The sequence below is a fragment of the Solirhodobacter olei genome, assembly GCF_004010155.1.
GTDB lineage: Bacteria > Pseudomonadota > Alphaproteobacteria > Rhodobacterales > Rhodobacteraceae > Solirhodobacter > Solirhodobacter olei.
The window spans coordinates 1-55,389 of the sequence record NZ_RRYH01000012.1 but is presented as its reverse complement, the minus strand read 5'-3'; the positions used below and the strand labels follow the sequence as shown (position 1 = coordinate 55,389).

Annotated in this window: 50 protein-coding genes, 1 tRNA gene and 1 riboswitch; of the genes, 29 read left to right on the top strand and 22 right to left on the bottom strand. The window is 69.3% G+C overall.

Annotation, left to right across the window (positions count from 1 at the left end; genetic code table 11):
* Positions 1-10 precede the first annotated feature (10 nt).
* From thrC to EIP85_RS09920, 3 genes are read left to right on the top strand one after another with little or no spacing between them, the layout of a single operon-like run.
* Positions 11-1,396 carry a threonine synthase gene (gene thrC, locus EIP85_RS09930; protein WP_127902034.1) on the top strand — a complete coding sequence of 462 codons (1,386 nt, stop codon included), beginning with the start codon at positions 11-13 and terminating at the stop codon, positions 1,394-1,396.
* Entirely contained in the window at positions 1,393-2,655 is a 1,263-nt protein-coding gene (locus EIP85_RS09925; protein WP_127902033.1) for a M16 family metallopeptidase, read from the top strand. The genes thrC and EIP85_RS09925 overlap by 4 nt, the downstream gene beginning before the upstream one ends.
* Positions 2,655-3,239 (top strand): GNAT family N-acetyltransferase, encoded by a 585-nt coding sequence (locus EIP85_RS09920; protein ID WP_127902032.1) that lies wholly within the window; start codon positions 2,655-2,657, stop codon positions 3,237-3,239. Before EIP85_RS09925 ends, EIP85_RS09920 begins: the two co-directional genes overlap by 1 nt.
* Before the next feature lie 66 nt (positions 3,240-3,305).
* On the opposite strand, the gene EIP85_RS09915 is transcribed toward EIP85_RS09920, so the two are convergent.
* The 3 genes from EIP85_RS09915 to EIP85_RS09905 form a co-directional block, all read right to left on the bottom strand.
* On the bottom strand, positions 3,306-4,205 hold the full coding sequence (locus EIP85_RS09915; protein ID WP_127902031.1) for a DMT family transporter: 900 nt from the start codon (positions 4,203-4,205) through the stop codon (positions 3,306-3,308).
* Positions 4,206-4,207: 2 nt separating this feature from the next.
* Complete coding sequence (locus EIP85_RS09910) at positions 4,208-5,626, bottom strand: FAD-binding oxidoreductase (protein WP_127902030.1); 1,419 nt, start codon at positions 5,624-5,626, stop codon at positions 4,208-4,210.
* Between the two features lie 61 nt (positions 5,627-5,687).
* Complete coding sequence (locus EIP85_RS09905) at positions 5,688-6,233, bottom strand: DUF1697 domain-containing protein (protein WP_164871690.1); 546 nt, start codon at positions 6,231-6,233, stop codon at positions 5,688-5,690.
* 151 nt (positions 6,234-6,384) lie between these two features.
* On the opposite strand from EIP85_RS09905, the gene EIP85_RS09900 reads away from it, so the two are divergent.
* Positions 6,385-6,990, top strand: coding sequence for an inner membrane-spanning protein YciB (locus tag EIP85_RS09900; protein WP_127902028.1), 606 nt, complete (start codon positions 6,385-6,387; stop codon positions 6,988-6,990).
* Positions 6,991-7,003: 13 nt separating this feature from the next.
* Here the strand turns inward: EIP85_RS09900 and EIP85_RS09895 are convergent, their stop codons facing one another.
* Complete coding sequence (locus EIP85_RS09895) at positions 7,004-7,771, bottom strand: methyltransferase family protein (protein WP_127902027.1); 768 nt, start codon at positions 7,769-7,771, stop codon at positions 7,004-7,006.
* Between the two features lie 157 nt (positions 7,772-7,928).
* A riboswitch (SAM riboswitch) is annotated at positions 7,929-8,007 on the top strand.
* Positions 8,008-8,061: 54 nt separating this feature from the next.
* Between EIP85_RS09895 and metZ the strand changes: the two genes are divergently transcribed.
* Entirely contained in the window at positions 8,062-9,243 is a 1,182-nt protein-coding gene (gene metZ / locus EIP85_RS09890) for an O-succinylhomoserine sulfhydrylase (protein WP_127902026.1), read from the top strand.
* A gap of 112 nt (positions 9,244-9,355) precedes the next feature.
* The gene (gene folE2, locus EIP85_RS09885; protein WP_127902025.1) at positions 9,356-10,453 is read left to right on the top strand and encodes a GTP cyclohydrolase FolE2; all 1,098 of its coding nucleotides are present in this window, start codon (positions 9,356-9,358) and stop codon (positions 10,451-10,453) included.
* A gap of 79 nt (positions 10,454-10,532) precedes the next feature.
* Here folE2 and EIP85_RS09880 read toward each other — a convergent pair whose 3' ends face one another.
* Complete coding sequence (locus tag EIP85_RS09880; RefSeq protein ID WP_127902024.1) at positions 10,533-12,404, bottom strand: serine protease; 1,872 nt, start codon at positions 12,402-12,404, stop codon at positions 10,533-10,535.
* Between the two features lie 173 nt (positions 12,405-12,577).
* On the opposite strand from EIP85_RS09880, the gene EIP85_RS09875 reads away from it, so the two are divergent.
* Positions 12,578-13,507, top strand: coding sequence for a glycine--tRNA ligase subunit alpha (locus tag EIP85_RS09875; RefSeq protein WP_127902023.1), 930 nt, complete (start codon positions 12,578-12,580; stop codon positions 13,505-13,507).
* A 17-nt stretch (positions 13,508-13,524) separates the two neighbouring features.
* Here the strand turns inward: EIP85_RS09875 and EIP85_RS09870 are convergent, their stop codons facing one another.
* Positions 13,525-14,157, bottom strand: coding sequence for a MarC family protein (locus EIP85_RS09870; RefSeq protein WP_127902022.1), 633 nt, complete (start codon positions 14,155-14,157; stop codon positions 13,525-13,527).
* 74 nt (positions 14,158-14,231) lie between these two features.
* On the opposite strand from EIP85_RS09870, the gene EIP85_RS09865 reads away from it, so the two are divergent.
* From EIP85_RS09865 to EIP85_RS09830, 8 genes are all read left to right on the top strand, one after another.
* The gene (locus EIP85_RS09865) at positions 14,232-14,723 is read left to right on the top strand and encodes a DUF6446 family protein (RefSeq protein ID WP_127902021.1); all 492 of its coding nucleotides are present in this window, start codon (positions 14,232-14,234) and stop codon (positions 14,721-14,723) included.
* 3 nt (positions 14,724-14,726) lie between these two features.
* The gene (gene glyS, locus EIP85_RS09860; RefSeq protein ID WP_127902020.1) at positions 14,727-16,913 is read left to right on the top strand and encodes a glycine--tRNA ligase subunit beta; all 2,187 of its coding nucleotides are present in this window, start codon (positions 14,727-14,729) and stop codon (positions 16,911-16,913) included.
* Positions 16,914-17,057: 144 nt separating this feature from the next.
* Positions 17,058-19,622 carry a pyruvate, phosphate dikinase gene (ppdK, locus tag EIP85_RS09855; protein WP_127902019.1) on the top strand — a complete coding sequence of 855 codons (2,565 nt, stop codon included), beginning with the start codon at positions 17,058-17,060 and terminating at the stop codon, positions 19,620-19,622.
* A 262-nt stretch (positions 19,623-19,884) separates the two neighbouring features.
* Positions 19,885-20,502, top strand: a complete 618-nt coding sequence (locus tag EIP85_RS09850; RefSeq protein WP_338325347.1) for a cell wall hydrolase — start codon at positions 19,885-19,887, stop codon at positions 20,500-20,502.
* Between the two features lie 144 nt (positions 20,503-20,646).
* Positions 20,647-21,564, top strand: a complete 918-nt coding sequence (locus tag EIP85_RS09845) for a dihydroneopterin aldolase (protein ID WP_127902017.1) — start codon at positions 20,647-20,649, stop codon at positions 21,562-21,564.
* 81 nt (positions 21,565-21,645) lie between these two features.
* On the top strand, positions 21,646-22,662 hold the full coding sequence (folP, locus tag EIP85_RS09840) for a dihydropteroate synthase (RefSeq protein WP_127902016.1): 1,017 nt from the start codon (positions 21,646-21,648) through the stop codon (positions 22,660-22,662).
* Positions 22,659-24,002, top strand: a complete 1,344-nt coding sequence (gene glmM / locus EIP85_RS09835; protein ID WP_127902015.1) for a phosphoglucosamine mutase — start codon at positions 22,659-22,661, stop codon at positions 24,000-24,002. Before folP ends, glmM begins: the two co-directional genes overlap by 4 nt.
* Positions 24,003-24,129: 127 nt before the next feature.
* A complete protein-coding gene (locus tag EIP85_RS09830; RefSeq protein ID WP_127902014.1) occupies positions 24,130-24,711 on the top strand; it encodes a hypothetical protein in 582 nt (193 codons plus the stop codon).
* Positions 24,712-24,840: 129 nt separating this feature from the next.
* Here the strand turns inward: EIP85_RS09830 and EIP85_RS09825 are convergent, their stop codons facing one another.
* Positions 24,841-26,139, bottom strand: coding sequence for a malonyl-CoA decarboxylase (locus EIP85_RS09825; protein ID WP_241559945.1), 1,299 nt, complete (start codon positions 26,137-26,139; stop codon positions 24,841-24,843).
* Positions 26,140-26,293: 154 nt separating this feature from the next.
* Positions 26,294-27,316, bottom strand: a complete 1,023-nt coding sequence (ilvC, locus tag EIP85_RS09820) for a ketol-acid reductoisomerase (protein ID WP_127902013.1) — start codon at positions 27,314-27,316, stop codon at positions 26,294-26,296.
* A gap of 132 nt (positions 27,317-27,448) precedes the next feature.
* On the opposite strand from ilvC, the gene EIP85_RS09815 reads away from it, so the two are divergent.
* From EIP85_RS09815 to EIP85_RS09805, 3 genes are all read left to right on the top strand, one after another.
* On the top strand, positions 27,449-27,907 hold the full coding sequence (locus EIP85_RS09815) for an Lrp/AsnC family transcriptional regulator (RefSeq protein WP_127902012.1): 459 nt from the start codon (positions 27,449-27,451) through the stop codon (positions 27,905-27,907).
* Positions 27,904-28,362: an Lrp/AsnC family transcriptional regulator gene (locus tag EIP85_RS09810; RefSeq protein WP_127902011.1), complete on the top strand. Its 459-nt coding sequence runs from the start codon at positions 27,904-27,906 to the stop codon at positions 28,360-28,362. Before EIP85_RS09815 ends, EIP85_RS09810 begins: the two co-directional genes overlap by 4 nt.
* Before the next feature lie 234 nt (positions 28,363-28,596).
* On the top strand, positions 28,597-29,724 hold the full coding sequence (locus EIP85_RS09805) for an aminotransferase class V-fold PLP-dependent enzyme (RefSeq protein WP_127902010.1): 1,128 nt from the start codon (positions 28,597-28,599) through the stop codon (positions 29,722-29,724).
* Between the two features lie 101 nt (positions 29,725-29,825).
* Here the strand turns inward: EIP85_RS09805 and EIP85_RS09800 are convergent, their stop codons facing one another.
* From EIP85_RS09800 to EIP85_RS09790, 3 genes are all read right to left on the bottom strand, one after another.
* Entirely contained in the window at positions 29,826-31,025 is a 1,200-nt protein-coding gene (locus EIP85_RS09800) for a UbiH/UbiF family hydroxylase (protein ID WP_127902009.1), read from the bottom strand.
* Between the two features lie 63 nt (positions 31,026-31,088).
* Positions 31,089-31,325: a hypothetical protein gene (locus EIP85_RS09795; RefSeq protein WP_127902008.1), complete on the bottom strand. Its 237-nt coding sequence runs from the start codon at positions 31,323-31,325 to the stop codon at positions 31,089-31,091.
* 124 nt (positions 31,326-31,449) lie between these two features.
* Complete coding sequence (locus EIP85_RS09790; protein WP_127902007.1) at positions 31,450-32,094, bottom strand: pyrimidine 5'-nucleotidase; 645 nt, start codon at positions 32,092-32,094, stop codon at positions 31,450-31,452.
* A gap of 96 nt (positions 32,095-32,190) precedes the next feature.
* Between EIP85_RS09790 and EIP85_RS09785 the strand changes: the two genes are divergently transcribed.
* Entirely contained in the window at positions 32,191-32,841 is a 651-nt protein-coding gene (locus tag EIP85_RS09785) for a GntR family transcriptional regulator (RefSeq protein ID WP_127902006.1), read from the top strand.
* Here the strand turns inward: EIP85_RS09785 and EIP85_RS09780 are convergent.
* Both EIP85_RS09780 and carA read right to left on the bottom strand, forming a co-directional pair.
* On the bottom strand, positions 32,828-34,795 hold the full coding sequence (locus EIP85_RS09780; RefSeq protein ID WP_127902005.1) for a glycosyltransferase: 1,968 nt from the start codon (positions 34,793-34,795) through the stop codon (positions 32,828-32,830). The genes EIP85_RS09785 and EIP85_RS09780 overlap by 14 nt on opposite strands.
* 272 nt (positions 34,796-35,067) lie before the next feature.
* A complete protein-coding gene (carA, locus tag EIP85_RS09775; RefSeq protein WP_127902004.1) occupies positions 35,068-36,222 on the bottom strand; it encodes a glutamine-hydrolyzing carbamoyl-phosphate synthase small subunit in 1,155 nt (384 codons plus the stop codon).
* Positions 36,223-36,408: 186 nt separating this feature from the next.
* Between carA and EIP85_RS09770 the strand changes: the two genes are divergently transcribed.
* The gene (locus EIP85_RS09770; protein ID WP_127902003.1) at positions 36,409-36,864 is read left to right on the top strand and encodes a GatB/YqeY domain-containing protein; all 456 of its coding nucleotides are present in this window, start codon (positions 36,409-36,411) and stop codon (positions 36,862-36,864) included.
* Between the two features lie 198 nt (positions 36,865-37,062).
* Here the strand turns inward: EIP85_RS09770 and EIP85_RS09765 are convergent, their stop codons facing one another.
* The 4 genes from EIP85_RS09765 to lipB form a co-directional block, all read right to left on the bottom strand.
* Positions 37,063-37,620: a DUF2244 domain-containing protein gene (locus tag EIP85_RS09765; RefSeq protein WP_127902002.1), complete on the bottom strand. Its 558-nt coding sequence runs from the start codon at positions 37,618-37,620 to the stop codon at positions 37,063-37,065.
* Positions 37,621-37,624: 4 nt separating this feature from the next.
* Complete coding sequence (locus EIP85_RS09760) at positions 37,625-39,310, bottom strand: cytochrome c oxidase subunit I (protein WP_127902001.1); 1,686 nt, start codon at positions 39,308-39,310, stop codon at positions 37,625-37,627.
* A gap of 157 nt (positions 39,311-39,467) precedes the next feature.
* The gene (locus EIP85_RS23395) at positions 39,468-39,932 is read right to left on the bottom strand and encodes a c-type cytochrome (RefSeq protein WP_127902000.1); all 465 of its coding nucleotides are present in this window, start codon (positions 39,930-39,932) and stop codon (positions 39,468-39,470) included.
* Positions 39,933-40,005: 73 nt separating this feature from the next.
* Positions 40,006-40,890 (bottom strand): lipoyl(octanoyl) transferase LipB, encoded by an 885-nt coding sequence (gene lipB, locus EIP85_RS09750; protein ID WP_277749293.1) that lies wholly within the window; start codon positions 40,888-40,890, stop codon positions 40,006-40,008.
* On the opposite strand from lipB, the gene EIP85_RS09745 reads away from it, so the two are divergent.
* From EIP85_RS09745 to EIP85_RS09735, 3 genes are all read left to right on the top strand, one after another.
* Positions 40,796-42,094 carry a peptidoglycan-binding domain-containing protein gene (locus tag EIP85_RS09745; protein WP_127901998.1) on the top strand — a complete coding sequence of 433 codons (1,299 nt, stop codon included), beginning with the start codon at positions 40,796-40,798 and terminating at the stop codon, positions 42,092-42,094. The two genes, lipB and EIP85_RS09745, sit on opposite strands and share 95 nt — an antisense overlap.
* Before the next feature lie 227 nt (positions 42,095-42,321).
* Positions 42,322-42,408 (top strand) — tRNA-Leu (locus EIP85_RS09740).
* Positions 42,409-42,504: 96 nt separating this feature from the next.
* The gene (locus EIP85_RS09735; protein WP_127901997.1) at positions 42,505-43,176 is read left to right on the top strand and encodes an SOS response-associated peptidase; all 672 of its coding nucleotides are present in this window, start codon (positions 42,505-42,507) and stop codon (positions 43,174-43,176) included.
* A 55-nt stretch (positions 43,177-43,231) separates the two neighbouring features.
* Here the strand turns inward: EIP85_RS09735 and glpK are convergent, their stop codons facing one another.
* Positions 43,232-44,722, bottom strand: a complete 1,491-nt coding sequence (gene glpK / locus EIP85_RS09730) for a glycerol kinase GlpK (protein WP_127901996.1) — start codon at positions 44,720-44,722, stop codon at positions 43,232-43,234.
* Positions 44,719-46,203 (bottom strand): glycerol-3-phosphate dehydrogenase, encoded by a 1,485-nt coding sequence (glpD, locus tag EIP85_RS09725; protein ID WP_127901995.1) that lies wholly within the window; start codon positions 46,201-46,203, stop codon positions 44,719-44,721. Before glpD ends, glpK begins: the two co-directional genes overlap by 4 nt.
* Positions 46,204-46,392: 189 nt before the next feature.
* Here glpD and EIP85_RS09720 point away from each other — a divergent pair, with 189 nt between their 5' ends.
* Positions 46,393-47,154, top strand: coding sequence for a DeoR/GlpR family DNA-binding transcription regulator (locus tag EIP85_RS09720; protein ID WP_127901994.1), 762 nt, complete (start codon positions 46,393-46,395; stop codon positions 47,152-47,154).
* An 83-nt stretch (positions 47,155-47,237) separates the two neighbouring features.
* Here EIP85_RS09720 and pyrF read toward each other — a convergent pair whose 3' ends face one another.
* Positions 47,238-47,993, bottom strand: coding sequence for an orotidine-5'-phosphate decarboxylase (gene pyrF, locus EIP85_RS09715; RefSeq protein ID WP_127901993.1), 756 nt, complete (start codon positions 47,991-47,993; stop codon positions 47,238-47,240).
* A 157-nt stretch (positions 47,994-48,150) separates the two neighbouring features.
* Here pyrF and EIP85_RS09710 point away from each other — a divergent pair, with 157 nt between their 5' ends.
* The 3 genes from EIP85_RS09710 to clpB all read left to right on the top strand — a co-directional run bounded on the left by EIP85_RS09710 (position 48,151) and on the right by clpB (position 52,652).
* On the top strand, positions 48,151-48,621 hold the full coding sequence (locus EIP85_RS09710; RefSeq protein WP_127901992.1) for a nucleoside deaminase: 471 nt from the start codon (positions 48,151-48,153) through the stop codon (positions 48,619-48,621).
* Between the two features lie 13 nt (positions 48,622-48,634).
* On the top strand, positions 48,635-49,540 hold the full coding sequence (locus tag EIP85_RS09705) for an aminoglycoside phosphotransferase family protein (RefSeq protein ID WP_127901991.1): 906 nt from the start codon (positions 48,635-48,637) through the stop codon (positions 49,538-49,540).
* A 496-nt stretch (positions 49,541-50,036) separates the two neighbouring features.
* Positions 50,037-52,652, top strand: coding sequence for an ATP-dependent chaperone ClpB (clpB, locus tag EIP85_RS09700; protein ID WP_127901990.1), 2,616 nt, complete (start codon positions 50,037-50,039; stop codon positions 52,650-52,652).
* A 70-nt stretch (positions 52,653-52,722) separates the two neighbouring features.
* Here the strand turns inward: clpB and EIP85_RS09695 are convergent, their stop codons facing one another.
* Both EIP85_RS09695 and EIP85_RS09690 read right to left on the bottom strand, forming a co-directional pair.
* The gene (locus EIP85_RS09695; protein WP_127901989.1) at positions 52,723-52,911 is read right to left on the bottom strand and encodes a hypothetical protein; all 189 of its coding nucleotides are present in this window, start codon (positions 52,909-52,911) and stop codon (positions 52,723-52,725) included.
* 71 nt (positions 52,912-52,982) lie between these two features.
* Positions 52,983-53,468 (bottom strand): fasciclin domain-containing protein, encoded by a 486-nt coding sequence (locus EIP85_RS09690; RefSeq protein ID WP_127901988.1) that lies wholly within the window; start codon positions 53,466-53,468, stop codon positions 52,983-52,985.
* Positions 53,469-53,642: 174 nt separating this feature from the next.
* Here EIP85_RS09690 and msrP point away from each other — a divergent pair, with 174 nt between their 5' ends.
* Both msrP and msrQ read left to right on the top strand, forming a co-directional pair.
* Positions 53,643-54,575: a protein-methionine-sulfoxide reductase catalytic subunit MsrP gene (msrP, locus tag EIP85_RS09685; protein ID WP_127901987.1), complete on the top strand. Its 933-nt coding sequence runs from the start codon at positions 53,643-53,645 to the stop codon at positions 54,573-54,575.
* Positions 54,575-55,210, top strand: a complete 636-nt coding sequence (gene msrQ / locus EIP85_RS09680) for a protein-methionine-sulfoxide reductase heme-binding subunit MsrQ (protein ID WP_127901986.1) — start codon at positions 54,575-54,577, stop codon at positions 55,208-55,210. Before msrP ends, msrQ begins: the two co-directional genes overlap by 1 nt.
* Positions 55,211-55,389: the final 179 nt, after the last annotated feature.

Sequence of the window (55,389 nt, the reverse complement as noted above, 5' to 3'; positions counted from 1 at the left end):
GTTCGGCGAAATGAATTACATCTCCACCCGTGGCACGGCCCCCGTTCTGAGTTTCGAAGAGGCGATGCTGGCCGGGCTCGCACGCGACGGCGGGCTTTACGTGCCCGAGGCGGTGCCGGTGCTGAGCCGGGGCGAGATCGCCGCGCTGGCGGGGCTGAGCTACGAGGACGCAGCCTTCAGGATCATGCGGCCCTTCATCGGCGCGACCTTCGGCGATGCCGAGTTCCGGGCGCTGATCGCCAAGGCCTATGCGGGCTTTGGCCATGCCGCCCGCGCGCCGCTGGTGCAGATCGCGCCCAACCATTTCCTGCTGGAGCTGTTCCACGGGCCGACGCTGGCCTTCAAGGACTTCGCCATGCAGCTGATCGGCCAGCTCTTCCAGGCCGCGCTTGGCCGCTCGGGGCGGCGGGTGACGATCGTGGGCGCGACCTCGGGCGACACCGGCTCGGCCGCGATCGAGGCGTTCCGGGGCCTCGACAACGTCGATGTCTTCATCCTTTTCCCCAAGGGCCGGGTGAGCGAGGTCCAGCGCCGGCAGATGACGACGCCGTCGGAGGCGAATGTCCATGCCATCGCGGTGGAGGGCGATTTCGACACCTGCCAGGCGCTGGTCAAGGACATGTTCAACGACTTCGCCTTCCGCGACGCGGTGGGGCTTGCCGGCGTGAACTCGATCAACTGGGCGCGGGTGCTGGCGCAGGTGGTCTATTACTTCACCGCCGCCGTCAGCCTCGGCGCGCCGGAGCGGAGGGTGAGCTTCACCGTGCCCACCGGCAATTTCGGCGACATCTTCGCGGGCTATATCGCGCGGACCATGGGCCTGCCGATCGACCGGCTGGTGGTGGCGACGAACCAGAACGACATCCTGCACCGCGCGCTGAGCCGGGGGGATTACACGCCCGACGGGGTGAAGCCCTCGATCAGCCCGTCGATGGATATCCAGGTCTCCTCCAACTTCGAACGCGCGCTGTTCGACGCCTATGGCCGCGACGGCGCCGCCGTGGCGCAGCTGATGGCGGAACTGAAGGCCGGCGGCTTCTCCATCAGCCAGGGCGCGCTGGAGAAGCTGCGCGAGACGTTCCTGTCGGGCCGCGCCTCTGAGGCCGAGACGGAGGCCACGATCCGCCGCCTGCACCAGACGACGGGCGAGGTGATCTGCCCGCACACGGCGGTGGGCGTGAAGGTGGCCGAGGGGCATCTGGGCGCGGTGCCGATGGTGACGCTTGCCACCGCGCACCCGGCCAAGTTCCCCGATGCGGTGGAGCGTGCGACCGGCCTGCGCCCGGGCCTGCCGGAGCGGATGGCCGATCTTTTCGAGCGCCCCGAACGGATGACGGAGGTAGCCAATGACCTCGGCGCCCTGGAGGCGCTGATCCGGGAAAGGACCGGCCGATGAGTGCGCGACTGACCACGCTGCCGAACGGGCTGCGCATCGTGACCGAGGCGATGCCCTCGCTGAAGTCTGCCTCGATCGGGGTCTGGGTGACGGCGGGCGGGCGGCATGAGCGCGTCGAGCAGAACGGGATCGCGCATTTCCTTGAACACATGGCGTTCAAGGGCACGAAGAGGCGCAGCGCGCTGCAGATCGCCGAGGCGATCGAGGATGTGGGCGGCTACATCAACGCCTATACCTCGCGCGAGATGACGGCCTATTACGCCCGGGTGCTGGCCGAGGACGTGCCGCTCGCGCTCGACGTGATCGGGGATATCGTGCTGAACCCGGTCTTCGATCCGCGCGAGATCGAGGTGGAGCGCCACGTGATCCTGCAGGAGATCGGGCAGGCGCTCGACACGCCCGACGACGTGATCTTCGACTGGCTGCAGGAAGCGGCCTATCCCGACCAGCCCTTCGGCCGCTCGATCCTCGGGCCCGCCGAGCGGGTTCGCGGCTTCCGGCGCGACGATCTTTCGTCCTTCGTGGGCGAGCATTACGGGCCGGACCAGATGATCCTGTCCGCCGCCGGCCTGATCGACCACGACGAGATCGTGAAGATGGCCGGGGATCTTTTCGGGGATCTGAAGCCGGTGGGTGAGGCCGCGCTGCATCCTGCGGCCTTCGCCGGCGGCGAGCGGCGCGAGCTGAAGGAGCTGGAGCAGGTGCATTTCGCGCTGGCCTTCGAGGCGCCGCGCTACCGCGACGAGGCGATGTACACCAACCAGGTCTTCTCCACCGCGCTTGGCGGGGGCATGTCCTCGCGCCTGTTCCAGCGGATCCGGGAGGAGCGCGGGCTCTGCTATTCGATCTTCTCGCAGTCGGGCGCCTATGAGGACACCGGCATGTTCACGATCTACGCCGGCACCTCCGCCGACGAGATCGCGGAGCTGGCAGGGCTGACGGTGGACGAGCTGAAGCGCGCGGCCGACGACATGTCGGAGGCCGAGGTGGCCCGTGCCCGGGCGCAGATGAAGGCCGGGATGCTGATGGGGCTGGAAAGCCCCTCGGCCCGGGCCGAGCGGATGGCGCGGGTGCTGGCGATCTGGGGCCGGGTGCCGGATGTCGAGGAAGCCGTCGCCCGCATCGACGCGGTGACGGTGGAACAGGTCCGGGCGCAGGCGGCGCAGATGACCCAGACCGACCGTGTGGCACTGGCGCTTTACGGGCCGGCGGGCGCGGCGCCCGGGCTTGACGGGCTGCTGCGGAGGCTGGCCGCCTGATGTGGCCTCAGGGCCGCAAGCTCAGGCTCGAGACGGAGCGGCTGACGCTGCGGCTGCCGCAGCATGCCGACTATCTGGCCTGGTCGGGGCTGCGCCGCGACTCCGAGGGGTTCCTGCAGCCCTGGGAGCCGACCTGGGCGGAGGACCACCTGTCGCGGCGGGCCTTCACCAACCGGGTCTACTGGGCCTCGCGCGCGCGGCGCAATGGCACGGCCCTGCCGGTGTTCCTGATCCGGCGGTCGGACCAGCAGCTTCTGGGCGCGATCACGCTGGACAACATCCGGCGGGGGCCGGCGCAGGCCGGTACGCTGGGCTACTGGATCGGCCAGCCCTTCGCGCGGCAGGGCTTCATGCGCGAGGCGCTGGAGGCGGTGGTGCATCACGCCTTCACCCGGCTCGACCTGTCCAGGCTGGAAGCGGCCTGCCTGCCGGAGAACGCCGCCTCGCGCGGGGTGCTGGAGAAATGCGGGTTCAAGTACGAGGGCGTGGCGCAGAGCTACCTGCAGATCAACGGCCGCTGGCGCAACCACGTGCTTTACGCCAACCTTCGCAATGACCGGCGGGGCCGCACCGGGATCGGCTGACGAGCAGGTGCCCCGGCCCGAGACAGCGGGCGTCAGCCCGCCGGGCGCTGGCCCTCTGCGCCGCGCTTACCCGGCGACCTCGACCAGCACCGCGCCGCCGGCGATCAGAGCCATCAGCAGAAGCCGCCGGGGCCCGACCTTCTCGCCCAGCAGGATCCATCCGATGACGGCGGCCCAGACCGTCGATGTCTCGCGCAGAACGGCGGCCTGGCCGACATTGTCGAGCCGCGTCGCCATCATGATCGAGCCGAAGCTGAACCAGGCCACCACCGCGCCGACCAGCCCGCGCCGGACCAGCGGCACGAATTCCGCCATCGGCAGCGCGCGCCAGCGGCGGTTGGTCAGCACCGGCATGAAGATCCCGTCGATGGTGAAGAACCAGGCGAGGAAGGTGAACGGGTCCGCCGCCGCGCGGATGCCGTAGGCGTCGTAGGTGGTGTAGAGCGCGACGAAGCCGCCGGTCATCACCGCCAGCGCCAGCGCGGGCACCAGCGTGTGCCGGTCGACCACGACATGGCGCAGGTTGTAGAGCGCGAGGCCGAGGATGCCGCAGACCAGCATTAGCACGCCGCCCCACTGGCCCGGTGTGAAGAGTTCCCCGAAAACGAAGCCGGAGGCGGCGACGGTGAAAAGCGGCCCGGTGCCGCGCACAACCGGGTAGACCACGGTATAGGCGCCGCGCGAATAGGCCATGGCCTGCAGCAGCTTGTAGCCAACATGGATGAAGAAGGCCCCCGCCAGCAGCAGCCACAGCCGGTGGCTGGGCCAGGGCACGACGAAGAGCGCCAGCGGCAGCGACATGATCCCGTAACAGCCGTCGATCGCGGCGCGGCTCAGCCAGGGGTCGTGGCGGCCCTTCTGCAGGGCGCCGAAGATGGCGTGCAGCACCGCCGCCAGCAGCGCGAGGCCGAGCGCGGTCAGATGGCCCGCATGGGTGCCCTGCAGGGACGCGAAGAAGGTGGCCAAGATCAGACCTCGCGCAGGACGGCGCCGGGATTGAGGATGCCCAGCGGATCGAAGGCCTCCTTGATCCGCCGCATCAGGGCCAGTTTCACCGGATCGCCGTAGCGCTCCAGGTCGTCGACCTTCAGCCGGCCGATGCCATGCTCGGCGCTGACCGAGCCGCCCATCTCCGCCACCATGTCGTGGATCAGGCGCGTGCCCTCGGCCCGGCGGTCGTCGTATTCCGCCCGGTCGCGGCCCTTCGCGGGAAACAGGTTGTAATGCAGGTTGCCGTCGCCGAGATGGCCGAAGCAGTTGATGCGCCAGTCATGCGCGGCGCGGAGCGCCTTGCCCGCGCGTTCGATGAAGGCCGGAAGCTCGCCCAGCGGCAGCGAGATGTCGTGCGAGGCGATGGCGCCGATCTTGCGGTTGGCGGTCGGGATCTCCTCCCGCACCGCCCAGAAGTCCTGCCTTTGCGCTTCCGACTGCGCGATCACCCCGTCGGAGACGAGGCCGGCCTCGGCCCCGGCGGCGAAGACACCCTCCAGCGCGGCCGCGACGTCCTGCCCGCGCGGCAGGCCGATGTCGATCAGCACGGTCCAGTCCGGGGGCGTGGCGAAGGGCTGGCGGACATCGGGCAGCACCTCGGTCAGGAAGTCGAAACCGGCGCGGCCGATCAGCTCGAAGGCGGTCACCCCCTCGCCCAGCCGGTCGCGGGCGAGCGCGAGAAGCTTCAGCGCCGCGGCGGGGCTTTCGACCACCAGCATCGCCGCGCCCGTCTCCGCCGGGATGGGCGAGAGCTTCAGCGCCGCGGCGGTGATGATGCCCAGCGTTCCCTCTGAGCCGACGATCAGGTCGCGCAGGTCGTAGCCGGTGTTGTCCTTCCGGAGCCGCTTCAGCCCGTGGAAGATCGTGCCATCCGCCAGCACCGCCTCGATCCCCAGGCAGAGCTCGCGCGCATTGCCGTAGCGCAGCACGTTCACGCCCCCGGCGTTGGTGCCGAGGTTGCCGCCGATCCGGCAGCTTCCCTGCGAGGCGAGCGTCAGCGGGAAGAGCCGGTCGGCCGCCTCCGCCGCGGCATGGACATCGGCGAGGATCGCGCCGGCCTCGGCGATCAGCACGTTTTCCTCCGGGTAGACCGCGCGGATCGCCGTCATCCGTTCGAGCGAGAGGACCAGCGGCGCGGGCGCCTCGGGCGCGATCACCTGGCCGCCGACCAGCCCGGTGCCCCCGGCGCGCGGCACGATGCCGACGCGGGCCTCGGCGCAGAGGCGGACGACCGCCGCCGCCTCCTCGACCGAGCGGGGCGCGGCCACGGCGCCGGCATGGCCGTGGTAGCGGCCGCGCGGTTCTTCCAGATAGGCGGGGGTGACCGGGCGAAGGCAGCCCTCGGGCAGCTCCGCCGCGAGCCGGGCGGTGAAGGCGGGATCGGCGGGATTCAGCATGGGCGTCTCCTTCGCCCCGATGAAGCATGCGCGGGGCGGGGCCGCAAGGCCCTGAAAAGGCTCAGCGCGCGCGGGCGAGCGCCGCAATGGCCAGCGTACTCCGCAGATTGCGGGCCGTGGCGGGGCCGGGCAGGTGCCGCGACAGCTTCGCCGCCAGCTCCGACCGGCCGATGCCTGCGGGGGCGTGCAGGAAGAGCGTGCGGCCCCGCACGGCGACGCGCTCGCCATTGCGGGCCAGCGCCTCGATCGGGGTCAGGTCGAGCCCGTCGAGGGGCCCTTCGGTGAAGAAGAGATGCACGGTCTGGCCCTGCTCTGCCGGCACCGGGAAGGGGTTTGCGGCCAGCGCCGCCTCCATCTCTCCCAGCGTCAGCAGAAGCACGGCGGGGCGGAAGCCATGCGCCTCGGCTATGGCGGCGGCGATGGCGGGCGCGAGCGTCCCGGCGGGCGCGGCGCTGCGGAAGACGGCGTTGCCGCTCTGGATATAGGTTGCCACGCTTTCGCAGCCGAGCTTTCCCAGCAGCGCCCGGAATGCGGCCATCGGCAGCTTGCCCGCGCCGCCCACGTTGATCCCGCGCAGGAGCGCGATCCAGACCTCGGTCCTTGGCACCTGGCCCCCTCCCGCTTCTTCCTGGTCCCAATACTCCGGCAGCCTCGCCGCTGTCGCGCCGCCGGGCAAGCCCCCGCCGCTCCGCCGATTGCGACTGGCTTTTGGGCGCCGGACTGCCTAGCTAGGGGGAGGGCAGGCAAAGGCGGTGGCGATGCGAGAGAAGAAGCTCAACCCGGTTGCGAAGCTGGTGATCGAACTGGCGCCGATCGCGGCCTTTTTCGTCGCGTATTCGCGGATGAAGGGCGAGCACTTCCTGATCGCGGGCACCAGCTACAACGCCTTCATCGTCATCACGGCGGCCTTCATCCCGCTGATGATGCTGTCCACCGGGCTGCTCTGGGTCCTTACGGGCAAGCTGTCGAAGATGCAGATCGCGACGCTGGTGCTGGTCGTCGTCTTCGGCGGGCTGTCGGTCTGGTTCAACGACGAGCAGTTCTTCAAGATGAAGCCCACGATCATCTACCTGCTGTTCGGCGGCATTCTCGGGGTCGGGCTGCTCAGGGGCGAGAGCTACCTGAAGCTGGTGATCGAGGAGGTGCTGCCCATGAAGCACGAGGGCTGGATGATCCTGACCAAGCGGATCTGCCTGTTCTTCTTCGCGCTGGCCGCGGCGAACGAGGTGGTCTGGCGCACAATGTCCACCGCCGAGTGGGTGACGTTCAAGACCTTCGTGCTGACCGCCGCGCTCTTCGTCTTCTTCATGGGGCAGGGGCGCCTCATGCAGAAATACGCGGTGGAGGAGGAGGCGGGGGACTAGGCCCCGCCCGCCGTCACCAGAGACCGGGGATCAGCCGCCAGGGCGTGGCGCGCTTGTAGGCGGAATAGCCGGGCAGGGCGCCCTCCAGGAATCGTTCCTCGATGCCGATGCGCAGCGCGAGCGTCATGCCCACCATGGCGGTGATGGCGACGCCGATCACGCTTCCCAGCACCAGCGAGGCGCAGAGCTGGTAGGCGATGGCGACCGAGTAGAACGGGTGGCGCACCAGCGCGTAGGCGCCGGTGTCGACGACGCGGTGGGCGCGCTCTTCCTGCAGGCAGACGCAGGGCGCCAGGTAGGGGTTGTCGCGCATGGTGCGGTAGCCGGCCCAGGTGATCGCCGGGATCAGCAGCAGCGCCATCACCCGCAGCTCGGTCGGGACCGTCCACCAGTGGATATGGCCCGCGTCGCGGCCGACGACCCAGGCCCAGCCGAGCATCAGCGCCGAATGGGCAGGCACGAAGATCCGGTCGGCCAGCGGCTGGTCGGGCGGCGCAAGCTGGGTGCGCGAGGCCAGAAGCCCCGGCGCGTGGACCGCGAGCACGGCGACCGCGGGCAGGAAGGACGCCGCGGCGACGGCCAGCAGCACCCAGGCCCATTCCCAGTCGAAGGTTCCCGCGCCCGAGAGCAGGAGCCCCGCGATCAGCGCGGTCTCCGCGAGCACGACGAGAAGGATCCTGCCGGCGGTGCGGGCAGGTGTATCGGCGACGCGCGCCGGGTCGGGGAAGGTGTGGTCCTGTCGCAGGGGTCCTGGGTCCGTCCTGTTGCCTTTGGCCGCCATGATGCGGCCGCATCCGGGTCATGTGACGGGTTCGGCGCCGGCTGGCAAGTCTGTCGGGCGGGAGGGGGCGCACGAAACCGTTACGCGTGGCCGTTCGGCACGGCTTTCGCCAACGTGACGGGGCCAAAATGTTGACGCGCGCCGGCGGAGGGCGTATTCGGCGCCCCGTGGCGATTTGTTCACCGGATTGCGGGCCACGTTAAACATTCCGCTAAAGAGGGTAGGGACAGGACCCCCACGCCTCGTTCGCGGTGGGGGTTTTTTTGTTGCGCGCGGAAAGGGCCAAGCGAATGACGAAGGATTGGAAGCTGGCAACGAAGCTGGTGCATGAGGGCTCGCGCCGCAGCCAGTACGGCGAGATGGCCGAGGCGATCTTCCTGACCCAAGGCTTCGCCTACGACAGCGCCGAGCAGGCCGAGGCGCGCTTCATCAAGGCCGGCGAGGACGAGTTCATCTATGCCCGCTACGGCAACCCGACGGTGCGGATGTTCGAGGACCGGATCGCCGCCGTCGAGGGCACGGAGGACGCCTTTGCCACCGCCTCGGGCATGGCGGCGGTGAACGGTGCGCTGACCTCGATGCTGAAGGCGGGGGATCACGTCGTCTCTGCCCGCGCGCTCTTCGGGTCCTGTCTTTATATCCTGGAGGATATCCTCGGCCGTTTCGGGGTGGAGGTGAGCTTCGTCGACGGCACCGATCTGGACCAGTGGCGCGCGGCCGTGCGGCCGGACACCAAGGCGGTGTTCCTCGAGTCGATGTCGAACCCGACGCTGGAGATCGTCGACATCAAGGCCGTGGCCGAGATCGCCCATGCCGTCGGTGCGACGGTGGTGGTCGACAATGTCTTCGCCACGCCCGTCTTCTCGCGCGCGGTGGAGCTGGGCGCCGATGTCGTCGTCTATTCCGCGACCAAGCATATCGACGGGCAGGGCCGCGCGCTGGGCGGCGTGATCTGCGGCACGCGGGAATTCGTGCGCAAGGTGGCGGAACCCTATCTGAAGCACACCGGCGGCTCGATGAGCCCGTTCAACGCCTGGCTGATGCTGAACGGGATGCAGACGCTGGGCCTGCGCTGCCGCGCGATGGCGGAAAGCGCCGCGTCGATCGCGTCCGGCCTCGAGGAGGACGCGCGGCTGTTGCGGGTGATCTACCCGGGGCTTGCGAGCCATCCGCAGCATGCGCTGGCCTCCACCATGCTCACGGCCCCCGGCACGATGCTGGCGATCGACGTCAAAGGCGGAAAGGATGCCGCTTTCAGACTGCTGAACGCGCTGGAAATCTGGAAGATCTCCAACAACCTCGGCGATGCGAAGTCGATTGCCACCCATCCGGCGACCACGACCCATCAGCGGCTGCCGGAGGCGCAGAAGGCGAAGCTCGGCATCACGCCGGGGCTGATCCGGCTGAGCGTGGGGCTGGAGGATGCCGGCGATCTGCTGGCCGATCTGAAGCGCGGCCTCGACGCGATCTGATCGGGGCCGGCTGATCCGGGGCCGCCGATCCTGCGTAAAGGATGAGGCGGCGCTGGAAACCGGGGCACTGAGGCCCATTTATGTGGGGCACGACCGCCAGGGGAGATGTGCGATGAACGTCCACATGCCGGAGCAGGAACGCAAACCGAACCGCAAGGACGCTGAACGCGCGCTGGCGGTGCTGAAGCAATGGGCGGGCGCGGCCAGCGATGCCGAGATCGCCGGGCTCGACCCGGCGGCACGCGGTCTGCTGGCGGGCGCCGATCTTTATCCCGCGCTCAGCCGCAGCTATCCCGACGGATTCGAGGCCGACGCGGCCTATCGCGCCACGCTGCCGGACTTGCAGAACGGCCCGGCGAGCCTGATCGTCGGCGCGAAGACGCAGATCCAGCATGTCGGCATCTCGAACTTCCGGCTGCCGATCCGCTTCCATTCCCGCGGCCAGGGCGACCTGACGCTGGAGACCTCGGTCACGGGCACGGTGAGCCTGGAGGCCGAGAAGAAGGGCATCAACATGTCCCGCATCATGCGGAGCTTCTATGCCCATGCCGAGCGGACGTTCAGCTTCGAGGTGATCGAGCACGCGCTCGAGGACTACAAGACCCACCTCGAAAGCTTCGACGCGCGGATCCAGATGCGGTTTTCCTTCCCGATGAAGCTGACCTCGCTGCGCTCGGGGCTTGCGGGCTACCAGTATTACGACATCGCGCTGGAGCTGGTGGACCGGGGCGGGGTGCGCAAGAAATTCATCCATCTCGACTACGTCTATTCCTCGACCTGCCCCTGCTCGCTGGAGCTGTCCGAACATGCCCGGCGGGAGCGCGGGCAGCTGGCGACGCCGCATTCGCAGCGCTCGGTGGCGCGGATCTCGGTCGAGGTGAAGGACGGGCACGACTGCCTGTGGTTCGAGGACCTGGTGGAGATCTGCCGCCGCGCGGTGCCGACCGAGACCCAGGTGATGGTGAAGCGCGAGGACGAGCAGGCTTTCGCGGAGCTGAACGCCGCCAATCCGATCTTCGTCGAGGACGCGGCGCGGAGCTTCGCGGCGGAGCTTCTGGCCGACGACCGGGTGGGCGATTTCCGCGTGGTGGCGAGCCACCAGGAGAGCCTGCATTCGCATGACGCGGTTTCGGTGCTGACCGAGGGGCCGAGCTTTGCCTGCGACAGCCTCGACCCGCGGCTCTTCGGGACGCTGTTCCACGTCGGGTGACGGGGGGGGTGCGCAATGAATGCGCACCCTACCGGTTAGGCTCTTGCCCGATGCGTGGCGCAACGCGCCACCGGGCAGCTCACTTCCAGCAGGACACCAGCACGGTCATCTTGCGGCCGAGGGCGGCGAGGTCCTCGGGGTCCATCGCCTGACCGGGCTGGGCCTCGGCCGGGGTGATGCCCTGGGCCTGAAGCGCCTTGGCGATCGGGCCAGCGCCGACGGCGAGGGCGACCGATTTCGGCAGCACTTTCGTTGCGTCCGAGGGCGGCGGCAGCAGCATTCCCACCAGCGCCCCGCTCGGGTCCAGCACCGGCCCGCCCGCGTCGCCCGGCAGCGCCGAAAGCGAGAGGCGGCGGAGGTCGGCCTCGCCGTTCAGGCCGGTGCCCGCCTCGAAGCTGCCGAAGGTCATCGCCGCGGCGATCAGCTGGCCACCGTAGGAATAGCCGGCGGCGGCGATGCGCGCCGCCGGGCCGGGGGCGGCCTGCGAGAACTGCGCGAAGGCCTGCGGCGCCAGCGGCTCTGCCGGTTTGAGCAGCGCGATGCCGAGGCTGTCGTCACGGAACGCGAGGCTGGCCTTGTGCCCGTCGCCGAAGCTGAGCGCGCCGCAGTTTTTCAGAACGTCGGTCGTCGTCAGCACGTCGCCGCCGGCGTCGACGAAGAAGCCCGAGCGTGCCACCACCGGCTTGCGCCGGGCCAGCCCGGCGACCATCCCGCTTTTCTGCCCTGCCGTCAGCGGCACCATCGAGCCGTCGAGCGATTGCGGACCGGTCGAGCGGAAGCTCGCCTTCATTTCGGCGAGGGCATGGGCCATGCGGGCGTCGCCGGCGGGCTTCCAGGAGACCAGGTAGCCCTTCACCGCGCCGTCCACCAGCTCGGCATGGGCGAAGGCATGCAGGCTGTCGCTCTGCCCGGAGATGTCGAAGCTGCGGCCGTTCAGGTCGCGCTGCCCGTTCCGCGGCATGATGGCGAGGCTTTGCAGCAGGTCGTAGAGGCCCGAGAGCGTCGCCCGGTCGCCCGGCGCGGAGATCAGCGAGATCTGGACGCCGCTGTCGCCTTCGGCCGTGTAATGCGCGAAGGGCGGCTGGTAGCCGGCGAAATGGACCAGGGCCAGCGGCAGGTCGATGTCGATGCCGGCATTGGAGTCACTGACCGCCTTCAGCCCCAGCGCGGCCTGCTCGGAATGGTAGCCGTCAAGAAGCGCCTTGCGCTGGCGGGCGGTCAGGATGCCAGTGTCGTCGAAGGCGTGCTCGCGCTGCCAAGCGGCCATGGCGGTGCGGGTGCCGGGGCCGAAATCGCCGTCGATCGGCCCGCCGTAATCGCCGTACCAGACGAGCGCGTTCTGAATCTCCATCCGGTCGTCGCGGCTCAGCAGGGCTTCGGCCTGGCGCGCCTCGGCCGGGGTCTGCTGCGGCAGGCCGGCGATCTGCGCGGCGTCCTGCGTGCCGGTCTGGGCCGCCGTTTGGGTTCCCGTCTGATCCGCCGTCTGGGCGGGCGTCTGCGTGCCGGCCTGATCGCCGGTCTGCGCGGTGCCGGGGGCGGGTGCGAGCGGGCTCACGTCGACCTGGGCGCCCGCCGTGGCGCCGTTCGCGCTGCCGTCACCCGAGCCGGGGGGCCAGAATTTCTGGCCGTAATCGCTGCCGTCGACGACATAGCTGTCGCTCGGGATCGCGCCGGTGCCGCGCAGCTGGGCGAGATCGGCATAGGCCTGATCCCGCGAATAGGGGCCGAGCGCGATGGCGAACCAGCCCGAGGGCAGGCGGTAGCCTACCACGTCCGGCAGGCGGGCGGCGAAGGCCCGGGCGTTGGCCTCGGCGGTGGGAAGGTCGGGGCGGGCCTCGATCTGGACCCATGCGCCGGTCCGGGCGCCGGTCTGGTCCGCGCTCTGGGCGGCGGCGGCCGATGCGATGCCAGCGAAGGCCAGGGCGAATACCGTCAGGAAAATTCTTTTCATTGCGTCAGAAACTCCGGCCCTCGAAAACGTCCAATCCCGGGCGCGACCCTAGCAGCTTGCCGCCGGGTTGCACCCCGAAGCGGGGCCAATAATCCGTGTGCGGTGCAGGGATGCCGCAATTGACCCCGGCCCGCCGCGCGCCTATTCAGAGGCCGCTTTTCCGGAGGTGGGTGATGGCCGCGACACATGGCGTTCCGCGCAGTTTTCAGGAGGTGATCCTCCGGCTTCAGGGCTACTGGGCCTCGAAGGGCTGTGCGGTCCTGCAGCCCTATGACATGGAGGTGGGCGCGGGAACCTTCCATCCGGCGACGACGCTGCGGAGCCTCGGCACCCGGCCCTGGGCTGCGGCCTATGTCCAGCCCTCGCGCAGGCCGACCGACGGGCGCTACGGCGAGAACCCGAACCGGATGCAGCACTATTATCAGTACCAGGTGCTGATCAAACCCTCGCCGCCCGATCTGCAGGCGCTCTACCTCGGCTCGCTGGAGGCTATCGGGATCGACACCGCGCTGCATGACATCCGCTTTGTCGAGGACGACTGGGAAAGCCCGACGCTGGGCGCCTGGGGCCTGGGCTGGGAGGTCTGGTGCGACGGCATGGAGGTTTCCCAGTTCACCTATTTCCAGCAGGTCGGCGGGCATGACTGCCACCCGGTCTCGGGCGAGCTGACCTACGGGCTGGAGCGGCTGGCGATGTATGTCCTTGGCATCGACCACGTGATGGAGATGCCGTTCAACGATCCGGCCGCGCCGATCCCGCTGAGCTATGGCGACATCTTCCGCCAGACGGAGCAGGAATATTCCCGCTGGAACTTCGACCAGGCCGATACCGCGATGCTGCTGAAGCATTTCGAGGATGCCGAGGCGGAGTGCGACCGGATCCTGACGGCGGAGCCGGAGGATGCGGCGGGCCGGCGGATCGTGATGGCGCATCCCGCCTATGACCAGTGCATCAAGGCCAGCCATCTGTTCAACCTGCTCGACGCGCGCGGCGTGATCTCCGTCACCGAGCGGCAGGCCTATATCGGCCGGGTGCGGGCGCTTGCGAAGCGCTGCGCCGATGCCTTCGTGACCACCGAAGCCGGCGGGGGCGTCACCGGGTGAGCGCGCTGAGCGCCCTCTCAGCCGAGGCCCGGCAGAACCGCCTTCAACCCGGCGGCGGCCATCCCGACGGCGATGGCGAGAAGGATCATGCCCATCAGGCGGCTCATGATCACGCGCAGCGTCTGCGAGAGATAGCGGCCCAGCGTCGCACCGAACCAGAAGACGAGGCCGAGCGACAGCAGCACACCCGCCAGGGCGAGGCCGAGCGCGGCAAGCTGCGCCGGGCCCTGCGCCTGGCCGAGGAACACGACCAGCGTGGTGATCGTGCCGGGGCCGACCAGCATCGGGAAGGTCATCGGGTAGAAGGCGATGGAGTCGAGCTGGGCATGTTCCTCCTGCTCCGCGGCAGAGCCGTGATGCGAGGGGCTCTGCCCGCCGTTCAGCAGCCCGATGGCGATCATGCCCAGCACCAGCCCGCCGGCGACGCGGAAGTCATCGACGCTGACGCCGAAGAAGGCGAGGATGCGCTGGCCCGCGAGGACCACGACCACGCACATCGCGGCGCTGTAGGCGGTGATGCGCAGCGCGGTGCGCCTTTGCGCCGCCGCGCCGAGCGTGTCGGTCAGGCCAAGGAAGATCGGCAGGTTCACGAAGGGGTTCATGACCGCGAAGAGCGCGCCCAGAACCTTGACGAGAAACGCAATATCCATCGCTTGCTCCGCATGTCCCCGGCCGGGGTAGCATCCGGGCCGCGCGCGGCCAAGCCCGCCGGGAGGATCGCGGCATGAAAGGCAAATACGTGGCTGGCGGGCTGGTGGGCTTCACGCTGATCTTCGGCGCCGCGCTCTACTACGCCAACCAATACGCCTATTATCGCAAGGTCAGCCTTGGCCCCGAGCTTGCCATGACGCTGGTGCCGAAGGCCGGCGGCGCGCCGGTGCCGCTTTCGGTGGCGGATTTCCAGGGGATCGACGCCTCCTCCTCTCCCATCCGGTTCCGCGCCTGTTTCACCACCGCCATGCCGCTGGACGAGATCGCCGCCCGCTTCACGCCCTACAAGGGGGCCGAGCCCCTGCTGGCGCCGCACTGGTTCGGCTGCTTCAATGCCAAGGCGATCAGCCTGGCGCTGAAGGCGGGCCGGGCGCAGGCCTTCCTGTCGCGCCGCCGCGTCGCCAAGGACGTCGACCGGATCATCACCGTCTTTCCGGATGGCCGCGCCTTTGCCTGGCAGCAGCTCGACCCGTCCGTTCCCCAAGATACCTCCATGGTGGAGTAACCCATGCCCGACCTGCTGATCGAACTCTTCTCCGAGGAAATCCCCGCCCGCATGCAGCCGCGGGCGCGCGAGGATCTGAAGAAGCTGATGACCGATGGCCTGGTCGAGGCGGGTCTGACCTATGGACATGCCGAGGCGTTCTCCACCCCGCGCCGGCTGGTGCTGGCGATCGAGGGGTTGACGGCGGAAAGCCCGACCCTGCGTGAAGAGCGCCGCGGCCCGCGCGCCGACGCGCCCGCGCAGGCGATCGAGGGGTTCCTGCGCTCCACCGGCCTCTCCCGCGACCAGCTGGAGGAGCGCGAGGAGAAGAAGGGCGCCATGCTTTACGCCGTGATCGAACGCCCCGGCCGCAAGGCACCGGAGATCGTGGCCGAGGTGCTGGAGCGCACCATCCGGGCCTTCCCCTGGCCGAAGGCGATGCGCTGGAGCACCGGCAGCCTGCGCTGGGTGCGGCCACTGCATTCGATCCTCTGCCTGCTGACGACCGATGCGGGGGCCGAGGTGGTGCCGCTGGAGGTCGACGGCATCGCCGCCGGTGCGACCACGCGCGGCCACCGCTTCATGGCGCCGGACGCCTTCACCGTCTCCTCCTTCGAGGATTACGCGGCCAAGCTGAAGGCGGCCAAGGTGATCCTGGACCCGGCCGAACGTGAGGCTGCGATCTGGCACGAGGCGACCACCCAGGCCTTCGCCCAGGGCTGCGAGCTGGTCGAGGACAAGGGCCTGCTGACCGAGATCGCGGGGCTGGTCGAATGGCCTGTCGTCCTGATGGGCGGGATCGGCGAGGCTTTCCTCGGCCTGCCCGCGGAGGTGCTGCAGACCTCGATGAAGGAGCACCAGAAGTTCTTCTCTGTCCGCAATCCGAAGACCGGGCGGATCGAGAAATTCGTCACCGTCGCCAACCGCGAGACGGTGGACCACGGTGCGACCATCCTCGCCGGGAACCTCAAGGTGCTCTCGGCCCGGCTCTCCGATGCGCGGTTCTTCTGGGAGAATGACCTGCGCACGGTGAAATCCGTGGGGCTGGAGGGCATGGGCGCGGGGCTCTCCGACGTGACCTTCCACAACAAGTTGGGCTCGGTGGCGGACAAGATCGCCCGCATCGCCGCGCTGGCGCGCGAGATCGCGCCGCTGGTGGGTGCCGGCCCGGACCTGGCGGCTGAGGCCGCGCGGGTGGTGAAGTCCGACCTGCGGAGCGAGATGGTCGGCGAATTCCCCGAGCTTCAAGGCATCATGGGCGGCTATTACGCCCGCGCCGAGGGCCTGCCGGAGGCGGTCGCCGAAGCGTGCAAGTCGCATTACCAGCCGCTCGGGCCGTCCGACGAGGTCCCGGCCGAGGCGGTCGGCATGGCCGTGGCGCTGGCCGACAAGATCGACACGCTTGCGGGTTTCTGGGCCATCGACGAGAAGCCCACCGGATCGAAGGACCCCTTCGCGCTGCGCCGCGCGGCGCTGGGGGTGATCCGCATCGCGGTGGAGAACGGGCTGCGCTTCGGGCTTGCCGGGATCGCCGAGCGTGCGATCGCGCGGGCCCGCCCCGGCGCGCCTGCGCCTGCGGCGCAACGCTCCGACATGGTGGTGGCCGAACAGGTCGCGGCGCTGCACGAACAGCATCTGGCCGAGACAGCCGCCGATGCGCCCGAAGGGTCGGGCGCCGAGGTGGCGGCAAGCCTTCTGGCCTTCTTCCACGACCGGCTGAAGGTCCACCTGCGCGACCAGGGCATCCGGCATGACGTGATCGACGCCTGCCTTGCCATGCCCGGCAACGACGATCTCGCCCTGCTGGTCAAGCGGGCGGAGGCACTGGCGGCCTTCCTTGCCACCGACGATGGCGTCAACCTGCTGCAGGGTTTCAAGCGCGCCAACAACATCCTGACGCAGGCGGAGGAGAAGGACGGGGTGGAATACAGCTTCGGCGCCGATCCGAAGTTTGCCGAGGACGACAGCGAACGGGCGCTTTTCGCCGCGCTCGACGCGGGCGAGGCGGCGATCGCACCCGCGATGGCGGCAGAGAATTTCCCCGCCGCCATGGCCGCGATGGCGGCGCTCCGCGCCCCGATCGACGCCTTCTTCGAGGCCGTCCAGATCAACACCGACAACCAGATCGTCCGCCGCAACCGTCTGAACCTGCTCAGCCGGATCCGCACGATCTGCCTGCAGGTCGCGGACCTGACCAGGCTGGAAGGCTGACGCCCTTTCATCCGGGCTGACCTGACTTCCGGAAGCGCGGGGGGCTGTCTGCCACCCGCGTTTTCGGCCGCTTGAGGGGCGATTCGCCTCCGTGCTTGCGCCGCGGCAATGTGAGAGTATCCTGCGCCCCAAGGAGACGCCGCAGTGCAGAAACTCACGCCCATCGCCGAGATTGCCGAGATCACGCCCACGGCGTCGATCAGCCGTGCGCGCCATGGCTGGCGGGCGAAATGCCTACAGCGGCTCATCCGGCTGGAGCTGCCGGTGCCGCAGACGGTGGCGCTTTCGGCGGCGGCTGTGCGGGCGATCGCGGCCGGGCAGCTGCCCGACAGCGCCGGTATCCTTGGCCATTTCGGCGCAGATGCGCTGGTCTCCGTCCGCCCCTCGCCGGAGGAGCCGGAATGGGGCGGGCCGGGCACGATCCTGAACATCGGGCTGAACGACGCGCGCCACGCCCAGCTTTGCGAAACCCATGGCGAGGCGGCGGCGACGGCGATCTACCTTCGCTTCGTGCAGGCCTATGCCACGCATGTCGCCCGGCTCGACCCGGAGGCCTTCGCCGGCACCGAGGCCTCGCCCGAGGCGCTGGCCGCCGCGCTCGCCGCCTATGAACGCGAGATGGACGAGCCGTTTCCGCAGGATCCCGTCCGCCAGCTTTCCGAGGTGCTGCGTTCGATGGCGCGGGCGTGGGAGGGGACCTCGGCCCGGCTTCTGCGGCAGGTGAAGGGGGCGCCGCCCGAGGCGGGCCTCGGCCTCGTGGTGCAGGAGATGGCGCTGGGCCACGGACCGGGGATCAGCGGTTCCGGCGTGATCCAGTTCGTCGACCCGGTGACCGGGCGGCCGCAGGTGACGGGCCGCTACCTGGGCCAGAGCCAGGGGCGCGACGCGCTTTCCGGGCCCGAGGCGCTTTATCTCACCCGCGACAGCCGCGGCCCCTCGCTGGAGGAGGCGGCGCCGGAGATCTTCGCCGAGCTGATCCGCTTCGGCGCGATCTGCCGCAAGCGGCTGCGCGAGGAGATGCAGATCGATTTCACGCTGGAATCAGGCACGCTGAGGGTGCTTGACGCGGTAAAGGTCGCCCGATCCTCGCGTGCCGAGGTCCGCATCGCGGTGGCGCTGGCCGAGGACGGGGTGATCCAGCCGGAGGAGGCGGTGCTTCGGGTCGAGCCGCGGGCACTTTCCGAACTGCTTCACCGCCAGGTCGACCCGCGGGGCCCGCGCGACCGGATCGCGCGCGGCATCGCGGCAAGCCCGGGGGCGGCGCAGGGGCGGATCGTCTTCACCTCGGATGCCGCGCAGGCCTCTGCCGCGCGGGGCGAGCCCTGCGTGCTGGTGCGGCGCGAGACGGCGCCGGAGGATATCCGCGGGATGCATGCCGCCGCGGCCGTGCTGACGGAGCGGGGCGGGATGACCAGCCATGCCGCGGTGATCGCCCGCGGCCTTGGCCTGCCCTGCGTCGTGGGCGCTTCCGACCTGCGCATCAGCGCGCGGGAAAGGACGCTGACGGTTGCCGGCCGGGTGTTCCGCGAAGGCGATGTGATCACGGTGGACGGCACCCGGGGCGAGGCGCTGGCAGGCGCGGCGGAAATGCTGGAGCCGGCGCTGGACGAGGCGTTCCAGACGCTGCTGCACTGGGCCGACGCGGTGCGCGACATCGGCATCCGCGCCAATGCCGACACGCCGGGCGACGCCGCCACCGCGCGGCGATTCGAGGCGGAGGGGATCGGCCTCTGCCGGACCGAGCACATGTTCTTCGAGGAAGACCGGCTCACGGTGATGCGCGAGATGATCTTCGCCGACAGCCCGGAGGACCGGGCCGCCGCGCTGGACCGCCTTTTGCCCATGCAGCGGGCGGATTTCGTCCGCCTGTTCGAGATCATGCAGGGCAAGCCGGTCTGCATCCGCCTGTTCGACCCGCCCCTGCACGAATTTCTGCCGCAGGGTCGCGAGGCGCAGCGCGAACTGGCCGAGGCGCTGGACAAGCCGCTTTCGGACATCATTCGCCGGGCCGATGCGCTTTCCGAGGTGAACCCGATGCTGGGGATGCGCGGCGTGCGGCTCGGCATCACCATCCCCGAGATCTACGAGATGCAGGCCCGCGCCATCTTCGAGGCGACGGTGGAGGTCAATCGTCGCGGCGCGCCGGTGGTGCCGGAGGTGATGATCCCGCTCGTCTCTGCCCGGCGCGAGGTGGAACTGGTGAAGAACCGCGTCGATGCGGTGGCCGCCGCCGTGCGCACTCATGCGGGCGTGGCCTTCGATTACCGCCTTGGCGTAATGGTGGAGACGCCGCGCGCGGCGCTGCGCGCCGGAGAGATCGCCCAGCACGCGGCGTTCCTGTCCTTCGGCACCAACGACCTGACGCAGATGACCTACGGCCTTTCGCGCGACGACGCCGGACGGTTCATGAACACCTATGTGCAGCAGGGCGTCTATCCCGAGGATCCGTTCCATATCCTCGACGTCGACGGGGTGGGGGAACTTCTGCTGATCGCGGCGGAGCGGGGGCGCGAGACTCGGCCGAATCTCACGCTTTCGATCTGCGGCGAGCACGGCGGGAACCCCGAATCAATCGCCTTCTGCCGCTCTGCCGGGTACGACTACGTCAGCTGCTCGCCCTTTCGCGTTCCGGTTGCAAGACTGGCCGCGGCGCATCTCGCCTTGCAGGAGGCGCGGGGTGGCCCAGAAAATGACACAAATTCAAGGTGATAGCGAAACGCTATTTTCTTGACTTTTTTGTTTCCCGAATCGACACAATTCTCGATTCGCGGATTTCCGCCGATTACTGTTGCATTTATGCCACATAAATAGACAGGTTGAACATTTTCCGATACCCGATCCGACGGTCCGGTCCTTGGGGGGAGCCGGGCATGCAGGAATCGGGAATAAAAAAATGCGCTTTCTTAAGCTTTGCGCAGGCTGCCTTGTGTTTTGTGCTCTTCTGAGCGGCGCTGCCTATGCTGATGCATCCGTGGGACCCCAGAACGACCCGGGCGCCTCTGTCGACAGCCGACTGTCCAAACTTCTGGGCGAGGAGCGGGCCTCCTTCACCGAAGTCTCGCCGGATCGCATCGCTGCGATCACCACGCCGCCCGTGAAGGGCTACGAGACTGCGCTGCAGGCGATCCAGTATTCCGACGCCTGGCTCGGCGAGCTGCCTCAGGCGTCTGGCGGCAAGCAATGGACCTGCCTCGCCAAGGCGATCTACTTCGAGGCGCGCGGCGAATCGGTGAAGGGCGAGTTCGCCGTGGCCGAGGTGATCGCGAACCGGGTCGACTCCTCCTACTTCCCCGACAATTTCTGTGCCGTGGTCCATCAGGGCGACGAGCGTCGTGACGCCTGCCAGTTCAGCTATGCCTGCGACGGCCGGCCCGACACGATCCACGAACAGGCGGCCTTCGAGAAGGCCGGCAAGATCGCCAAGCTGATCATGGAGGGCGCGCCGCGCACTCTGACCGACGGGGCGACCTATTTCCACACCGTCTGGGTGCATCCGCCGTGGTCCCACCAGTTCCAGGAAACCGCGGAGATCGGTGCCCATGTCTTCTACCGAAACCCGGTGGAGCCGGTGCAGGTGGCCGCGAACTGACCCACCTGCCGAGGGCCGCGGGGCGCCCGGTTCCGGCGCGCGAGGTCGCATCCGGGCAAGGAATGGCCGCACCCATCCATGGTGCGACCGCCGCCCCCGCACTATAACCCGCCTGTGGGCAGCCGTTTTGCCCGAGGGAAGATGATGACGTCCGATATCCGCCTTGCCTTCGCGCATCCCGAGGAACGCGCGGAGGCCACCGCCGGCACCGATCCGCGCGACCGTATCTCGCTGCGCGATCATGTGGTGGAGGTGGAGATCGGAGCCTTCCAGGCCGAGCGCGGCCACCGCCAGCGAATCCGTTTCGACATCGCCGTGGAGGTCCGCCCGAACGCCGGGCCGATCGACGACGACGTCGACCGCATCCTGTCCTACGACCGGCTGACCGAGGCGATCGCGGCCGAGCTTGCAGCCGAACGCCTGAACCTGCTGGAGACGCTGGCCGAACGCGTCGCCGAGCGCATCCTAGGCGAGCCGCGCGCGATGCGGGTCTTCGTGCGGATCGAGAAGCTCGACCGCGGCCCCGGCGCCCTGGGGGTGGAGATCGTCCGTTCCCGCGCGGAACGGCCGCTGCAGCGGCTGGAGGCCGACGGATCCGAAGCCGCGCTGCATCCGCTGGTCGCCTATCTCGACAATGCCGCCATCGCCGCGCCGGACCTTTCCGCCCGGCTTGACGCGCTGGAGGCGCGCGGGTTGCCGGTGATCCTCTCCGTCGGCCTGCCGGAGGGCGAGACGCGCCCCAGTTCGGCGGTGAAGCCGGCGCAGCGGCGGATCGACCTGCTGGCGATCGAACAGAACGCCTGGGTGCTTGCGGGCCGCGACCCGCGCTGCGTGGTCGTGGCGACGCGGACGGAGATCGACTGGGCCATGCGGCATGGCCAGATGGTGGTCTGGGCGCCCTCGAAGCTGGTGCTCGACGCGGTGGACGGGCCGGGCTCGCGCGCGCCGGTGGCGATGGCGCTGTGGCTGGCCGAGACACTGGCCGCCGACCGGCTGGTCGTTCACGGCTCTGTTTCGGTTCCGGCGGGAAGCCGCGTCCCGGTCGAGCGCGCGACCGCCTGAGCCTTGCCAAGCCCGCCCCGGGGGGCCTAGAGCGGGGCCAAAGTTGGCCAAAGAACGGCCAAGGCAGGACACGGGCAACGCATGACATATTTCCGGCCTATCGCCATGACCGATCCGGCGCGCCCCGCGGATGCGCTGCGCCTGGCCGGCGGGTGGTGCTGGTTCGACCGGGTCGAGGCGATCGAGCGTGGCGGCGCCCGTCGGGTGATCCCGGCTTCGGACCTGCCGGCGGATGTCCGCGACCGCCTTACCGCCCCGCGCGCCCCGGTCTGCGGGTTGTCGATGGACCATCCGCGGATCATGGGCATTCTCAACGTGACACCCGACAGCTTTTCTGATGGCGGCGCCCATTTCGGCGTGGACGCGGCGGTGTCCCATGCGCGCGAGATGCTGGTGGCGGGGGCGGAGATCCTTGATATCGGCGGCGAAAGCACTCGGCCCGGCGCGACCGAGGTGCCCGTGGCCGAAGAAATCGCCCGGGTTGCCCCGGCAATCACCGCGCTCAGGGCGGCCGGAGAGGGCGCGCCGATCTCCGTCGACACCCGAAAGGCGGCGGTGGCGGAGGCGGCGCTCGCGGCCGGTGCGGGCTATGTCAACGACGTCTCCGCCATGGTCTTCGACCCGGCGATGGCGGCGCTCGTCGCCCGCGCGGGCGCAGAGATCTGCCTGATGCACGCACAGGGCCTGCCCGAGACGATGCAGGCCGATCCGCGCTATGACGATGTGCTGCTTGACGTCTACGACGGGCTTTCCGAGCGGCTTGCGGCGGCGGAGGCGGCCGGCATCGACCGCGCGCGGATCACCCTCGACCCCGGCATCGGCTTCGGCAAGCGGCTGGAGCACAACCTTGCCCTGATCCGCGGGCTGTCGCTGTTCCACGGGCTGGGCTGCGCGGTGTTGCTTGGCGTTTCGCGCAAGCGTTTCATCGGCACTATCGGCGGGGCAGAGAAGGCGACGGACCGGGCGCCAGGCTCCGTCGCCATGGCGCTGGCGGGGCTGGCGCAGGGGATCCAGATTTTCCGGGTACATGATATTGTGGAGACGCGGCAGGCGATGCGGCTTTGGCAGCGCGCTGTGGCGGGACAGGAGTTGCGATGACCAAGAAATTGTTCGGAACCGACGGCGTGCGCGGCCGCGCCAACAGCCACCCGATGACGGCGGAGATGGCGCTGCGCCTGGGCGCGGCGGCGGGCGAACATTTCCGCGGCGACGGCCTGAACGGCCACCGTGTGGTGATCGGCAAGGACACCCGCCGCTCTGGCTACATGCTGGAGACGGCGCTGACGGCGGGGCTGACCTCGACGGGGATGAACGTGCTGCTGCTCGGCCCGGTGCCGACGCCGGCGGTGGGCTATCTCACCCGCTCCATGCGGGCGGATATGGGGATCATGATCTCTGCCTCCCACAACCCGTATTACGACAATGGAATCAAGTTCTTCGGTCCCGATGGCTTCAAGCTTTCGGACGATGCGGAGGCCGAGATCGAGGCGATCGCCGAGCGCGGCATCGCGCTTTCGGAGCCGGAGCATATCGGCTCTGCCCGCCGGATCGACGAGGCGCGGGGGCGCTACGTGGAATACGCCAAGACGACCTTCCCGCGGGGGCGGTCGCTGAGCGGGCTGAAGGTGGTGATCGATGCGGCCAACGGCGCGGCCTATCGCGCGGCGCCGGATGTGCTGTGGGAGCTGGGTGCCGAGGTCATCGAGGTCGGGGTAAAACCCAATGGTTTCAACATCAACGCCGACTGCGGCTCGACCCATCCGGAGGCCTGTGCCGCGAAGGTCGTGGAGGTCGGGGCGGATCTTGGCATCAGCCTCGATGGCGACGCGGACCGGGTGATGATCGTGGACGAGACCGGCAAGGTGGCCGACGGGGACCAGCTGATGGCGCTGTTCGCGTCTCGCTGGGCCGAGGACGGGCGGCTGCAGGAGAACGTGCTGGTCGCCACGGTGATGTCGAATCTCGGGCTGGAACAATACCTTGGCGGGCGTGGCATCCGGCTGGAGCGGACCCCGGTGGGCGACCGCTACGTGGTTGAGGCGATGCGGCGGGGGGGCTGGAACCTCGGGGGGGAGCAGTCGGGGCATATCGTCATGGCCGATTATGCGACCACCGGGGACGGCATTATCGCGGGGCTGCAATTCCTGGGCGAGATGGTGCGGACGGGGCGTAAGGCCTCGGAATTGGTACATAGTTTCGAGCGGGTGCCACAGCTTCTGCAGAACGTCCGCTACGGCGGGGGGAAGGAGCCGCTGCTGGCGCCGGAAGTGCTGGCCGTGATCGCGGATTCCGAGAAAAAGCTGAATGGAAACGGGCGGTTGCTGATCCGCAAGTCGGGGACGGAGCCGCTGGTGCGGGTGATGGCGGAGAGCACGGACGAGGGGCTGCTGGCCGAGGTCGTCGGCGCCATCGTGGCAGAGATCCAGGCGCGGGTGTGACGCCCGATGACTTGCGGCCCGATGCAGCGATTGCCCGCGCTCAATGATGCGGGCGCGCTGATCGGGGTACGATTTAGCCATTGTCGCGATCCCTTGATCCTTGAGGGATGCGTTAATGGAGTGTGTGATGAATCGTGTTCTTCCTCTGCTTGCGTCGATCTCAACGACAATCCTTCTGGTCGGATGCGGGGCAAGCCAAGGGCCGCAAGAGGTCATTTATTCCTCGTCAGTGGATGGTCAGCTCGACGGCACCGGGACTTTCGGGGCGACCTTCCTTTTCGCAGTCAACGAACAGGACAGGGCGTTCTCCGGCGTCCTGCAGGGGTTCCGCTTCTCCAAGAAGGGTTTCGAACACCCTGTGGGGTCGATCCCGGTCAAAGGGACTATCGGTCGCGACGAGAAGGGAGAGATACTTCTCAAGGGCACGGGGACTGGGACCCTGTCTCAGGGCAAGAGCGCTCTCCAGCTCGAGTTCCAGATGGAAAGCTCCTACGTCGACCCGGACTTCACGACGGTGAGCGCCTGGTATTTCGGGGGCGGAAACTTCACCGTCAACGGTGATTACAAGGAATGGTCCAAGATTACCGGCACCTTCACAGCCAAGGAGGCGTGCAGGCCCAACCCGTACAAGGACTGCCGACTTCAGCCGGGGACGCCTGTTGCGACATCCGTGCCCACCGTCAGCTGGAACACCCGGGCGCATCCGTAGTTCGGGTTTGGATGTGTCGGCCGGGCTGACATCCGCCCCGCCCGGCGCCGGGCTGCGCCTGCCGTTCGTCGGACGTGTGCCGCACTGCTGGCGCGACGGGTTCTTTTCCCCTCGACCGACGGGGCGGCTCTACTTCGCTGCGCGTGCCAGCTTGTGGACCGCGGGGCTGGCGATCACTTCGCCGCGGGTGGCGAAGGCCTCGTGGTTCCGCTCGATGCTGTCGAGGTCGTAGAGGTAGTTCACCATCACGCCCCAGGCGCTTTGCAGGCCGCGGGGGCTCGGGTCGCCCGTCAGGTGGATGCGGTCGAGCCTCGCGCCGTTGCCGAGGTGGAAGCGGGCGACCGGGTCGCGGCTGCCCGCGCCCGGCGCGTCGGCGCCGGTCAGGTAGCGGGCGGCGAGGCGGGCGAGGGCCGGGTCCTGGCGGGCGGCCTCGTCTTCCGCCAGCCGCGGGATCAGGGCGCGCTGTGCGGGGGTGAGGGGGCTGTCGTCGCGGCCGGCCTCTGCCTCCGCCCAGGCGCGCAGGCCGGGGACGGGGGAGAGGGTGACGAAGGTGGTCAGCGTGTCGAAGTCGCGGCGCAGCTCCTCCACCACCTGCTTGATCAGGAAGTTGCCGAAGGAGATGCCGCGCAGCCCCTTCTGGCAGTTCGAGATGGAGTAGAAGACGGCCGTGGTCGCGGTCTCCGGCGCCAGGCGGGGGCGGTCCTCGGCCAGGATGCCTGTGATCGTGCCGGGGATCTCGCCTGTCAGCGCGACCTCGACGAAGATCAGGGGGTCGTGGCGCAGCGCGGGGTGGAAAAAGGCGTAGAGCCGCCGGTCGGGGGCTGCGACGCGGCGGCGGAGGTCGTCCCAGCCGCGGATCTCGTGCACGGCCTCGTAGGCGATGATCTTTTCGAGGATCTCGGCCGGGGTGGTCCAGTCGATGCGGCGCAGCTCGAGAAAGCCGCGGTTGAACCAGGAGGTGAAGAGGTGGCGGAAGTCGCCGTCGAGGGGGGCCAGTTCCGGCGCCTCGCGGAGAAGGGAGAGGAGGTCGGCGCGCAGGGCCACGAGGTCGGCGGTGCCGCCCGGCGTGCGGTTGAGGCGGCGGATGAGCTCCTGGCTCGCCGGTTCGGAGGCGGCGTGGAGGGTGCGGAGCGCCGCGGGGGTCGGGTTCTCCTGCACGGCGGCGAGGGCGGCCTTCAGGCGGGTCTCGTCCGGGCCGAAGCGGTTGAGGATGTCGGCCAGAAACGCACGCTTGGCGGGGCGGTCGAGGGCACGGGCGCGGTTGAGGACGGTGCGGGCGAGGGCGAGGCTGGTCGCTTCGCCGCGCCCGGCGACGAGGGCCGAGCAGAGATCGGCGAGCGGCGTGCGGTCGGACTGGGCCGAGAGACCGCGTCCGATGATGGCGACGCGGGTCAGAAGGTCGGCAAGGAAGCTGGGCGTCATGTCCATGGGCGGGGCTCCGGCAGGGTGGGAGCCCGGAGGGGCCGGGCGCAGGCAGTATGTGGGGCCGGGGCGGGGGTTGTCCAGCGGAGCGGGCGCACGGCCGCCCCAAGCCTTGGTGAGGGGGGAGGGGGCCGGGCGGCCCCCTCCGCTTTGGTGCGGATCAGTTCCGTGCCTTGTCGACCATGCGGCCGGCGGAGATCCAGGGCATCATGGCGCGGAGCTTTTCGCCCACGGCCTCGATCTGGTGCTCGTCGTTGCGGCGGCGGGTGGCCTTGAAGAACGGCTGGCCAACGGCGTTTTCCGCCATGAAGTTCGAGACGAACCGGCCGGACTGGATGTCCTCCAGCACTTCCTTCATCCGCGCCTTGGTTTCGGCATAGGGCAGGATGCGCGGGCCGGAGACGTATTCGCCGTATTCGGCGGTGTTCGAGATCGAGTAGTTCATGTTGGCGATGCCGCCTTCGTAGATCAGGTCCACGATCAGCTTCACCTCGTGGAGGCATTCGAAATAGGCCATCTCCGGCTCGTAGCCGGCTTCGACGAGGGTCTCGAAGCCCATGCGGATGAGTTCGACGAGGCCGCCGCAGAGGACCGCCTGCTCGCCGAAGAGGTCGGTTTCGCATTCCTGGCGGAAGTTGGTCTCGATGATGCCCGAACGGCCGCCGCCGATGCCGGCGCAGTAGGACAGGCCCAGCTCCATCGCCTTGCCGGAGGCGTCCTGGTGGACGGCGACGAGGCAGGGCACGCCGCCGCCCTTGACGAATTCGCCGCGCACGGTGTGGCCCGGGCCCTTGGGCGCCATCATGATGACGTCGACGCCGGGCTTCGGCTCGATCAGGCCGAAGTGGACGTTGAGGCCGTGGGCGAAGGCGATCGCGGCGCCCTCGCGCAGGTTGTCGTGGACGTATTTCTTGTAGGTGGCGGCCTGCAGTTCGTCCGGCATGGTGAACATGATCAGGTCGCACCAGGCGGCGGCCTCGGCGATGCCCATGACCTTGAGGCCCTCGGCCTCGGCCTTCTTGGCCGACGGCGAGCCTTCGCGCAGGGCGACGGCCACGTTCTTGGCGCCCGAATCGCGCAGGTTCAGGGCGTGGGCATGGCCTTGCGAGCCGTAGCCGAGGATGGCGACCTTCTTGTCCTTGATCAGGTTGATGTCGCAATCGCGATCGTAATAGACGCGCATCGGGCGCTTCCTTCTCTCTGGTTTCGCTGGCGGCAGGATAAGGCGTCTGGCGCGAGGCGGCGTTCAAAGTTTGCTCGATCTCACGATATGTGAGAAAGATCATAATCACAGAATGCCAGTTTCGAGAAATTCATGCAGATCGACGATATCGACCGGCGGATCCTGCGCCAGCTGATGGCGGAACCGGAGGCCGCGGTGGCGCGGCTGGCGGAGCGCGCGGGGCTGACGGCCGCGACCTGCTGGCGGCGGCTGGAACGGATGCGGGCCGGGGGCGTGCTGAAGGGCCAGGAGGCGGTGATCGACTGGCGCGCGCTTGGCTACGAGGTGGAAGTGAGCCTGCGTTTCACGCTGGACAAGACCGAGCCCCGGGCCTTCGACGAGTTCATCGCCGCCGCGCGGGAGGTGGCGGAGGTGATCGAGATCCAGACCTTCCTCGGCCGGGTCGACGTGCGGCTGGACCTCGTGGCGCGCGACATGGGGCATTACCAGGAGGTCTACCGCGACAAGATCCTCGCCCTGCCGCATATCGCCGATATCGAGGCGCTGATGCATGTGGCTGTCATCAAGGCCTCGGAGGCGCTGCCGATATGATCGCGCTGGACGAGGTGGACCGGGGGTTCCTGAAGGCGCTGACGGCGGATGCGACGCTGTCGGCGGGCGAGCTGGGCCGGCGTTTCGGGCTGAGCCAGCCGGCGGCCTGGCGGCGGCTTAAACGGCTGACGGATGCGGGCGCGATCCGGACCCGGCGGGTGGTGGTGGACCGCGAGGCGCTGGGCTTTTCGGTGACGGTGTTCCTGGGCGTGAAGCTTGCCACCAAGGGGCGGGTGAGCCTGGAGGATTTCGAACGGGCGGTGATCGCGATCCCCGAGGTGCAGTGGGTGCAGCACATCCTGGGGATCTACGACTACCGGCTGCGGGTCGTGGCGCGGGACCTGAGCGATTTCGAGCGGGTGCTGCGGCGGCGGATCATGACCCTGCCGGGACTGGGGCAGGTCGATGCCAACGTGCTTCTGAGCGAGGAACGCCGGCCGGGCCCGCTGGGATAGGCCCCCGGCGCGAAACAGCGGGCACAGCCCCTCCTGTCTGGGGCTAAGGGCTTTTATCTCGGAGAAAATAATGCCTGCGGGAGGCCCGGTGGCTGCCACGGGGCGCTCCGCGGGGAGTATTTGGGCCAGAGAAAAACAGGGGCCTTTTGCCGCGCCGGAGGTGGTGCGGATTTCGGGGTGAAATCCCGAGCGGGGCGGGCTATGTCCGAGGGGTGATCTGTCTTGGAGGACCCTATGGCCGCGCTGCGCGATGATGTCGACCCGGAAGGGCTGCAGGAATTTTCGGTGGTGTTCACCGACCGGTCGCTGAACCACATGTCGGCGAAGTTCCAGCAGGTGATGCGGGACATCTCGGAAATGCTGCGCGAGGTCTATGGCGCGGCCTCGGTCGCGCTGGTGCCCGGCGGCGGGACCTACGGGATGGAGGCGGTGGCGCGGCAGTTCGCCAGCGGCCGCCATGCCTTCGTTCTGCGCAATGGCTGGTTCTCCTATCGCTGGAGCCAGATCTTCGAGGCGGGCGGCTTCGCTTCCGAGGTCACGGTGATGAAGGCGCGGGCGTCGGGGAACGAGCCGCAGGCGCCCTTCGCGCCGGCGCCGATCGACGAGGTCGTGGCGCGCATCCATGACGTGAAGCCCGATGTCGTCTTCGCGCCGCATGTCGAGACGGCGGCGGGGGTGATCCTGCCGGACGACTACCTTAAGTCGATGGCGGAGGCGGCGCATGACGTGGGCGCGCTGTTCGTTCTGGACTGCATCGCCTCGGGCTGCATCTGGGTCGACATGAAGGCGGTGGGCGTGGACGTGCTGATCTCGGCCCCGCAGAAGGGGTGGAGCGCCTCGCCCTCGGCTGGGCTGGTGATGCTGTCGGACCGGGCGCGGGCGCGGATCGACGGAACGGCCTCGTCCAGCTTCGCGCTGGATCTGAAGAAATGGCTTTCGATCATGGAGGCCTATGAGAAGGGCGGGCATGCCTATCACGCGACCATGCCGACGGATGCGCTGGCGCGGTTCCGCGACACGATGGCGGAGACGCGCGACTATGGCTTCGACCGGCTGAAGCTGGCGCAATGGGCGCTGGGCGACGGAGTGCGGGCGATGCTGAAGCGCAAGGGCGTGCGGTCGGTCGCGGCGGAAGGCTTCGAGGCGCCAGGCGTGGTGGTGAGCTACACCGACAACCCGGAGATCCAGAGCGGCCGCGCGTTCCTGGCCAAGGGGATGCAGATCGCCGCCGGGGTGCCGCTGCAATGCGACGAGGGCGAGGCGTTCAAGACCTTCCGGATCGGGCTGTTCGGGCTCGACAAGCTCTATGACGTCGACGGAACGATCGGGCGGCTGCAGGCGGTGGTCGACGAGGTTCTCTGAGGCCTTTGGCCTCGGCCCGGAAGCAAGGCGCGTAGCGCCGCCGGGCCAGCGCCCGTCCGCCCGGACGGATGGGCGCGCCGGCCCTGCTCGGTGAAGGGCCTCTAGCGGACGCCGAGGCCGGCGCGCATCAGGGTGCGCCGGACCGGGGCCACGGAATAGAGCGCGTCGAGCGCCCTGGCGCGGGCGTCGCGCAGCGTCGGGGCGGCAATCATCGAGGCGCGGTTCAGGGCGTCGATGCCGGTGACGCGGGCCTGCACCTCGGCATGGCGGCGGCGGTGGTAGGTGTCGAGCATCGCCTGCGACCCGAGGCTTTCCGGGCTGGCGGTGGCAAGTGCCAGAAGCTCTCGCAGGTCGGCCAGCGACATGTTGAGGCCCTGCGCCCCGATCGGGGGAAGGACATGCGCGGCCTCGGCCAGGAGCGCGGTGCGCTCGGCCGACATGCGGGCGGCGACCTGGCTGATGATCGGCCAGACCGAGCGGCGCGTCAGCAGGGTCAGCGGGCCGAAGAGGTGGCAGGAGCGGTCGGACATCGCGGCCTCGAACTCCGGCACCGGGAGGGCAGCGAGGCGCAGCGCCTCTGGCCCGCGTTCCATCCAGACCACGGCCGAGCAGGGCAGGCCGCCCCTGTCGGGCAGGGGCACCAGCGTGAAGGGGCCGCCGGAGCGGTGGATCTCGGTCGAGACCTGGGCATGGGGGATCGGGTGGTTGACGGCGAAGGCCAGCGCCTTCTGGCCGTAGCGGAGCGTGCGCACCGGAATGTCGAGCGCCTCGCGCACTGGCGAGTTGCGCCCGTCGGCGGCGATGAGCAGCCGGGCCGAGACGCCGGTGCCGTCGGAGAGGGTCAAGAGGGCCTCCGCCGCGCGGGTCAGCACGCCCGCGGTGGCGAGGCCGGGGCGGAAGGATACATTCGGAAGCTCGGCAATGCGGGCGACCATCTCGCGCCGCAGGAGCCAGTTGGGGAGGTTCCAGCCGAAGGGGGCCTCTGAAATGTCGGAGGCGTCGAAATCCTTGACCACGCGCGGCTCGGGCGTGGGGCCGCCGGCATCGACGATGCGCATGATCTGCAGCGGCGCCGCGTGGGGTTCCAGCCGCGCCCAGAGGCCTGCGGCTTCCAGCACCGGGATCGAGGGCTGCAGGAACGCGGTCGTGCGCAGGTCGGCGCCATCGTCGGCGTCGGAGGTGACCGGGGGGGTCGGGTCGACGCAGATCACCTTGAAACCCGCGGCGCCGAAGGCGGCCGCCGCGGTGAGCCCGGCGACGCCGCCGCCGGAGATCAGGATATCGGTCGTTTCGCGTGCCATCGCACCCTCCGCATCATGCCCTGATCATAGGCCGCGGCGCGGGGGGCTGCCAGCCGCGATCGCTCAGCCGAGCGTGATCGCGATCAGCACCACGAACATCACCGGCACCAGGGCGAGCCCGGTCAGGCCGAGGGCAACGAGGCCCCAGGTCTTCACCGCCAGCACCACGCAGGTGAGCGCGATGACGAGGGCGTAGTAGATGTTCTCCTCGCCCTTTTCGGCGATGTCGCGGGCGATCCAGCCGATCACGGGGACGGCGTAGAAGGCGCGGCGGGCAAGGTTGGTGGTGGCGGTGCTCATGGAGGCTCCTTTCGCGGGACGCGCCCGGATAGGCGGGGCCGGGCCATCGCGGAAGGACGCAAGATGCCGCAGTGTGGCAATCTCACGCAGGCCCAGGCGCGGGGGCGGCGGGATCGCGCCGGGATCAGGCGGGAAGTCGGGCCAGGAAGCCTGCCAGGTCGTCGGTATGGTGGTGGATATGCGCGCCTTCGCCGCGCGCCGGGCCGACATGCACCGTCGTCATCCCCATCGCGTGGGGTTCGACGAGGTTGCGGGCGTCGTCCTCGAACATCGCGGCGGTGGCGGTTTCGGTCCCGTCGCGGGTGAAGACGGTCTCGAAGGCGGCGCGTTCGGGTTTCGGCAGGAAGCCCGCATGCTCCACCCCGTAGATCGCGTCGAAGAGGCCCTCGAGGCCGCGGGCGGCCAGCACCCGTTCGGCATAGGGCGCGCAGCCGTTGGTATAGACGATGCGGCGGCCCGGAAGCGCGCCGATGGCGGTGGCGAGCGCCGGGTCGGGCGAGAGGCGGTCGAGCGGGATGTCATGGACCTCGGTCAGGTAGGGGCCGGGATCGACGTCATGTTCCCGCATCAGCCCGGCAAGCGTGGTGCCGTAGCTTTTCCAGTAATGGGCGCGCAGCCGGTCGGCTTCGGCCGCGTCGACGGCAAGCGCGCGCATGACCCAGGCGGTCATGCGGACCTCGATCAGGTCGAAGAGCCGCGCCTCTGGCGGGTAGAGGGTGTTGTCGAGGTCGAAGACCCAGGTGCGGACGTCTGAGAAAGCGATTGGCATGGCGGCACGCTACGCGGGCGGGCAGGCGGCGGCAAGCGGGCTTGAACCCTGCCGGGCGGCGGCGCTAGGCTGCGCGGCGCCCAGACGGAGCCCGCAATGTCAGACAGCAAGCCCGCGCAGAGAGATGCCTATTCGCTGATCCTCGAGGCGATCGACGACGGCATCTACAAACCCGGCGACCGGTTGGTGGAATCGGAGCTGGCCGACCGTTTCGGCGTGTCGCGGACGCCGGTGCGCGAGGCGCTGCAGCGGCTGGAGACGCAGGCGGTGCTGACCCGCGACGGGCGGAGCCTGATCGTCGCCTCGCTGGACCATAACGAGCTGGCCGAGCTTTACGTCGTGCGGGCGGAACTGGAGGGGCTGGCCGCCCGCCTCGCCGCGCGCCATGCGACGGAGGAGGAGATCCGCGTGCTGCAGGCGATGGCGGCGGAAGACCGGCAGCTGATGGGCGACGCGCAGGCGCTGAGCCGGGCGAACCGGCGGTTCCACATGCAGATCCACCTGGCCTCGCACAACCGGTTCCTGATGCAGCAACTGGGCCTGGTCCATCGCTCGATGGCGCTTCTGACCACGACCTCCTTCGCCGCGCCGGGGCGGGAGGAGGTGGCGCTGGCCGAGCATGACGCCATCGTGGCCGCGATCGCGGCGCGGGATGGCGATGCGGCCTACAAGGCGCTGAAGGCGCATATCTCGAAGGCGTTCGAGACGCGGCTTCGGCTTGACGCGGGCGAGGTCAGGACGCGCTGACGGCCACCGCCCGCGGGGCGGCGGGGGCGGTGGCTGCGGGGCGCAGCCTTGCCGGGGCCATTTCGGGCGTGATGCCAGGGCGCTCGTCCTCCGGATCCTCGACGCCGTGGCGGGTCTTGTCCCAGAAGAACGGGCGGAGGAGGAGCTCCCAGGCCCCCTTGTAGGCGGCGAGCGCGCCGAGCGGGAAATAGGCTATGAGCGTCGGCACCCAGGGCAGAAGGTGGCGGTGCCGGGGGCCCGAGACGGCGAAGGCGTTGGCGGCCAGGTTCACCGCCTCCGCCGCGGCGAAGAGCCCCGCGAGCCAGGGCAGCGCCGGGCCGAGCGGGGCGAGGGCCGGCGGCGCGAAGCCGAAGCTCAGCAGCCAGAAGGCCCAGAGCAGCGGCGCCAGCAGGAACTGCGAGATCGTGCCCAGAAACAGCACCTGCAGGCCGAGGAAGCCGCGAAGCCCGAGCTGGGTCAGAAGCTGGCGGGGCCGGCGCATGTGCACCGCCCAGGTCACCATGTAGCCCTTCAGCCAGCGCGAGCGCTGCCGGATCCAGGGCAGCGGGCGGCAGTTCGCCTCTTCCTCCGTCACGCTGTCGACCAGCTCCGTCCGGTAGCCGTGGCGGGCGAGGCGCAGGCCGAGGTCGGCATCCTCGGTCACGTTATGCGCATCCCAGCCGCCGAGCGCCTCCAGCGCGGCGCGGCGGACGAAGAGCGTGGTGCCGCCAAGGGGCACGGGCAGGCCCAGGCGGGCGAGGCCGGGCAGCACGATACGGAACCAGGCGGCATATTCCACCGTGAAGCAGCGCGAGAGCCAGTTGCTGCGCGGGTTGTAGAAATCGAGCACGCCCTGCAGGCAGGCGACCCGGGGCCCGCGCGCGTGGAAGCGTTCGACGACGCGGGTGATCTGGTCGGGGGCGGGGGCATCCTCGGCATCGTAGACGCCGACGATCTCGCCCCGGCAGAAGGGCAGCGCGTAGTTGAGCGCGCGGGGCTTGGTCTTCAGCCGCCCCTCGGGGACAGGGATCACGCGCATCCAGGGCGGCAGGGGGGACCCGGCCAGCGCCGCGCGGGTGGGGGTGTCCTGCGCCTCGACGATCAGCGCGACCTCCAGCCGCTCGCGCGGATAGTCGAGCCGGGCAAGGCGGGCGACGAGGCGGGCGGCGATCGCGGGTTCTCCAAAGAGCGGGACGAGGAGGGATACCATCGGCGGGTGGGCGAAAGCCGGCGGCGGCGGGGCGGCGCGGGCGTGGCCGTGGGCGCGGAGCTGGGCCAGGGCGGCCAGTGCCTTCAGCCCGGCGGTGGCGGCAAGGGTGAGGCAGGACCAGCCGAGAAGTACGGCCAGAAGCGTGGCAGGGGCGAGGAGGGCGGCGGCCAGGAGCGTAGCGAGCCCTGCGACGGCCGCGAGAGGCAGGCGCCGGCTGTGCCAGTTGCGGCAGCTCTCGGCCTCCGGCACCAGGGTTTCGGCGCGCCGGGCGAGCGTTCCGGCACGCAGGCGGAGAATTTCCTCCGCGATCGCCTCCTCGCGCGTAAGCGCCATCAGGACCGGGCCGAAAAGTGCGGTCAGCGCCGCCTCGCGCCGGGCGAAGAGATCCGGTCGGGCGGTGGCGATCACGGTGACATGGCCCATGCGGCGCCAGGGCAGGAGGCCCTGAGCGAGGCAGGTGGCCGCGCCGAGCCGGTCGATCAGGCGCGGCTCGGGCGGGTCGACGGCGGGGTCGAGGATCACCGCGCCGCGCAGCGCCGCCTCTGCGGCGAGAAGGTCTTCGGGCGTGACCATGCCGTGGGCGAGCAGCAGGTCGCAGGGCAGCACGCCGCGGCGGCGGCGGGCGAGCAGGCGCTCGGCCCCCGGCGCGAGCTGGCCGTGGGCGCGGAGATGGGCAAGAAGCGCCGCGTCGTGCCCGCTTGTCCGCGCGCGGGGGGACGGGGGTGGAGCGGCGAGGGAGAAAAGCTGCAGCGGGCGGTGGGGCATCGGGGCCTCGAGGCGGGCGGTATGGGACCGGCCCAGCGTGGCGTCCGCTGGTTAATGTGCGATTAAGTCGACCCGTCGGGAATGGCCCCCGGCCCCGAAGCAGCGGTGCGTGAGCACCGCCGGGCCTGCGCCCGTCCGCCCCTGAGGGCAGGTGCTATTGGTAATCTTCCCTTTGCGGCGGGGGCGAAGGGGTCATCAGACCATGAACGACAGATCCGCAGCACCGACAGCGCCCACCCGCGGACGGGCGCCGGCCTTCCGCTGGCTTCGCCTCAGGCGGCGGCGCGGGCGCGCATGGCCTCGGTGAACCGCTCGAACAGGTAGTAGCTGTCCTGCGGCCCGGGGCTGGCCTCCGGGTGGTACTGGACCGAGAACACCGGCCGGTCGGCCAGCCGGATGCCGCAGTTCGAACCGTCGAAGAGGCTGACATGCGTTTCGACCACGCCCTCGGGCAGGGTCTGGCTGTCCACGGTGAAGCCGTGGTTCATCGAGGTGATCTCGACCTTGCCGGTCTCTAGGTCCTTCACGGGGTGGTTGGCGCCGTGATGGCCGTGGTTCATCTTCACCGTCCGTGCGCCGAGGGCCAGCGCCAGCATCTGGTGGCCGAGGCAGATGCCGAAGACCGGCAGGTCGCGTTCCAGCACGCCCTTGATCATCGGCACGGCATATTCGCCGGTCGCGGCCGGGTCGCCCGGGCCGTTCGACAGGAACACGCCGTCGGGGTTATGGGCCAGCACCTCCTCCGCCGTGGCGGTGGCGGGCAGGACGGTGACCTCGCAGCCGGCCGAGGCGAGGCAGCGCAGGATGTTGCGCTTGGCGCCGTAGTCGATGGCGACGACCTTGAAGCCAGCGCCCTCGCGCCGGGTGTAGCCCTCAGGCCAGGCCCAGCGCATCTCGTCCCAGCGGTAGGACTGGGCGCAGGTGACGTCCTTCGCGAGGTCGAGGCCGACGATGCCGGACCAGGCGCGGGCCTTGGCCACGAGCGCGGCGATGTCGAAGTTCCCCTCCGGATCATGGGCGAGGGCGACATGCGGCGCGCCCTGCTGGCGGATCGCGCGGGTCAGGCGCCGGGTGTCGATGCCGCCGATGCCGATCCGGCCCTTGGCGGAAAGCCAGCTGACGAGATCGGAGGCGGCGCGCCAGTTCGAGGGCTCGGTCGGATCCCATTTCACCACCATCCCGGCGGCGACGGGTTCGGCGGTCTCGTCATCCTCGGGGGTTACGCCGACATTGCCGACATGGGGGAAGGTGAAGGTCACGACCTGGCCGGCGTAGGAGGGGTCGGTCATGATCTCCTGGTAGCCGGTCATGGCGGTGTTGAAGCAGAGCTCGGCCACCGTTTCGCCGGTGGCGCCGAAGCCGTGGCCTAGGAAGATCGTGCCATCGGCAAGGGCGAGGCAGGCGGTTGGCTTCGATTGGCGGGACATCGGCGACTCCTCGGGCGGCGGCTGGCGGCGGATCGCCGGGCAACCTACGGGGCGGCGCGATCCGGGTCAAGGGCGCTCCGGCGCAGTGGTTTTATAGCGATTCCAATGGGTTGCGTATTTCGGGCGGAGTTGAACCGGCGCCGCGGGCGCGCTATGGTCGCAGGCGATGAAACGCAGGGGGATGCGATGAGCCTCAGGGGCCGGATCGACGCTTCGCTGAAGGAGGCGATGAAGGCGCGGCAGATGGGGCGGGTCTCCACGCTGCGGATGATCAACGCCGCGCTGAAGGATCGCGACATCGCGCTGCGGGGCGAGGGCAAGCCGGAGATGGTGGAGGCCGACGTGGTTGCGGTGCTGAGCCGGATGGTCAAGCAGCGGCAGGAGAGCATGCGCGCCTATGACGAGGGCGGGCGGGCCGAGCTGGCCGAGAAGGAACGCGTCGAGATCGGCGTGATCGAGGAATTCCTGCCGCGCCAGCTGACACCGGAGGAGGTCGAGGCCGCGGTGGCGGCGGCGATCGCCGCGACCGGCGCGGAAAGCCTGCGCGACATGGGCAAGGTGATGGCGGAGCTGAAGGCGCGCCACACCGGGCAGATGGATTTCGGCGCCGTCGGCCCGATGGTCAAGGCGCGGCTGGGCTGAGGCCGAAGCTGCCGCGGGGCGCTGCCCCCGCCCGATACGCGGTGCGAAGCACCGCCGGGCAGCGCCCGACCGCCCCCAGGGCGGACGCTTTCTTCATCCTCGTGGAGGAGGAGGGCGTTCGGGGAGCTTCACCATAAACGGACAGACCGGAAGCGTGGTTTGCGCCCACCCGCGGTCGGGCGCTGCCCTCTTCCTGGGCTAGATCCGGCGCAGCAATCGCTCCAGCTCGTCCTTCAGCGCGACGCGTTCCTCTGGGCTGAGGAAGGCGCCGAGCTCGACCTCGCGGCCGCTTCCGGAGAGGGTCAGGTACTGCTCGACCGGGCCGCCGTCGGGGTGGAGCGAGAGCTTCACCCAATGGGGATGGGTGTGCCAGTCGCGGCGCTGGCCCGAGGGCTCGTAGCGCTGGATCTCGATCCGGTCGGGCCAGAGGCGGAGCTGCTCGATCAGCTGGCCGGCGCGGTAGCTGGCGCGGAAGGCGTACCAGAGGCCGATCAGGGTCAGCAGCGCGAAGGGCAGGATGCCCCAGAGCTCGGGCCGGCCGAGCAGGCCAAGCAGCGGCACCAGCAGTAGCAGGCCCGTGCCCACGATCACCAGGCCGAAGCCGCGGCGCGGCAGCGAGCGGTTGGGCCAGAGGTGCAGCTCTGCCGCGGGGGCCGCGCCGGAGGCGGCGGTGGCGCTGGTCCAGGGCGCCCCTTGCGAAGAGGCCCCGGAGTTACCCGGGGCCTCGTTCAGCCGTTTCACCCAAGTGTAGGGCATGGCCTCAGTGGTCGAGCCCGTGCTTCAGCGCCTGGTCCCAGTCGCCGCGCTTGGGCAGCGTCTCGAACGTATGCGCCGGCGGCGGGTTCGAGAGGGTCCATTCCAGCGTGTCGCAGAACTCCTCGTTCCAGTAGTTCGGCTCGGTCACCTTGCGGCCGTAGAAGATGGTGTAGAACACCACGCCGAGGAACCACACGAACGAGGCGAAGGCGATAAAGGCGCCGATGGAGGCGACGAAGTTCCAGTGCGCGAAGGCCTCCGGATAGTCGATGTAGCGGCGCGGCATGCCCTGGCGGCCCAGGAAGTGCATCGGGAAGAAGGTGACGTTCGAGCCGATGAACATCAGCGTGAAATGCACCTTGCCCGCCCATTCCGGGTACTGCCGGCCCGACATCTTGCCGATCCAGAAATAGACCCCGGCGAAGATCGCGTAGACCGCGCCGAGCGACATCACGTAGTGGAAGTGGGCGACGACGTAATAGGTGTCCTGGTAGGCGCGGTCGACGGCCGCCTGGCTCAGGATCACGCCGGTCACGCCGCCGACGGTGAACAGGAACAGGAAGCCGGTGGCAAACAGCATCGGCGTCTTGAAGTCGATCGAGCCGCCCCACATCGTGGCGATCCAGGAGAAGACCTTCACCCCGGTCGGCACCGCGATGACCATCGTCGCCAGCATGAAGTAGCTCTGCTGGGTCAGCGACAGGCCGACGGTGTACATGTGGTGGGCCCAGACGACGAAGCCGAGCACGGCGATGGCGACCATCGCGTAGACCATCGGCAGGTAGCCGAAGATCGGCTTCTTCGAGAAGGCCGAGATCACGTGGCTGATGATCCCGAAGCCCGGCACGATGATGATGTAGACCTCCGGGTGCCCGAAGAACCACAATATGTGCTGGTAGAGGACCGGGTCTCCGCCGCCCTGGGCGTCGAAGAAGGTGGTGCCGAAGTTTCGGTCGGTGATCAGCATGGTGATCGCGCCGGCCAGAACCGGCAGCGACAGCAGGATCAGCCAGGCGGTCACGAAGATCGCCCAGGGGAAAAGCGGCACCTTGTGCAGCGTCATGCCGGGCGCGCGCATGTTCAGGAAGGTGGTGATCATGTTGATCGCGCCGAGGATCGAGGAGGCCCCCGAAAGGTGCACCGCGAAGAGCGCGAGGTCGGTGGACCAGCCGGCCTCGTGCACCGAGAGCGGCGCGTAGAGCACCCAGCCGATGCCGGATCCCGCCTCGTTGTTGCCGCCGGGCGCGAAGACCGAGCAGATCGCGAGCGAGGTGCCGGCGACGTAGAGCCAGTAGCTGAGGTTGTTCATCCGCGGGAAGGCCATGTCGGGCGCGCCGATATGGAGCGGCATGAAGTAGTTGCCGAAGCCGCCGAACAGGACCGGGATGACCACGAAGAACATCATCAGGATGCCGTGGGCGGTGACGATCACGTTCCACAGGTGCCCGTCCGGGGTGCAGGGCGTGGCCGCCGGCCAGAGCCGCATGCCCTCGGCGCACATGTACTGCACGCCGGGATACATCAGCTCCATCCGCATGTAGACGGTGAAGATGACCGAGATCAGCCCGACGAAACCGCCGGTGAAGATGTAGAGAAGACCGATATCCTTGTGGTTGGTCGACATGAACCACCGGGTGAAGAACCCGGGATGTCCATGATCGCCGTGGCCCTGAACCGCTGCGTCGGCCATGCGCCCCTCCCGCTTGATGTCCCTGCCGGGGCCGAGATCGTCCGGCACCCGCTCCTATCAACTTTTTATGGGGTCGAATGCGTTGCAGCAATCACCCAGTTTGATCTGTATCAAAAAAACGTGCGGGGGAGGTGCGATTCCCGCGCGCGATCTGGCGTCAATTCGCCGCAGGGGCGAGCGAGGCGAGGTAGGCGGCCACGTCCGCGCCGCCATGCGACAGCATGAAGGTCATCTTCACGCGGGCCGAGCTGTCGCCTGTCTTCTTGCGCACGAAGGCGGTTGGATTCTTGACGTATTCGGCCAGAAGCGCCTGGGTCCAGACCAGGCCGGTCTTCTCCAGCGCCTTGAGGCCGGCGTCGTAATTGTAGGGCTTGCCGGTGTTGGAGGCGGTGCCGGTGCCGGCCTTGCGCCCGATCACGCCGTAGAGGTCGGGGCCCAGGATGCCGCCGGGCACGATCTTGGTGCCGTCGGGTTTCACCACGGCGTGGCAGGCCTTGCATTTCAGGAAGATGCGCTGGCCCTTCTCGACATTGCCGGCGGCGAGGGCGGGCTGGGCGAGAAGAAGCGCCAGGGTGACGGCGGTGGCGGGCGCGAGGGCGGCGGCGATCCGGTCGGTCTTCATGCGGGCTTCCCTTTCCTTGCAGGCGCGGCCGCTGTGGGCGGCCGGCCCGACTCTGGCAAATCCGGGACCGCGATCAAAGGGCTGATGTTGCCGCAGGTTTTTCGTCGGTTTCCGAAAAGACCCGGTCGAAGCTGCGGCGGAGCGCGAGGTCGACGTCCGCCATCGTGACCGGCAGGCCGAGATCGACGAGCGAGGTCACCCCATGCTCCCGGATGCCGCAGGGGACGATGCCGGAGAAATGCTCCAGATCCGGCTCGACGTTGATCGAGAGGCCGTGGAACGACACCCAGCGGCGCAGCTTCACGCCGATGGCGGCGATCTTGTCCTCCCGCATCGTGCCGTCGGGCATCGGCGGCTTGTCCGGGCGGGTGACCCAGACGCCGACGCGGCCCTCGCGGGTCTCTCCGGTCACGCCGAACTCTGCCAGCGTCGCGATCACCCAGGCCTCCAGCGCGGCGACGAAGCGGCGCACGTCGCGGCCGCGGGTGTTGAGGTCGAGCATGGCGTAGACCACGCGCTGTCCGGGGCCGTGATAGGTGTACTGGCCGCCGCGCCCGGCGGTGTAGACGGGAAAGCGCGCCGGGTCGGTCAGGTCCGCGGGCTTGGCGGAGGTGCCGGCGGTGTAGATCGGCGGGTGTTCGAGCAGCCAGACGGCCTCGCCCGCCTCGCCCCGGGCGATGGCGGCCACGCGCGCCTCCATCGCGGCGAGCGCCGTCTCGTAGGGCACGAGGCCCTCCCAGTTCCGCCATTCGATCATTCGGCCAGTCTCCGCCGGCGGGATCCGCCGGTGCTTCTTTTCGCCAGTTCTGAGGGAATATGGTAGTCTTCGGGCGTTGTCTTTCACAACATTTGGGAGATTCGAAATGCTCTCCAAGACATTTACCACACTCCTTCTTCTCGCCGCGCTGGCCGTTCCGCAATCCCGGCCGGCGCTGGCCGACGACCTGGGGTCCGGCATCGTCGGCGGGGTCGTCGGCGGAATCATCGGCGGGGCGATCGTCAACCAGGCCAACAAGAACCGCCAGAGCACGGTGGTGCGGACCTATGACTACGGGCAGGGCTCGGCCCAGGTGGCCGACAACCGGCAGGTGCAGACCGCGCTGAACTACTTCGGCTTCCCTGCGGGGACGCCGGATGGCGTGCTTGGCTACAACTCGCGCCAGGCGATCACCAATTACCAGCTGTTCCTCGGTTATCCCGGGACGGGCGACCTGAACGACTTCCAGCACAATCTGCTGCTGACCTCGTACAACCGGGCGATTGCCGGCGGGCAGGCGACGATGGCGGAGGCGGCGTCGAACCCGATGGGGATGCGCGGCCTCCTGCTCAAGTACCGCAACGAGATGGCCGGGATCCCGCAGGCCCCGGCGGAGGCCGCCCAGCCTGCCGCCCCGGCTGCGCCCGCCGCGCCGGCCTCGGCTTCGGCCCCCGCGCCCGCGCCTGGCACGGCGCTTCCGAATTTCGGCGGCGCGGCGCAGGTCCAGCAGGCCTCGCTTGCCTCGCAATGTTCCAAGGTCTCGCTGATGACGACGACCAACGGCGGCTTCATCACCGCGGCGAAGATGACCGATCCCAATGCCGCGCTGGCCGAGCAGTTCTGTCTCGCCCGGACCTACGCGATGAGCCAGGGCGAGGACATGATGAGCAAGGTGCAGGGCTTCACCCCGGCCCAGATCACCCAGCAGTGCGGCGGCTTTGTCCCGCCGATGCGCGACTATGTCTCTGCGCTGGAGGAGAAGCCGCGTGATGCGGTGCTGCAGGACGTGGCGGGCTTCATCGGCAAGACCGGCATGCCGCGCGGGCAGCTCGATACCACGGCGAAGATCTGCCTCTCGGTCGGCTACCGGACCGACAACATGGACGTGGCGCTGTCCTCGGCGCTTCTGCTGACGGCGCTGGGCGACGCGCCCTATGCCGAACTGGTCGCCGACCACATCGGGCAGGGCTTCGGCGTCCCGGCGCGGCCGGACGTGGCGCTGGCCTGGTACCGGCTGGCGCTTGATGCGCTGGCCCATGGCACGCCGGCCGTCTTCGCGCCGGGCCAGCCGGATCGCACGGTGCTGCTGCGCAAGGCGGCCTTCGCGGCGGCGGGCCAGCCCGAGACCACGGCGCCGCAGCCGGCCTCGCTGCCGAGCTTCGCGGCACCCGCGGCCAAGAACTGAGCGCTGGCACGATGCGCCGCAGGCGGCGGGGGTGATTCTCCGCCGCCCGCCGCCGGCGGTCCCTTGGGGCGGGCGGACAGGGGCAAAGCGCGCCTTTCGATCGGGGGCGGAAGGGGGCACCTTTCCTGCCCGAAATGGCCGGTTTCGGGCCGCGTGAGAAAAGGCGAAGAATCCACTTCACATCCCCCGCGGGCTTCGTTATGAGACCCGGCACCAAGCCAAGACATGCGGATGTGGCGGAATTGGTAGACGCGCAGCGTTGAGGTCGCTGTGGGGTAACTCCCGTGAAGGTTCGAGTCCTTTCATCCGCACCACTTCCCCCGAGATCGCCATAGGTTTCCGCGGCTTGCGCCGCGGGCTATGCTGTGCGCGGCCCGCTTCCCGGCGGGCGCTGACGCGCGGAGGCCCTGATGTGCGGGCGGATGAACCACGGCAAGCTTACCTGGGCGCAACTGCGCGACTGGCTGGCGCTGGGTCTGCCGCCGGGGCTGGAGGAGATCCCGCAACGCTTCAACGTGGCGCCGACGCTGATGGTGCCCGTGGCGTGGCGCGGCGGCGAGGGGGGCAGCCTGACCGCGGGACTTGCGCGCTGGGGGCTGGTGCCGGGCTGGTACCGCGAACCGGTGAAGGCCTGGCGCGCCGCGACCTTCAATGCCCGCGCCGAGGATGTCGCCTCCAAGCCCGCCTTCCGCACCGCCTATGGCAAGGGCCGCTGCCTGGTGCTGGCCTCAGGCTATTATGAATGGCAGGCGGGCGAAGGGGGCAAGCAGCCCTGGTACATCCATCCCTCGGGCAACGCCCCGGCGCTGGTCTTCGCCGGGCTGATGACCTCGGTCCGCCTGCCCGATTACGAGGGGCTGACCTGCACGATCCTGACAGAGGCCGCCCCGCCCGAGCTTGCCTTCATGCATGACCGCGTGCCGGTCATGCTGGGCGAGGCGGGCCAGCGCGACTGGCTGGGCTGCGCCGGCATCGAAGAGGTGCCGCGGATCGGGGTGGAGAGCCTCGCCTGGCACCGCGTGGGCCGCGCCGTCGGCGCCGTGCGCAACGAGGGGCCGGAGCTGATCGAGCCGGTGGACTGAGGCGACCTCTTCCCGCTTTTCGTTGCCCAAATAGTCCCGCCGGAGGCGGTCTGGCTCAGCGCGTCAGCGTGCGGCGCACGGCATCTTTCCAGGCGGCATAGCGAGCCTCGCGCAGGGTCGCATCCATCGCGGGCTCGAAGCGGCGTTCGAGGGCCCAGCTTTCGGCGAAGCCCGCCGCGTCCGGGCAGATCCCGGCCTTCATCCCGGCGAGCCAGGCCGCGCCAAGCGCCGTCGTCTCGCGGATCGCGGGGCGGTCGACGGGGGCGCCGAGGATGTCGGCGAGGAACTGCATCGCCCAGTCCGAGGCGGTCATTCCGCCATCGACGCGCAGCGTTTCGGTTCCCGAGCCGCCGCCGGCGCGGGCCATGTCGGCGCCGATCGCTTCCATCAGGTCGCGGGTCTGGAAGCCGACGCTTTCGAGCGCGGCGCGGGCCAGCTCTGCCGGGCCGGTGGCCCGCGTCAGCCCGTAGATGGCGCCGCGCGCCTCCGCGTCCCAATAGGGCGCGCCGAGGCCGGTGAAGGCGGGAACGAGGATGACCTCCTGATGCGGGTCGGCGGCTTCGGCGAGCGGGCCGGTCTCGGCCGCCTCGGCGATCAGCTTCAGCCCGTCACGCAGCCATTGCACCACGGCGCCCGCGACGAAGATCGAGCCTTCGAGCGCGTAGGTCGGTTTGCCGTCGATCTGGTAGGCGATGGTGGTCAGGAGGCGGTTTTCCGACAGAACCATGCGGCTGCCGGTATTGGCCAGCGCGAAGCAGCCGGTGCCATAGGTCGATTTCACCATGCCCGGTGCGAAGCAGGCCTGGCCCACGGTCGCGGCCTGCTGGTCGCCGGCGACGCCGAGGATCGGGATCTCGCCGCCGAAGAGCCGGGTGGTTCCGAAATTATCGGCGCAGTCGCGCACCTCGGGCAGGAGCGCCTCCGGGATGTCGAAAAGCGCGAGGATCTCTGCCGACCAGCGGCCCTTGCCGATGTCGTAGAGCATGGTGCGGGCGGCGTTGGTGGCGTCGGTCGCATGCACCCGCCCCTCGGTCAGCTTCCAGATCAGGAACGTGTCGACGGTGCCGAAGGCGAGTTCGCCCCGCTTCGCGCGCTCGCGGGCGCCAGGGATCTCGTCCAGCAGCCAGGCGAGCTTGGTGGCGGAGAAGTAGGGGTCGAGCAGCAGGCCCGTCGTCTCGCGGATCAGCGCCTCGTGGCCGGCCTCGCGCAGCTTGGCGCAGGTTTCGGCGGTGCGGCGGTCCTGCCAGACGATGGCGTTGTGCAGCGGCTCGCTCGTCTTGCGGTCCCAGAGCAGCGTGGTTTCGCGCTGGTTGGTGATGCCGATGGCGGCGATCTCGGCGGGCGTGGTGCCGGTCTTTTTGAGGGCGGCGCGAATGGTGGCCTCGGTCGAGGACCAGATATCGGCCGGGTCATGCTCCACCCAGCCGGAGCGCGGGAAATGCTGGGGGAATTCCTGCTGGGCGAGGCCCTTAAGCGTCAGGGCCTCGTCGAACACCAGCGCGCGGCTGGAGGTCGTGCCCTGGTCGATCGCCAGGATATGTCTCATCGGCATTCGTCCTCCATCCAGGCCGAGAGCGCGGCCTGCTCCTCGGCGCTCAGCCTAAGACCGAGCTTGGAGCGGCGCCAGATCACGTCCTCTGCCGTGCGGGCGTATTCGCGGCCGATGAGCCAGCGCAGCTCCGCCTCCGTCAGCGTGGCGCCGAAGTCGCGGCCGAGGTCGGCCGAGGATTTCGCCGCGCCGAGGACGGTGCGCGCCTCGGTTCCGTAGGCACGGGCGAGGCGGCGGGCATGGAGGGGGGCGAGGAAGGGGTAGTCGGCCAGCAGGCCGCGGACGAGATCCTCGAAACCCGTCACCGAGAAATCGCCGCCGGGCAGCGCGACGCCGGCGGTCCAGGGGCCGGAGGCCTTGGGGAAGAAGGCTGCGAGCTTCTCCATCGCGTGTTCGGAGAGCCGCCGGTGCGTGGTGATCTTGCCACCGAAGACCGACAGCAGCGGCGCGCCCGCGGTGTCGAGCGAGAGGACGTAATCCCGTGTCGCCGCCGTGGCCGTCTTGGCGCCGTCGTCATAGAGTGGGCGGACGCCGGAATAGGTCCAGACGATGTCGTCGCGGGTCACGGGCTTCGCGAAATAGTCCGAGGCGAAGGCGCAGAGGTAATCCTGCTCCTCTTCCGTGCAGCGCGCAGCGCTCGGGTCGCCCTGGTGGTCCTGGTCGGTGGTGCCGATCAGGGTGAAGTCGGTCTCGTAGGGGATGGCGAAGATGATCCGCCCGTCCGCGCCCTGGAAGAAATAGCAGCGGTCATGGTCGAAGAGGCGCTTCGTCACGATATGGCTGCCGCGGACGAGGCGGATGCCCTCGGTCGAGGGCTGGGCCAGAGTGTCGGTGATGATGCGGCTGACCCAGGGGCCGCCGGCATTGACCAGCGCGCGGGCCACATGGGTTTCGGTTGCGCCGCCGCGTTCGACCGTGACATGCCAGAGGTCGGCCTCGCGCTTCGCTCCGGTGACGCGGGCGCGGGTAAGGATCTTCGCGCCGCGCGCCTCGGCATCGCGGGCGTTCAGCACGACGAGGCGCGAATCCTCTACCCAGCAATCGGAATACTCGAAGGCGCGGCGGTAATCGGGCTTCAGCGCACGGCCCGCCGGATCGCGGCGCAGGTCGAGCGAGCGGGTGCCGGGCAGGATCTTCCGCCCGCCGAGATGGTCGTAGAGGAACAGCCCCAGCCGGATCAGCCAGCCCGGCCGCATCCCCTTGTGCAGGGGCAGCACGAAGCGCATCGGCCAGGAGATGTGGGGCATGGCGCGCAGCAGGGTTTCGCGCTCGATCAGAGCCTCTCGCACCAGGCGGAACTCGTAATATTCCAGGTAGCGCAGGCCGCCGTGGAAGAGCTTGGTGGAGGCCGAGGAGGTGGCCGACGCGAGGTCCCCCATCTCGGCGAGCGTGACGGAGAGGCCGCGGCCGGCGGCGTCGCGGGCTATGCCGCAGCCGTTCACGCCGCCGCCGATGACGAAAAGATCGACCGGTTCCATAAGCTCCCTCGCGCGGCGTATGTGTTCGTTTTGCAAATGGTTGCTTTCGCTTTTAGCAGGTTTTGCCGGTTCTTCAAGGATCAGCGCCGCGTGGAGGGGCGCGCGGGGGCCACCCTGATGGCGGGGCAATCACGCGGGGAATTCCCGCGCGGCCCGTGCTTTGCTACAGGAAGGGGGGCAGGAGGCGACATGGCGCAGAATTTTCGACAGGGCGAGATCCTGAAGATTGCCCGGGAGCAGGGCAAGGTGGTGGTCGAGGAACTCTCCTCCCATTTCGGGGTGACGCTGCAGACGGTGCGGCGAGACCTGACGGAGTTGTGCGACGCCGGGCAGCTGACGCGGGTCTATGGCGGGGCGGTGCTGGCCTCGGGCGTGGCCAATATCGGCTACGAGGAGCGTCGCGGGCTGCAGGTGGAGGAAAAGGAGCGGATCGGACGGGCCTGTGCCGAGGCGATCCCGGAGGGGGCCTCGCTTTTCCTAAACATCGGCACGACGACGGAGGCGGTGGCGCGCGCGCTGCTGGGCCATCGCAGCCTGATGGTGGTGACGAACAACCTCAACGCCGCGAATATCCTGGCGCAGAACGCGGGCTGCGAGGTGATCGTGGCGGGCGGCGTGCTCAGGCGGGCGGATGCCGGGCTGGTGGGCGACATGACGATGGAGGTCGTGCGCCAGTTCAAGGTGGATTTCGCCGTGATCGGGGCGTCAGCGCTCGACGAGGACGGGGACCTGCTGGACTACGACGTACGGGAGGTGAAGGTGGCGCAGGCGATCCTGAGCCGCGCGCGGAAGCGGTTCCTGGTCGCGGACCGGTCGAAGTTCGCGCGGAGCGCGCCGGTGCGGATCGCATCGCTTTCGGAAGTGGATGCGTTTTTCACCGACGCACCGCCGCCTGCGCGAGTGGCGACGGCCTGCCGGGGGTGGAAGACCGAGGTGGTGGTTTCAGGGTAGGACGAAGCCCGGCCCGATACGTGGTGCGCAGCACCACCGGGCAACGCCCGACCGCCCCCAGGGCGGGCGCTGACCTCTGCCCCTTACCGGTTGGGGTGGGTGGCCTGGGGCGAGCGCAGTTCATCGACCACGGCAAGTGCTGCGGCGCGGGGATCGGCGGCGAGGCGGATCGGGCGGCCGACGACGATATGGTCGGCCCCGTCGGCCACCGCCTGCGCGGGCGTGGCGATACGCTTCTGGTCGCCGGTCGCCGCACCCGAGGGGCGGATGCCGGGGGTCACGATCAGCCGGCCCTCGGCCTCCGGCAGCGCGCGGATCGCCGCGGCCTCGTTGGGCGAGGTGATGATGCCGTGGGCGCCGGCCTCGAAGGCGCGGGCAGCGCGTTCCACCGCGATCTCGGAGACCGAGCCGGGCCGGATGAGGTTGGCGTCGAGATCGGCGCGGTCGAGCGAGGTGAGAACCGTCACCGCGAGGATCTTCAGCCCGGTGCCGGCCGCGCCTTCGCAGGCCGCGCGCACCACCTGCGGGTCGCCCTGCACTGTGAGGAAATCGAGGTCGTATTGCGCGATGCCGCGCACCGCCGCCTCGATCGTCGCGCCGATGTCGAAGAGCTTGAGGTCGAGGAACACCCGCTTGCCCTGCTCCTGCTTCAGCGCGTTGGCGAGCGCCAGCCCGCCGCCGGTCAGCATCCCGAGGCCGACCTTGTAGAAGCTGACCGCGTCGCCCAGCCGCTCTACCAGCGCCAGCCCGTCGAGGACATTGGGGACGTCGAGGGCGACGATCAGGCGGTCGTCGGCGAGCGGCGCGGTCCGTGCGGCCGGGGCGGGTGCGGGGCTCATGGCGGTCCTTTCGGGGTTTCGGCGCTTCTACAGGAGCGCGCGGGTCCGGACAAGCGGCCGGCGGGGCGTTGACAGCGGGCGGCGCCCGGGCCGAGGATGCCCGCGAACGCCCGGCCCAGCATGCCGGGCGACGGGGAGGCAGGAAGAGGGCCGGGCGATGTGGACGGATTACGATTACCTGCGCCGGACGGTGGCGATCGCGGCGGAGAGCCGGGCGGTGGGCAACCACCCGTTCGGCGCGATCCTCGTCGGGCCGGATGGCGCGGTGCTGATCGAATCGGGCAATACCTTCGAGGCGGATCGCGGGCTCGGCCATGCCGAGACCAACGTGGCCCGCGCGGCGGCCCGGGCCTATGCGCCGGAGTTCCTGGAGAAATGCACGCTGGTGACCTCGGTCGAGCCCTGCTGCATGTGCGCGGGGGCGGTCTACTGGGCCGGGATCGGGGCCGTGGTCTATGGCCTTGCGGAGCGGCGGTTGGCGGAGCTGACGGGCGACAACCCCGAAAACCTGACGCTGGATCTGGAATGCCGGACGGTCTTTGCCGCCGGGCGGCGCAAGGTCGAGGTGCGCGGCCCCTTCGCGGCGCTGGAGCGCGAGATCGTCGACGGGCACCGGGATTTCTGGTAGGGATTTCAAGGCAATGACCCTGGGTCCGGGGCATCTGCGCACGCCAGAGGCGGAAGTCGATGTCGGGCCCGGGCTGGTCTCGCGGCTTCTGGCGGCGCAGCATCCGGACTTGGCCGGGCTGCCGCTCAGCCCGGTGGGCGCGGGCTGGGACAATGCGATGTTCCGGCTGGGCGAGGATCTGGCGGTGCGGCTGCCGCGCCGCGCGGTGGCGGCGGAGCTGATCCGGCATGAGCAGGCCTGGCTGCCGGTTCTGGCCGGGCGGCTGCCGGTCCGGGTGCCGGCGCCGCTGCGGGTCGGGCGGCCGGGGGCGGGCTATCCCTGGAGCTGGAGCGTGGTGCCGTGGATTGGCGGGGAGACCGCCGACGTGGCCTTGCCCGGGCCGGACGAGGCGGTTGGATTTTCACGATTTCTCAAGGCTTTGCACCAACCGGCGCCTTCGGATGCGCCGCTGAACCCGGCGCGGTGCGTGGGGTTGGCAGAGCGGCGGGGGATGGTCGAGGCTCGGCTCGGGCGGCTCGCAGGGCGGGGGCTTCTGCCGGAGGGGGTGGAAGCCGCCTGGGCTGCCGCGCTCGGGGCGGAAGTTTCGGGCGAAAAGCGCTGGATTCACGGTGATTTGCATGCGCGCAACGTGATCGTCTCGGGCGGGAGGATCGCGGCGGTCGTCGACTGGGGGGACCTGACGGCGGCCGATGTGGCGGTGGATCTGGCCGGGATCTGGCTTCTGTTCGAGACGGCCGAGGCGCGGGCGGCGGCGCTGGCGGAATACGGCGCGAGCGCGGCGGAGCGGGCGCGGGCGATGGGCTGGGCGGTGCTGATGGCGGCGGTTCACCTGGAGACGGGGCTTGCCGATCATCCGGCCCATGCGCGGATCGGGGCGGCGGGGCTGGCCCGGGTCGCGGAGGATTTTGGGGCGGTGTGAAGGGGGGACCCATGGGGCACCGCTTTCGCACCGTAAACTACCGTATTCCGGGACTGTGGTGGGGCGGTTCGCGCAACGGGTTTCGCGGTGGGTGCCGACGAGGGCCAGCGCCCGCCCTTGGGGGCGGACGGGCGTTGGCCCGGCGTCGCTGTGCGACGCTGTTTCGGGCCGGGAGGGTGGGAAGCGCCCGCCCTTGGGGGTGCGGAGGGGGACCGTGGCCCCGGTGGGGCCGCGTAAGCCCCCTGAGCGGGGCGCTGGCCCGGCGGGCTTTGCCCGCTGCTTCGAGCCGGGGGAGGGGTGGCGAGGGCGGGCCATGGTGCGCGATGAATGCGCACCCTACGGGGACGGGGCCAGCCCCCCGCGAAACCTTCTGCGGCAAATGCGTCGGGGGCTTGTCGCCGGGCGCTCCATTGCCCAAATGTTCCCGTGAGGCCCGCAAGGGAACCGTGCCGATGCCGGGCGGTCCGACGGTCGGGTGCCAGACAAGGAGAGACCGATGAATTTGGAGAAATTCACGGAGAGGTCGCGCGGCTTCCTGCAGGCCGCCCAGACCATCGCGATGCGCGAGAGCCACCAGCGGATGGGGCCCGAGCATCTGCTGAAGGCCCTCATGGATGACGATCAGGGGTTGGCCTCCAACCTCATCAAGCGCGCGGGCGGCGAGCCGCTGCGGGTGGCCGAGGCTGCCAATTACGCGCTGGAGAAACAGCCGAAGGTCACCGGCGATGCGGGCCAGGTCTACATGGACCCGAGCCTCGGCCGCGTGCTCGACGAGGCGGAGAAGATCGCGAAGAAGGCGGGCGACAGCTTCGTTCCGGTGGAACGGATCCTGATGGCCCTGGCGATGGTGAAGTCGCCGGCCAAGGACGCGCTCGACGCGGGCGCGGTGAGCGCGCAGAACCTCAACGCCGCGATCAACGATATCCGCAAGGGGCGGACGGCCGACACGGCGAGCGCCGAGGAAGGCTATGACGCGCTGAAGAAATACGCGCGCGACCTGACCGAGGCGGCCGAGCAGGGCAAGATCGACCCGATCATCGGGCGCGACGACGAGATCCGGCGCACGATGCAGGTTCTGTCCCGCCGTACCAAAAACAACCCGGTTCTGATCGGCGAGCCGGGCGTCGGCAAGACCGCGATCGCGGAGGGGCTGGCGCTGCGGATCGTCAACGGCGACGTGCCGGAGAGCCTGAAGAACAAGAAGCTGCTGGCGCTCGACATGGGTTCGCTCATCGCGGGCGCGAAGTACCGCGGCGAGTTCGAGGAGCGGCTGAAGGCGATCCTGAGCGAGGTCACCTCGGCCGCGGGCGAGATCGTGCTGTTCATCGACGAGATGCACACGCTCGTCGGCGCGGGCAAGTCGGAAGGGGCGATGGACGCCTCGAACCTGCTGAAGCCCGCCTTGGCGCGGGGCGAGCTGCATTGCGTCGGCGCCACCACGCTCGACGAATACCGCAAGCATGTGGAGAAGGACGCCGCCCTTGCCCGCCGGTTCCAGCCTGTGATGGTGGAGGAGCCGACGGTGGAGGACACGATCTCCATCCTGCGCGGCATCAAGGAGAAATACGAGCTGCACCACGGGGTCAGGATCAGTGACTCCGCGCTGGTGGCGGCGGCGACGCTGTCGCACCGCTACATCACCGACCGCTTCCTGCCGGACAAGGCGATCGACCTGATGGACGAGGCGGCCTCCCGCCTGCGCATGGAGGTCGACAGCAAGCCCGAGGAGCTGGACGCGCTCGACCGCGACATCCTGCAGAAGCAGATCGAGGCCGAGGCGCTTCGCAAGGAGGACGATGCGGCCTCCAAGGACCGGCTGGAGAAGCTGGAGATGGAGCTGGCCGACCTGCAGGAACGCTCTGCGGGGATGACGGCGGCCTGGCAGGCGGAGCGCGACAAGCTCGACGCAGCGCGGGGGCTGAAGGAAGAGCTCGACCGGGCGCGGGCGGAGCTGGAGCAGGTCAAGCGCGAGGGCAACCTCGGGCGGGCGGGCGAGCTTTCCTACGGGATCATCCCGGGGCTGGAGAAGAAGCTGGCCGAGGCCGAGGCGCGCGAGGACGAGAAGCTCGTCGCCGAAGCGGTGCGGCCGGAGCAGATCGCCCAGGTCGTCGAGCGCTGGACGGGCATCCCGACCTCCAAGATGCTGGAGGGCGAGCGCGAGAAGCTTCTCAAGATGGAAGAGGAGCTGGGCCGCCGGGTGATCGGGCAGAGGCAGGCGGTCGTGGCCGTCGCCAATGCCGTGCGCCGGGCGCGAGCGGGGCTGAACGACGAGAACCGGCCGCTGGGTTCGTTCCTGTTCCTTGGGCCAACCGGGGTCGGGAAGACCGAGCTGACCAAGGCGGTGGCCGAGTACCTGTTCGACGACGACAGCGCCATGGTGCGGATCGACATGTCGGAGTTCATGGAGAAGCACGCGGTGGCCCGGCTGATCGGCGCGCCCCCCGGCTATGTCGGCTATGACGAAGGCGGGGTGCTGACCGAGGCGGTGCGCAGGCGGCCCTACCAGGTCCTCCTGTTCGACGAGGTCGAGAAGGCGCATCCGGACGTGTTCAACGTGCTCCTCCAGGTCCTCGACGACGGGGTTTTGACGGACGGGCAGGGCCGGACGGTCGACTTCAAGCAGACGCTGATCGTGCTGACCTCGAACCTCGGCAGCCAGGCGCTGAGCCAGCTTCCCGAGGGCTCGGACGGATCGGCCGCGCGGCGCGAGGTGATGGAGGCGGTCCGGGCCCATTTCCGGCCGGAGTTCCTGAACCGTCTGGACGAGACGATCATCTTCGACCGTCTGACCCGTGCGGACATGGACGGGATCGTGACGATCCAGCTGCGCCGGCTCGAAACCCGGCTGGCGGGGCGGAAGATCGCCCTCGACCTCGACGAGGCGGCGCGCAAGTGGCTGGCCGACGAGGGCTATGACCCGGTCTTCGGGGCGCGGCCGCTGAAGCGGGTGATCCAGAACCACCTGCAGAACCCGCTGGCCGAGATGCTGCTGGCCGGCGACGTGATGGACGACGACACGGTGCATGTCAGCGCCGGGGCCGAGGGGCTGATCATCGGCGACCGCGTCTCCAGCTCGCGCCGGGAACGGCCGCAGGACGCGGTGGTTCACTGAGCGCCGTCATGTGAAGACAGCAAGAGGGGGCGGCCCGCCGCCCCCTCGTTCGGCCCGGTGGCGGTCTGACTCACGCGCCGCCGCTCGGCGGGTCGGTCCAGAGGCGGACCAGCATGGCGCCGATGATCCAGGTGCCGAAGGTCCAGACGATCGTGGCGCGCGGGGGCAGGTAGCCTCCGACGAAGCCCGCGAGGGCGACGACGGTGCCGATGGCGCCGACCAGACCCATGAGTTCGGTACGCTTGTTCTTCAGCCCCATCGGCGCTCCTCCTGGCCCGGCAGTCTAGCCGGGCGGGAGCAGGGCGCCGTGATCCCGCGCAAGACGGGCCGTCAGGCCTTCAGGACACGGGTGATCGTGTAGAGCATGCCGTTGCCCGCAGCGACGGCCTTGCCGGTGACCGGAACGCGGTCGACCGTGAGCCCCTTGCGGCCGTCGGCCACCACGCTCCCGCCGCCGAGCGTGGCGATCTGCAGGACCTGGCCCGTCAGCATCTTCGGCGTGAAACTGCCCCGCCCGATGTGATGGGCCAGAAGCGCACGCAGCTTCGCCTGCCCGCCCGCGCTCATCAGCTGATCCAGCCGGGACTTGCCGAGCCGCGCGAAGGCGGCATCCGTCGGCGCGAAGACCGTATAGGGGCCGCCGCCGGACAGCTGGCTGTCGAGCCCCGCGGCCTTCAGCGCAGCCACGAACGTGGAAAGCTCCGGATCCGCCTCTGCCCGGGCGAGGAGGCTGTCGACGCCGCCGGGCATCCCCGCGGGCACGCAGGCGGCGAGCAGGGGGGCGAGGCCGGTGGCCAGGAAGGTGCGGCGTTGCATCGAAATCTCCTTCTCCTCTGGCGGGATCCCGCGAGAAAGGACCCTCGCGCGCGCCGGGTCAAGCCGGGCTTCGGGCACTCGGCGATGAAATACCGGTCACGAACGCGGGACAGTTGAAACATTTTCGCGGCTCGGACGTATTCTCTACAACAGGTGTCAAACGAGGAGGGCCCGATGGCCAGGATGTATCGCAGCCGGCTGACCGAAGCCGATGTCACCCCGAGGGAGATATGGATGAACCGCCGCCAGCTTCTGGCCGGGGCGGGGGCGCTTGCGGCGGCGGGGGCCGCGGCCGGGCCCGCGGCGGCAAAGCTGACCACCGTCGAAAGCAAGTATTCGACGATGGAGAAGTCGAACTCGCTGCATGACATCACCCATTACAACAACTTCTACGAGTTCGGCCTCGCAAAGACCGACCCTGCGCGCTACGCCGACAAGCTGACCACCTCGCCCTGGTCGGTGGAGATCGGCGGGCTGGTCGACAAGCCCGGCACCTATTCGCTGGACGACCTGATGAAGGGAATCACGCTTGAGAGCCGGATCTACCGGTTCCGCTGCGTCGAGGCCTGGTCGATGGTCATCCCCTGGGACGGCTTCCCGCTTTCCAAGGTGCTCGACCGCGCCGGCGTGCAGCCCTCGGCCAAGTACATCGCCTTCCAGACCGTCTATCGCCCCTCAGAGATGCCGGGGCAGAAGACCTCGATCCTGGAATGGCCCTATGTCGAGGGGCTGAGGATGGACGAGGCGATGAACCCGCTGACGATCCTCGCCACCGGGATCTACGGCGAGCCCATGCCGAAGCAGGACGGCGCGCCGATCCGGCTGGTGGTGCCGTGGAAGTACGGCTTCAAGTCGATCAAGTCGATTGTCAAGATCACTGCCGTGGCCGATCAGCCGCCGACCACCTGGAACCGGGCGGCGCCGAACGAATACGGCTTCTATTCCAACGTGAACCCGCATGTGGACCATCCGCGCTGGAGCCAGGCGACGGAGCGGCGGATCGGCGGGGGGCTCTTCTCGCCCCGCATCAAGACGCTGATGTTCAATGGCTACGGGGACGAGGTCGCCGCCATGTACAAGGGCATGGACCTCAGGAAGGACTTCTGATGGCCGCGAGCCTTACTCTCGACGCCCAGGCGGTGAACAGGCGGCTGCGAAAGGTGCCGGCCTGGCCGCTCTACCTCGCGGGGCTCCTGCCGCTGGCCTATATGGTCTGGGAGCTGTTCACGGGTGGCCTTGGCGTCGACCCGGTGCGCCAGCTGGAGCATGAGACCGGGCTCTGGGCGCTGAAGTTCATCATCGCCGGGCTCTGCGTGACGCCGCTGAGGCGCCTGACCGGGGTGAGCCTGATCAAGTACCGCCGGGCGATCGGGCTGGTGGCCTTCTTCTATGTCGTGCTGCACGTGCTGGTCTGGCTGGTGCTCGACATGCAGTTCCTCTGGGGCCAGATCGGCGGCGACATCCTGAAGCGGCCCTTCATCACCCTGGGCATGGCGGCTTTCGTGATGATGATTCCGCTCGCCGTGACCTCCAACAACCGGTCCGTCCGGAAGATGGGGGCGGCGGCCTGGGGGCGGCTGCACAAGCTGACCTATCCGGTCGCCTTCCTCGGCGCGGTGCATTTCCTGCTGGTGGTGAAGGCCTGGCCGCAGCAGCCGATGGTCTATCTGGCGATCGTGACGGTGCTTCTGGCGATGCGAGTCGTCTGGGCAAGACGCCGGACGGCCGCACGCATGGCCTGATTGCGGCCGCGCCCGGGGCCCTTGCCCCGGGCGCGACAGGATCGGCAAGTTTCCGGCGTTCTCTTGTTGCTGAAATTGCGCGCACCGCAAGATATTGCGCAACTTTTTCCAGCTGACAAAAAAACTTCACGCAGCCCGATTTTGCCTCTTGCGGGTCTTGGTTGGGGGCCGTAGATACC

Bases quoted from the DNA above. Each gene is read 5' to 3' on its own strand.
- thrC (WP_127902034.1), top strand. From the start codon at position 11: ATGAATTACATCTCCACCCGTGGCACGGCCCCCGTTCTGAGTTTCGAA.
- EIP85_RS09925 (WP_127902033.1), top strand. From the start codon at position 1,393: ATGAGTGCGCGACTGACCACGCTGCCGAACGGGCTGCGCATCGTGACC.
- EIP85_RS09920 (WP_127902032.1), top strand. From the start codon at position 2,655: ATGTGGCCTCAGGGCCGCAAGCTCAGGCTCGAGACGGAGCGGCTGACG.
- EIP85_RS09910 (WP_127902030.1), bottom strand. From the start codon at position 5,626: ATGCTGAATCCCGCCGATCCCGCCTTCACCGCCCGGCTCGCGGCGGAG.
- EIP85_RS09900 (WP_127902028.1), top strand. From the start codon at position 6,385: ATGCGAGAGAAGAAGCTCAACCCGGTTGCGAAGCTGGTGATCGAACTG.
- EIP85_RS09895 (WP_127902027.1), bottom strand. From the start codon at position 7,771: ATGGCGGCCAAAGGCAACAGGACGGACCCAGGACCCCTGCGACAGGAC.
- metZ (WP_127902026.1), top strand. From the start codon at position 8,062: ATGACGAAGGATTGGAAGCTGGCAACGAAGCTGGTGCATGAGGGCTCG.
- folE2 (WP_127902025.1), top strand. From the start codon at position 9,356: ATGAACGTCCACATGCCGGAGCAGGAACGCAAACCGAACCGCAAGGAC.
- EIP85_RS09880 (WP_127902024.1), bottom strand. From the start codon at position 12,404: ATGAAAAGAATTTTCCTGACGGTATTCGCCCTGGCCTTCGCTGGCATC.
- EIP85_RS09875 (WP_127902023.1), top strand. From the start codon at position 12,578: ATGGCCGCGACACATGGCGTTCCGCGCAGTTTTCAGGAGGTGATCCTC.
- EIP85_RS09870 (WP_127902022.1), bottom strand. From the start codon at position 14,157: ATGGATATTGCGTTTCTCGTCAAGGTTCTGGGCGCGCTCTTCGCGGTC.
- EIP85_RS09865 (WP_127902021.1), top strand. From the start codon at position 14,232: ATGAAAGGCAAATACGTGGCTGGCGGGCTGGTGGGCTTCACGCTGATC.
- glyS (WP_127902020.1), top strand. From the start codon at position 14,727: ATGCCCGACCTGCTGATCGAACTCTTCTCCGAGGAAATCCCCGCCCGC.
- EIP85_RS09845 (WP_127902017.1), top strand. From the start codon at position 20,647: ATGACGTCCGATATCCGCCTTGCCTTCGCGCATCCCGAGGAACGCGCG.
- folP (WP_127902016.1), top strand. From the start codon at position 21,646: ATGACATATTTCCGGCCTATCGCCATGACCGATCCGGCGCGCCCCGCG.
- glmM (WP_127902015.1), top strand. From the start codon at position 22,659: ATGACCAAGAAATTGTTCGGAACCGACGGCGTGCGCGGCCGCGCCAAC.
- EIP85_RS09830 (WP_127902014.1), top strand. From the start codon at position 24,130: ATGAATCGTGTTCTTCCTCTGCTTGCGTCGATCTCAACGACAATCCTT.
- EIP85_RS09825 (WP_241559945.1), bottom strand. From the start codon at position 26,139: ATGGACATGACGCCCAGCTTCCTTGCCGACCTTCTGACCCGCGTCGCC.
- ilvC (WP_127902013.1), bottom strand. From the start codon at position 27,316: ATGCGCGTCTATTACGATCGCGATTGCGACATCAACCTGATCAAGGAC.
- EIP85_RS09815 (WP_127902012.1), top strand. From the start codon at position 27,449: ATGCAGATCGACGATATCGACCGGCGGATCCTGCGCCAGCTGATGGCG.
- EIP85_RS09810 (WP_127902011.1), top strand. From the start codon at position 27,904: ATGATCGCGCTGGACGAGGTGGACCGGGGGTTCCTGAAGGCGCTGACG.
- EIP85_RS09805 (WP_127902010.1), top strand. From the start codon at position 28,597: ATGGCCGCGCTGCGCGATGATGTCGACCCGGAAGGGCTGCAGGAATTT.
- EIP85_RS09800 (WP_127902009.1), bottom strand. From the start codon at position 31,025: ATGGCACGCGAAACGACCGATATCCTGATCTCCGGCGGCGGCGTCGCC.
- EIP85_RS09795 (WP_127902008.1), bottom strand. From the start codon at position 31,325: ATGAGCACCGCCACCACCAACCTTGCCCGCCGCGCCTTCTACGCCGTC.
- EIP85_RS09790 (WP_127902007.1), bottom strand. From the start codon at position 32,094: ATGCCAATCGCTTTCTCAGACGTCCGCACCTGGGTCTTCGACCTCGAC.
- EIP85_RS09785 (WP_127902006.1), top strand. From the start codon at position 32,191: ATGTCAGACAGCAAGCCCGCGCAGAGAGATGCCTATTCGCTGATCCTC.
- EIP85_RS09780 (WP_127902005.1), bottom strand. From the start codon at position 34,795: ATGCCCCACCGCCCGCTGCAGCTTTTCTCCCTCGCCGCTCCACCCCCG.
- carA (WP_127902004.1), bottom strand. From the start codon at position 36,222: ATGTCCCGCCAATCGAAGCCAACCGCCTGCCTCGCCCTTGCCGATGGC.
- EIP85_RS09770 (WP_127902003.1), top strand. From the start codon at position 36,409: ATGAGCCTCAGGGGCCGGATCGACGCTTCGCTGAAGGAGGCGATGAAG.
- EIP85_RS09765 (WP_127902002.1), bottom strand. From the start codon at position 37,620: ATGCCCTACACTTGGGTGAAACGGCTGAACGAGGCCCCGGGTAACTCC.
- EIP85_RS09760 (WP_127902001.1), bottom strand. From the start codon at position 39,310: ATGGCCGACGCAGCGGTTCAGGGCCACGGCGATCATGGACATCCCGGG.
- EIP85_RS23395 (WP_127902000.1), bottom strand. From the start codon at position 39,932: ATGAAGACCGACCGGATCGCCGCCGCCCTCGCGCCCGCCACCGCCGTC.
- EIP85_RS09745 (WP_127901998.1), top strand. From the start codon at position 40,796: ATGCTCTCCAAGACATTTACCACACTCCTTCTTCTCGCCGCGCTGGCC.
- lipB (WP_277749293.1), bottom strand. From the start codon at position 40,890: ATGCCGGACCCCAGGTCGTCGGCCAGCGCCGGCCGGGATTGCGGAACG.
- EIP85_RS09735 (WP_127901997.1), top strand. From the start codon at position 42,505: ATGTGCGGGCGGATGAACCACGGCAAGCTTACCTGGGCGCAACTGCGC.
- glpK (WP_127901996.1), bottom strand. From the start codon at position 44,722: ATGAGACATATCCTGGCGATCGACCAGGGCACGACCTCCAGCCGCGCG.
- glpD (WP_127901995.1), bottom strand. From the start codon at position 46,203: ATGGAACCGGTCGATCTTTTCGTCATCGGCGGCGGCGTGAACGGCTGC.
- EIP85_RS09720 (WP_127901994.1), top strand. From the start codon at position 46,393: ATGGCGCAGAATTTTCGACAGGGCGAGATCCTGAAGATTGCCCGGGAG.
- pyrF (WP_127901993.1), bottom strand. From the start codon at position 47,993: ATGAGCCCCGCACCCGCCCCGGCCGCACGGACCGCGCCGCTCGCCGAC.
- EIP85_RS09710 (WP_127901992.1), top strand. From the start codon at position 48,151: ATGTGGACGGATTACGATTACCTGCGCCGGACGGTGGCGATCGCGGCG.
- EIP85_RS09705 (WP_127901991.1), top strand. From the start codon at position 48,635: ATGACCCTGGGTCCGGGGCATCTGCGCACGCCAGAGGCGGAAGTCGAT.
- clpB (WP_127901990.1), top strand. From the start codon at position 50,037: ATGAATTTGGAGAAATTCACGGAGAGGTCGCGCGGCTTCCTGCAGGCC.
- EIP85_RS09695 (WP_127901989.1), bottom strand. From the start codon at position 52,911: ATGGGGCTGAAGAACAAGCGTACCGAACTCATGGGTCTGGTCGGCGCC.
- EIP85_RS09690 (WP_127901988.1), bottom strand. From the start codon at position 53,468: ATGCAACGCCGCACCTTCCTGGCCACCGGCCTCGCCCCCCTGCTCGCC.
- msrP (WP_127901987.1), top strand. From the start codon at position 53,643: ATGGCCAGGATGTATCGCAGCCGGCTGACCGAAGCCGATGTCACCCCG.
- msrQ (WP_127901986.1), top strand. From the start codon at position 54,575: ATGGCCGCGAGCCTTACTCTCGACGCCCAGGCGGTGAACAGGCGGCTG.